The organism is Pseudoalteromonas sp. 2CM39R (assembly GCF_023161845.1).
On sequence record NZ_JALNTM010000014.1, the window covers coordinates 1 to 57,671 of the forward strand.

Sequence of the window (57,671 nt, forward strand, 5' to 3'; positions counted from 1 at the left end):
GATTTGAACCCTAGAGGGGCTATAAACCCCTGCCGGTTTTCAAGACCGGTGCATTCGACCACTCTGCCATCTCTCCGCACGGCCTGAATAATAGGGAAACCCTTGGACTTTGGGAAGCTTTTTTTTCATTTTTTTGTTCAAGTGATTAAAAAACAACTAATTTGTTTAAACATAAAGCAATGAGAGCAAATCCTAACCGGCAAATGAACTTTTATTTAAATTTAGTTGTCTATTGATCTACAAAGGTTTGCCCAAACATATAAGAGTTGGTAATCTAATTTTAGTTAAATTACAGGAACTACTTAGTTTCACTTACAGGAGCTCTACAATGGCGTTTAATCAATCGTACAATACTGCAAAGCCGGTAATGTCGACCATTGAAACAAACAAAGTGCTTAAAAACACTTATTTCTTACTTGCAATGACACTTGCATTTAGTGCAGTCACTGCCGGTATTTCAATGGCACTGCAATTACCTTACTTTATGGGACTTGTATTCACACTAGTTTCATTTGGTCTACTTTTTGTTGTTAATAAAAAAGCAGATACAGCATCTGGTGTATTTTGGGTGTTTGCGTTTACAGGATTAATGGGAGCCGGCTTAGGCCCTCTGCTAAATCATTACGCACAATTACCTAATGGCCCTATGCTAATTATGCAAGCGCTAGGTTCTACGGCGTTAATCTTCTTTGGTTTATCTGCTTATGCACTTAACACTAAAAAAGACTTCTCATTCATGGGTGGCTTTTTAACTGTAGGCTTAATTGTGGTTATCGTGGCAATTATTGTAAATATTTTCTTAGGTAGCTCGCTAATGTTTATGGTTCTAAACGCAGCAGTTGTATTAATCATGTCTGGCCTGATTTTGTTCGATACGAGCAGAATCATTAACGGCGGCGAAACAAATTATATCCGTGCAACTGTATCTTTATACCTTAGCGTATATAACCTATTTACTTCATTACTTGCCTTACTTGGCGCAAATAATGACTAATTAAATAGTTCTGTTAAAATAGCCCCTTTATTGGGGCTTTTTTATTGGAATAGTTTTGGCACGCTTTGTACTTTCTTTACATACTCCACCATCAGATCACGATACCACTCAACGTATTGTTAAGTTTGCTCATGCCTGCCTAGCGCAGGGACATAGCGTTGATGCGTTATTTTTATACCAAGATGCTATTTATCATGCTTCAACTCATTTTGAGTTAGCCTCAGATGAGTTAAGTACTCCCTCGCTTTGGCAGCAACTGGCTGAAAAAAATATAAATCTAATGTTATGCGTTACTGCGGCTGAAAAGCGAGGCTTAGATATAAAAAATACCGGCGCATTTGCTGTTGCAGGCTTAGCTGAATTTGCCATGCTGGCCAGTGAAGCAGATAAATGGATACAATTTAAATGATTAATGTACTCGTAATTAGTCAGTCAAGCCCATTTGATGATATGCATATCCGCGATGCACTTGATATGACCCTTATTTTTGCTGCCGTAGATCAAAATATTAGCTGGTTGTTTAGCGGCCCAGCTGTGTTAGCGCTTAAAAAAAACCAAAAGCCAAATAGTTTAGGTATCAAAGATTTTTTTAAAAACATTAAAATGTTGGAAATCTATGATGTTGAAAATATTTACGTTTGTGAAAAGTCACTGATTGATTATGGTTTAAGTAAAAGTGAACTACTCATTGAGGCAAACATAGTAAACTTTAATGCCCAAAAACAGTTAATTCACAATCAGCAGCATGTGGTGACCCTATGAGTACTTTACATATTTTTTCAAAACCACTGAATTACTACAGTACCCACAGCTTAGACAATCTAATTATGCTCACAGACAGTGTTTTACTCGTGGGTGACGCTTGCTTTGCAAAAGGGCAATATAGACAATTTGCTGACTCACTTTATATTTTAAAAGATGATGCAGAAGCTCGAGATATATCATTAAATATGAACGACAAAGCAATTAGCTATGATGAGTTCGTTACCCTCAGTTTAACTGCAAAACAATCAATTACTTGGTGAACCATGTTGGAATTTAATAATCAAACAATAGACACTGATAAACAAGGTTATTTGCTAGATCATACTGTTTGGTCAAAAGAGTTAGCCAATGTTATTGCAGAGCAAGAAAACATCACATTAACTGAGCAGCATTGGGAAGTTGTTAACTTTGTGCGAGAGTTTTATCTTGAATATAACACCAGTCCAGCCATTAGAATGTTAGTCAAAGCCATGGCTAAAGCACTCGGTGAGGATAAAGGGAACAGCATGTACTTATACAAACTTTTTCCTAAAGGACCAGCCAAACAAGCAACTAAAATTGCGGGTTTACCTAAACCTGCACGGTGTATTTAATGAAGCATAAAACTGAACATTCGCCCTCCTCAAAGGGTAAGCGCAATACAGGCCGTACTTACTCTCGAAGTAGTATCAATAAAAGGACAGTAAAAAGGCCAATAAAGCCGGCAATAGCGCAGAGCGATAAAAAAGTCATTTTATTTAATAAACCTTATGATGTCCTTTGCCAGTTCACTGACGATCAAAATAGGCAAACATTGGCTGATTTTATTCCTATAAAAGATGTTTACGCAGCAGGTCGTTTAGACAGGGACAGCGAAGGGTTGTTGTTATTAACAAACTGCGGCAAGTTACAAAATACGCTCACAGCGCCTGGTAAAAAAACCAACAAAACCTATTGGGTTCAGGTTGAAGGGACCCCAACACAAGCATCTATCGATGCTTTAAATAAAGGTGTCGAACTAAAAGATGGAATCACCTTGCCCGCTGAAGTAACTTTAATGGATGAACCAGCGCTTTGGCCAAGAACTCCTCCTGTGCGAGAGCGTAAATCAATACCTACATCATGGCTAAGTATTACAATTAACGAAGGCAGAAACCGTCAAGTTAGACGCATGACAGCTCATGTTGGCCACCCTACTTTGCGTTTAATTCGCTACAGTATCGGTAAATACACGCTAGAGGGAATAAATAGCGGTCAATTCAAAGATATTGATAATTAACCATCAAGTTGCGTTAATCATCTAATTATCTGTAGCTAAAGCAATACAATTTCTTCCTTGTTTTTTCGCGTAATAAAGTGCGTTATCTGCTTGTTTAAAAAATTGTGCATGATCGCTATCGTGTTCATGCTCTATGGTGTTTATTCCCATACTGACAGACAATAGTCCTGTAAAGCTGTCTTTGTGGGGAATGGCCATTTTTTCAATCGATTTTTGTATTTGTTCGGCAATAAATAATGCTCCTTGCTTACCTGTTTGAGGTAACAGCACGACAAACTCTTCGCCTCCGAATCGCGCAACAAAATCTTCTGGCCTGCAGACGGTTTCAGCTAATTTTTGCGCAACTTGAAATAAACATTTATCTCCTTCGAGATGACCATACCGGTCGTTATACTTTTTAAAATTATCGATATCAATAATGATCATCGAAAGCTCACGATGCTCGTTCGATAACTTGTTAAATTCAGACGTTAGTTTTTCATCAAAGCGCCGCCTGTTGGCTATTTTAGTGAGTGAGTCTAAAAACGCCATATCACTGAGTATTTCTTGAGTTTTTAAACGCTCAGTAGCATCGTTGAATATAGCAATAAATTCTCCTTCAACACTGATACCAGAAACTTGCATCACAATCTCACTGCCATCTTTACAAGAAATTCTGTAATCATTAGCTGGAATATCATCATTATTTTGATTGGCTTGCTCAAGTGACTCCTGCCATAACGTTTGTGCAAATGTTCTGTAATCTTTTTCAGGGTAGGCTAATTTCCACCACACATTAAGATTAGGTACGTCTTGTAACGTGTAACCAAATACATCAATAAAACGTTGGTTCACTTTTAAAATATCACCAGTTACCATACAAACATCACATACCGGTAAGGGCAGAATCGTGAATAATCGCGCATAGTGACTTAGCTCATGCTTGCGCATGGGATGTTGGGTAGTGCTTATAACATTATAGTCTTGTTCTTTGTTTTCACGTTCAAGCGATATATTCATAGAAGCGACAAAATGCCACTCTACCCACCATTTCTCTAACTGGCTTAAAATTGCCTTTTGTGATGATTTTAAAGAGCCTAAAGAGGATTCTATAAGCCTAAACAGCTCAACAATCGGATTAGGTTCTTGATAAAGATAGGGAGCTGGCACAGTTATAATGTCATAAAATAACTTATAAGCTGATTCTTTGAATTGCTGTAGTGAATAATCGTCTTCAAAAGTAAGATTTGACACCGTTTTTTCGGACGCATCCAGCACAAACGACTTAACCAAATGTGATTGCGAGGCGTAATTCATATATTCATTCCATTGATTATATTTTAGGTTATTTAAGTATTTACGTGTTTAGATACTAATTAAGATATGGTAGGTAATCTCAAATGTAAAGTTTTGTTAATGAAGAATAGCGCTACGTAATTAAATACGACAAAAGCAACTTACAAAGTATGAAGCCATCAATATAATTCATCCCTTTTCATTAGCCTAAAAATGAGTAAATTACACACCAAACTACGCCTTACTAACCATTGGATGGAAAAAGTTACAACAAAATCTATTCAATCCCCCATCCTCTCTTTAAGCACCAACAAAATACATGCTATAATCGCGGCCTTTCCAAGTTAACAGTAATCTGTATAAGCGAAATTATTCATGAGCGAAAATAGTCACATTAAAGTCATCGTTGGTATGTCCGGCGGTGTTGATTCTTCTGTATCTGCATATTTATTAAAACAGCAAGGCTACCAAGTAGAAGGCTTGTTTATGAAGAACTGGGAAGAAGATGACAATGATGAATATTGCGCTGCTGCTGAAGATTTAAAAGATGCACAAGCTGTATGTGACAAGTTAGGCATTGAACTTCATACCGTTAATTTTGCTGCTGAATACTGGGATAATGTATTTGAATACTTTTTAGCAGAATACAAAGCGGGTCGTACACCCAACCCAGATATAATGTGTAATAAAGAAATAAAATTTAAAGCGTTTTTAGAGTTTGCTGCGCAAGCACTTGGTGCTGATTTTATTGCAACTGGTCACTATGTGCGCCGAGAGCTACGCGATGACAAATACGTAATGTGCCGAGGCCTAGACGATAACAAAGATCAAAGCTACTTTTTGTATACACTAAGCCATGAGCATATTGCGCAAACACTATTTCCTGTCGGAGATATTGCCAAACCAGAAGTACGCCGCATTGCTGAAGAACAGGATTTAATTACCCATGATAAAAAAGACAGCACCGGCATTTGTTTCATTGGCGAGCGTAAATTCAAAGATTTTCTGCAAAAGTTTTTGCCTGCACAACCTGGAGTAATTGAAGACACCGATGGTAACAATGTAGGTGAGCATGAAGGCTTGATGTATCACACCCTTGGCCAGCGTAAAGGTTTATTAATTGGTGGCATGAAAGAAGGCTCGGGCGAACCATGGTACGTGGTAGATAAAGATATAGAACGAAATGTTCTTGTTGTTGGTCAAGGTAAAGATCACCCTCGCTTGTACAGTAACGGCCTTAATGCAAACCAATTACACTGGGTAGATCGTGTTGGCCCGCAAGGTACAACTCGCTGCACCGTTAAAACTCGCTACCGTCAAGAAGACTTAAGCTGTACATTACTCGTTGGAGAAGATGGTATGGCACGCGTATTGTTTGATGAGCCGCAAAAAGCCGTTACCCCAGGACAATCCGCCGTATTTTACGCTGATGAAGTCTGTTTAGGCGGTGGTATTATTGATTCGGTGATTAAGTAATGAATCAACATCAAGTCATGGCACTTGCTGCCATGTGCCAAGTAGCAAAACAAGTACAAAAGGTTGCTCAATACGGTCGTTGTGATGAACATGACTTATCAACGTTGTTATCAAGTATTGTGCAAACCTCACCCGCCTCTCCTGAGGATGTATACCAAGGCACACAAAATTTGCGTGATGGCTATAAAACATTAATGGCACAACTGAGTGCCGGTGCTCAAAAAGATGTTGAAATAGTTAAATACGTGGGTGGCTTAATGCAGTTAGAGCGAGCCCTTAGTGCCAATAGTAAGAGCCTCAATGAATTAGGTAAACGTATTGATGATATTCATCGTCGTTTAGATCATTTTGCTATTACCGATGACAGTGTTGTTGCCGGTTTAGCAGATATATACTCGTCGGTGCTAAGCCCCCTTGGGCACCGAATCCAGGTTTATGGTAAACCCGAGTTATTAAAACAGCAGCTCACTCAAAACAAAATCCGTGCGTTACTTTTAGCCGGCATTCGTAGTGCAGTATTATGGCGTCAAATGGGCGGCAAACGTCGTCATTTCTTTTTTGCAAAAAGAAAAATTCTCGCCATTGCTAAAACAAAAATTTAATTATCGTTCAAACTAAAATTTAGGAGTTATTATGGAGCTTTCAGCGTTAACGGCTATCTCTCCGGTTGATGGTCGCTACGGCAGCAAAACCACTGAACTACGCAGTATTTTTAGCGAATTTGGATTAATCAAATACCGCGTAACCGTTGAAGTGCGTTGGTTGCAAGCGTTAGCTGCAGCAAGCGATATAAAAGAAGTCCCAGCTTTAAGCGAGCAAGCAAACGGACTATTAAATGCTATCGTCGATAACTTCTGTGAAGCCGATGCACAGCGTGTTAAAGACATTGAACGCACCACTAACCATGATGTAAAAGCCGTAGAGTACCTACTAAAAGAAAAAGTAGCTGATAACGCTGAATTACATGCCATTAATGAATTTATTCACTTTGCATGTACATCTGAAGATATTAATAATCTATCTCACGGTTTAATGTTAAGTGAAGCACGTAACAATGTTATTTTACCTTATTGCGATGAGCTATTAAGCGCAATTAAAGAAAAAGCTGTTGAATACAGAGCCATTCCAATGATGACTCGTACGCATGGGCAACCTGCAACCCCATCAACTATGGGTAAAGAGTTTGCAAACGTATACATGCGTTTAAAGCGTCAACGTGATCAAATTGCCCAAGTAGAAATGCTAGGCAAAGTAAATGGTGCTGTAGGTAACTACAATGCTCACCTAAGTGCTTACCCTGATTACGACTGGCATACTCACGCAGATAAATTTGTAGCTAGCCTAGGTTTAACACTTAACCCGTTTACCACACAAATTGAACCGCATGACTACATTGCAGAACTATTTGATGCTATTGCGCGTTTTAATACTATATTGCTCGATTTTGACCGCGATATGTGGGGATACATTGCGCTTAATCACTTCAAGCAAAAAACCATTGCTGGTGAAATTGGCTCATCAACTATGCCACATAAAGTAAACCCTATTGATTTTGAAAACTCAGAAGGTAACTTAGGTTTAGCTAATGCCATATTAGGTCACTTAGCGCAAAAGCTGCCTGTTTCTCGTTGGCAACGTGATTTAACTGACTCAACCGTATTACGTAATTTAGGTGTAGGTATGGGTTATGCTGTTATTGCATACCAATCTACACTTAAAGGTGTAAGCAAGCTAGAAGTTAACGAACAACGTTTAGCCGATGAGCTTGACCAAAACTGGGAGCTACTAGCAGAGCCAATCCAAACAGTAATGCGTAAATACGGCATTGAAAAGCCATATGAAAAGCTAAAAGATTTAACGCGTGGTAAACGTGTAAATCAAGAAATTATGGCTGATTTCATTGATGGTTTAGATTTACCAGACGCTGCAAAAGCAGAAATGAAAAAGCTAACCCCAGCCAACTACATTGGTCGCGCTGTTGAGTTTATTGATGATTTAGTTTAATTACTCAAATCTACTAATAAAAAGCGAAAGGTACCTGCCTTTCGCTTTTTTCATTTAGGTCTTAACGTTATAGGCATTCTATGTATCAATTAAAAATAAATGAATTATCTGAGCAAGCGTTTTTAAATCAATATTGGCAAAAAAAGCCACTGTTAATCAAAGGAGGTTTTAGTGACTTTAAAGACCCTCTTGATGCCAATGAACTGGCAGGCCTCGCCATGGAAGACAGCATAGAGTCGCGTATTATAACCAACCATAACCAGCAATGGCAGTCTCATCAAGGGCCGTTTGAAGATTTTGAAATACTCACCGATGAGCACGCTACTTTATTAGTGCAAGCAGTCGATCATTGGCACCCAGAAGCCGCACAATTGCTTGAGCCATTTCGTTTTATTCCTAACTGGCGTATAGATGATTTAATGATCAGCTACTCAACCCCTGGCGGTGGTGTTGGACCGCACTTGGATCAATATGATGTATTTATTATTCAAGGAGAAGGCAAACGCCATTGGCGAGTAGGCTTACCTGATGCCTCATTAAAGCAATTTGCTCAAAATAAAAGCTTGCTACAAGTTGAAGCTTTCACTGCAGTGATTGATTGCGTTTTAGAGCCAGGTGACATTTTGTACATACCACCAGGTTGTCCGCATGAAGGCTATGCCATTGAAAATGCTTTAAACTACTCGGTCGGATTTAGAGCACCTAATCAACAAGATTTACTGTCTAGCTTTGCAGATCATATTATTGACACAGAAAGCGGTCAAAAACGTTACACTGATCATACCCTCGCGCTACGTGATTCAAAAGGTGAGCTTACGCAAAGCGAAGTTGATAAAGTAAAAACGTTAATGCAAGCTTTAATAGAAAACGACAGCTTATTTAAAAATTGGTTGGGAAACACATTAAGTCAACCTAAGCATGATATGGATTTAGCGCCTGAAGAAAACCCGTTTAGTACAGCTGAAATTATGCAACAACTTGACAGTGATATGACATTTGAGCGTCTTGGTGGCACGCGTGCAATTTACCAATGCATAGGTGATGAGCTGCTTTTAAGTGTTAATGGCGAAAACTACCCTTTACCGCTATCTGATTTAGAGGCCGTAAAACAGCTAACTGATTTTATTGAATTTGATAGCAGCTTGCTGAACTCAACCACACCTAGCCTAGATTTTATCGAAACCTTTACTACACTGGTTAATGAGGGTATTTGGTTTAGCTAGGAGGAGGTTATGGTTTATACTGTTGACAAAGTTGATTGGCAAAGTGAAAAAGATCAACTTCAACAAATAAGAGAGCGTGTTTTTGTTTACGAATTACATATTCCAAAGAATATTGAATTTGATAGCTTAGATGCGCTCGCTCAACATATTCTGGTTACCGATAATATGCACTCACCTGTTGCCACAGGTCGATTATGTAATGATGGTTTAATAGGAAGAATTGCCGTACTACCCCAGCACCGCAATCGCAACGTTTATAAATCTCTACTTAATTTCATTGTAAAGCTTGCCGCAGAGCAAGGTATTGAGGCTGTCAGTATTAACTGTATTTTAAATGAAGTAGAACGATTCAAAAATAACGGCTTTACTGTGCAAGGGCACGTTTTTATGGAGGCTGGCATTCCAAGACAGAGAATGGAATGCCCCATCACATGCTTTGAAACACGGCCATTTACTTTAGTGCATTAACCAAAAAACGAGCCATTTGGCTCGTTTTTTACTTTATTCTTGTCGGTAATCTTTGAAGAACCGCTGCATTTTCATCATCGCACTGCTTAAATCATCTTTATTAGGTAAAAACACCAATCTAAAATGATCGGGATCTGGCCAGTTAAAAGCGCGCCCATGTACTAATAATATTTTTTCTGCCTTTAACAAGTCAAACATCATTTGTTCATCATTTTTAATATTAAACAATTTTGTATCAACTTTGGGAAATGCATACAGCGCCCCTTTTGGCTTTTTACAGCTTATCCCCTCAATTGCATTTAATCCACGCCAAGCAATATCTCGTTGCTCATATAAGCGACCTCCGGGGTCAATTAAACTGTCAATGGATTGTACCCCACCCAATGCTTGCTGAATGGCATATTGAGCAGGGACGTTTGCGCATAAACGCATTGAGGCAAGAATATCGAGGCCTTTAATTAAATCTGTCATTAAGGCAGTGCGCCCGCTTAGCACCATCCAACCCATTCTAAGACCAGCGGCGCGATATGTTTTAGCTAAACCGTTAAACGTAATAATGGGAATATCGTCGCACAATGCACCAATAGAAGTATGGGTAACGCCGTCGTACAGAATTTTCTCGTATATTTCGTCACTTAACAGTAAAAGCTTGTGCTCTCGGGCAATGTTGATCAACTCTTGAAGCAAGGCATCACTGTACACTGCCCCTGTTGGATTATTAGGGTTTATTAACACCAATGCTTTAGTTTTCGAGGTGATTTTGCTTTTAATATCATCAATATCAGGAAACCAATCTTGCTCTTCATCACATAAATAGTGAACAGGGTTACCGCCTGCTAGCTTTACCGACGCAGTCCAAAGCGGATAATCGGGTGCAGGAATTAATACTTCATCGTCATTATTTAACAACGCTTGAGTAACCATTTGAATAAGTTCACTCACACCGTTGCCAATGTAAATATTATCAACGTCTAAGTTGTGTAAACCTCGCTGTTGGTAATGCTGATAAATAGCAACACGCGCAGAGTAAAGCCCTTTAGAATCACAATAGCCTTGAGCAGAATATAAATTACGAATAATGTCGCGGTGCATATCTTCTGGCATATCAAAACCAAACGCCGCGGGGTTACCAATATTAAGCTTAAGTACTTTTTGGCCCTCATCTTCCATTTTTTTAGCTTGTACTAAAACGGGGCCGCGGATGTCATAACAGACGCCGTCTAATTTATGACTCTTTTTTATTTCTGACATTGTTACCTCTAAAGAGCAAGTTAGCCTTAAGACTAACTCAGTAAAGCCGTGAATTACTAGGGGAAATTAAGCGCTTAAAACTGAAAAAAATTCACGTTAACACTTTATTCTGTTCTTCATTAAACGGGTTTATCGCTGAGCGTGCCACTCATTTAATTTTGCTTGCGAGCCAGTAACTTGCGCCATTAAATTATTTGCTGCATCAACAGCCTGCTCGTCATTCCCATTATTTAAATTATATTCAATTAAACGTGCTACCTCGGCTAAACTTGCCGCTCCAAATTGAGCCGCATTTGATTTAAGGCTATGAGAATGGCGAATTGCAGCCTCTTTATCTTGGCCAAGCGCTGCAATAGTTTCGTTCCCTAAGCGCTCAAATTCCGCACAACAAAATTCCAGCGTATCTGGAAATTGTTCACCTAATAGCGATTCCATACTTTCTAAAGCGGATTCGTCGATACTGATTTCTGTCATATTGATGCCCTATAATGCGTTCCTGCAATTTATATTTCATCTCTTACTCTATATCTAAGCACAAAAAAAACCAACTTTATTAATGCAAAAATGTATAATTAAGTTAAATGTATTAATCGAATGGTTAGCTTATGGCACGTGCCCTTTGTGAACGCTGTAATTTCTCGCCAAGCACCTGTATTTGCAATGCAATCACTTGTGTTGATAATCAAACTCAGGTTGTTGTGTTACAACATCCCAGTGAAGCAAAAATTAGTAAAAATACGGCACAGTTATTGGCATTAAGTTTAACGCGATGCAAAATAATTATAGGCGAAAATAATCAAGATTTTGCTTGCTTGCAAAAGCTGCCGCTCAGCTCGACGGTGTTACTCTATCCAAACGAGGACGCAATTGAGTTAGATGTAGCTAATGACAATGAAAACGTGCGACCCATTACACATTTAATAGTGCTCGATGGTACATGGAATAAAGCCTTTAAAATTTTGCAATTAACCCCACTATTACAAAAGTTTAAAACAGTAAGCTTTCGCCAAATTCCCACGAACCGTTATACTATTCGTAAAGCCCCAAGAGCAGATAGCTTGTCAACGCTAGAGGCCGTAGCGCATAGTTTATCGCTTATTGAAGCACTCAATCCGGCGCCGTTGTATGATTTATTAGATGAATTAATTACCAAACAAACCCAACATATGCCCACTCACGTAAAAGCACGTTACCTGTAATTAAAAATGAAATAACCAATGCGTAATATCCCTTCTCGATTAAAGCGTGGATTTTCACGCCAAGGCCCTGACTATCGTTTTAACGACCAAGTTGATTTTAGCGATATTAGAACGACTTTTGGTTTTCGTTCGATGGTAGTTGGTAAATGGGTGACTAAAGAAGAGCGATTTATTAGTGCCAATCTAATTTATGATGCGCTGGCTGGTTTAGCGCAAATTTTACATTTACCGCCAACAGCAATTGGCCTTCGCGGTAAGCTTAACTTTGCCTTTGGTCATGGCGGACAAAAAGGCGTGCAAGCACACTATAATGCTTACGATCAAACTCTCGCACTGGCAAAAAACGCAGGCGGCGGTGCTTTAGCCCATGAGTGGTTTCATGCATTTGATCATCATATTAGTGAACATTTATTTAAATCAAAAACCCGCTTTGGTTTCGCCTCTAAGTTATGGTTATCAAACTCTCCCGATTTGAGCCATCCACTTAATGATGCACTTAATCAATTTTATAAGCAGGTATTTTTAGAACAAAACGGTGAAGATGCGAATGAATTTGTACAACGCTGTATCGCATTTGATAAAAAGCACAAGCAGCAATACATGAGTATGCCAGAGGAGCTTGCAGCTCGTTGTTTTGAAGCATGTATAAACCAGCATCAAACAATCAAAAACAGTTTCTTAGTCGGCGGGTTAAGTAATAATAGTTTAATTTACCCTGAGTTAAAGCACACATTACACGCCAATGAAGCACTTAACCATTATTTTCAACTATTAGGTTATGTGCTTCATCAACGAGAAAAATAATCTATTCCTCAGATTGGTTATTTATCGTCACTAATACGGCTTGCTACCGCGCTATTCTGATCTTTATATTTGGCATCAATGCGGGTGTTATAAGGGTTTTCACATGGACCGGTGAGCGTTTCAAAGCTCATTGCACCAATCTTCATCATGGGTCTAAGTGCAAGTGGTAGTTTACCCGAGTTATAAAACTCTAAAACAATATTACCACTCCAACCAGGGTCGATTCTGTGTGCGGTTACATGCACCATTAAACCTAAACGTGCCAGCGACGAACGCCCATCTAACCAGCCAACGATGTCTGCAGGCAGGGTTACTTTTTCATACGTTATTGCTAATGCAAGCTCGCCGGGGTGTAAAAAGAATGCTTCGCCTTCATCTAGTACAATTTCGTCGCTCATAATTGATTCTAAGGCTTTATTAAGCTGATCTTTTGGACCACTTAAGTCAACAAAAGCGGCATTATGGGCATGAAAAGTTCTAAACTTATTACCCAAACGAAGATCCGCAGTCACCCCAGAAATCATTTCACTGGTCGGGGCGGGCTCAATAACAATGCGCCCGTCGTTTAAATATTCTTTTATATGTGTATCTGAAAGTCTCATTTTTAATCTTCCGTAATCACAACTTCAATCGCGTTGTGATGTTGTTGATAATAAAGCGTACTGGCGATGAGCCGTGCGGCTGCACTGTAAGTTTCACTTATAGCTGCATTTGCATCATTGGCAATCAATTTACCTTGTTCAGAGGATTCTCTGATATTAATCGCAAGCGGAATATGTGAAAGCACAGGAACACCATGCTTCAAGGCTAACTTTTGTGCGCCATCTTTACCGAATACATGATTAGCTTCACCGCAATGCCTGCAAATGTAATGGCTCATATTTTCAATTAAACCAAGCACTGGCACGTCTACTTTATTAAACATAGCAATGCCTTTTTGCGCATCTGCCAACGCTAAGTCTTGTGGCGTTGTAACAATTACAGTGCCACTGGCAGGTACTTTTTGGCTCATGGTTAATTGAATATCGCCAGTGCCTGGAGGCATATCGACGATTAAGTAATCAAGCTCACCCCAATCGGTTTCATTTAATAGCTGACTAAGCGCGCCTGAGGCCATAGGACCGCGCCATACAGTTGCATCGTCGCTAGGCACTAAAAAGCCTATAGATTGCGCTTTAATACCGCTGGCATCAAATGGTTGTAATTGTTTGTTGTCTTTAGTGACAGGCTCACTGCCTACCAAACCTAACAACATAGGAATAGACGGACCATAAATGTCGGCATCTAAAATGCCTACTTTAGCGCCTTCGTTTTTAAGCGAACCGGCAAGATTTACAGCCGTAGTAGATTTGCCTACCCCGCCTTTGCCTGAGGCCACTAAAATAATGTGCTTTATGGCTTTAAATTTCGCAGGCTCTTTAAGTGCCACAACCGCACTTACATTTACCTCGATTTTAAGTCGCTCAGTTAAAAATTTAGCAACATGCGGCATTTCAGATTGCGCGGCAAAAGGAAGAGTGAGTTTAACAATAATTGATTTATCGGTGTTTTGAGTAATATCAGCAATAAAATCTTGCTCAATACCCACAGCAAAAGCGGCACTGCGATAGGCCGCTAAAGCAGAAATAATCGGTTGTTTTTGCACCGATTTAGCAGAGAATAGTTTCGACAGTCCAAACATAGCAATAAAATAGCGTTTCTTTGATGAAAAGTGCCACGGAATTATGTAACATTCAGGGCATTAACACCAGTCAATTAGTAAATATCAATAAGCAGTGTACTCTGTTACTACCGCGCTTATCGATAATGTAATAATTTTCATCTGTTCCTAGCTAGGAACGCTTAATTTGGAATGATTATGGCACAGCGAAAGATCCTGATTACTAGCGCATTACCTTATGCCAATGGCCCTACCCATTTGGGGCATTTATTAGAGTATATTCAAACTGATATTTGGTCGCGTTTTCAAAAACTACAAGGCCACGAAGCATACTACGTGTGCGCCGATGATGCTCATGGCACACCTATTATGCTTAATGCGCAAAAGCAAGGGATCACGCCAGAGGAAATGGTTAAAAACGTTAGCATAGAACGCCAACGCGATTTTGCTGATTTTAATATCAAATTTGATAATTACCACAGCACTCACAGCCAAGAAAATAAAGAATTTAGTGAGCTTATTTATAACCGCCTTAACGATGCCGGTCATATTAAAAAGCACACTATTTCTCAGTTATTCGATCCAGAAAAAGGTATTTTTCTGCCAGACCGCTTTGTTACTGGCACCTGCCCTACCTGTAAATCAGAAGATCAAAACGGTGATAGCTGTGATGCCTGTGGCGCAACTTATAGCCCAACAGAGCTAATCAACCCACGCTCTGTCATGTCGGGTGCTGAGCCTATTTTAAAAGATTCTGAGCATTACTTTTTTGACTTACCAGCCTTTGAAGGCATGCTTAAAGAATGGCTACACTCAGGCACAATCCAGCAAGAAATGGCGAACAAGCTAGATGAGTGGTTTGCCGATGGTCTTCAGCAATGGGACATTAGCCGTGATGCACCTTATTTTGGTTTTGAAATTCCAAACGCACCAGGTAAATATTTTTACGTATGGCTAGATGCGCCTATTGGTTATATGGCGAGCTTTAAAAACTTATGTGACAAACAAGGCATCGACTTTGATGCGTTTTGGCAAGAAGGGTCTGACGCTGAGCTTTATCATTTTATTGGTAAAGACATCATCTATTTCCACAGCCTTTTTTGGCCTGCGATGTTAGAAGGCGCTCAATTTAGAAAGCCTACTAACGTATTTGCCCATGGATTTGTTACTGTTAATGGCGCGAAAATGTCTAAATCAAAAGGCACGTTTATTAAAGCGCGTACTTATTTAGATAACCTAGATCCTGAATTTTTACGTTATTACTACGCAGCTAAACTTAATAGTGGTATTACTGATTTAGACTTAAACCTAGAAGATTTTGCACAGCGTGTAAATTCAGACTTAGTGGGTAAAGTAGTCAATATTGCGAGCCGTTGTGCTGGCTTTATTACTAAAAAGTTTGACGGTAAGTTAAGCGACACGATTATGGAACCACAGCTACTTGCTGAATTTCAAAATGCCTCAGCCACTATTACTGAACATTACGAAAATCGTGAATACAGCCGCGCAATCCGTGAAATTATGGCGCTTGCTGATAAAGCAAATCAATTTATTGATAATGCTGCGCCTTGGGTGCTTATTAAAGACGAGTCTAAGCAAGAAGAAGCGCATCAGGTATGTTCGTTAGGACTTAACCTATTTCGCGTGCTGATCACTTACTTAAAGCCTGTACTGCCTGGTATGGCGACAAATGTTGAAGCCTTTTTAAATGATGAGCTTACATGGCAAGGTGTGCAAACTGCACTAATAAGCCACCCTATCAATAAATTTAAGCCGTTAATGCAACGTGTTGAAATGGACAAAGTGAATAAAATGGTTGAAGAATCAAAAGAAAGCTTAATCGCTGAAAAAGACAAAATCGATCCTAATAGCCCACTGGCAAAAGAGCCTATCGCAGCTGAGATTGAATTTGATGACTTTGCAAAAGTAGATTTACGCGTTGCTAAAATTGCTAAAGCAGAGCACGTAGAAGGTGCTGACAAACTGCTTAAGTTAACTCTTGATTTAGGCGGCGAAACACGCCAAGTATTTGCAGGCATTAAATCAGCTTACGCACCAGAAGACATCGAAGGAAAGCTAACTGTGATGGTTGCTAACCTTAAACCACGTAAAATGCGCTTTGGAATGTCTGAAGGTATGGTACTTGCTGCAGGCCCGGGCGGTAAAGAAATATACATTCTTAACCCAGACGATGGTTCAGAACCTGGTATGCGAGTAATGTAAACTCTGCGCTAGTTTAAAAAAGCCGCTAAATATTTAGCGGCTTTTTTATTGTTGACGTTATTTAGCTAAGGCGACTACTTTTGCCAAATGAATCACTAAGCATTGGGAGCTAATATAGATAAACCAATTTATATAGCGCACCTGAGGATAAAAACCTTGCCCTTGGTTACCATAAATCCAAAAAGCACCAATAATGGCATCGGCCAATGCAGCTAGTAAAAGCCCTAAGCTCACCCACATTATTGGTTTGGGCGCATGAAACCCACCATAAGCAATAACCAACATAAGGCCCATAAGCGCCACGGCAGTTACCACCACACTATAAACGCCGGTCATAGCTAAAATAGGTATACCAGCGCCATCAAGATACATAGAAGCGAGTGACGTAGCACTTATCACCAGTACAACAACCATAAAAAGTATGCTTTTTAATTGCGATATAGCTTGCTGCCTTTTATAGGCCAACACACAGGCTAAAAATAAAAGGCTGTAGCCAGGTGCAAAAAATAAAATTGAATCAATTAAGTAGTCATGCTTTATTAACGTTGCATAGCGATGATAGTGCTGGGATAGGTTAAAGTTAATCACATCCCCTACTGTGCACAGCATTAAAGCTGCGCTACATAGAACCGCTATAAAGCGTAACTGCTTATCTTTAAACTGATGAAATACCCAAGCAGAAATTGCCACACTATTAAACATCAGCAAACACAGCGAGCTCACTGTTAAGAACAATAAAATTTCTTTATTGTTAGGTGTAAAAAGTCCTATGAACATCACAACCAAAGCGCATAGCCAAGCAATAAAAGAAATAACTTGATGAGGGTGTTTTATAGTTATGTAATTGATTGCACTATCCAAGTTTGAAATTCATAAATTTAATTTAGCAAATTATTATCGCTTAGGGTTTATTTTTTTATGCCCCGTTTGCATTTCTTTTTGTGTTTTTAGCCGACATTGTGCCAACTGCTCAAGTCGAATAGCTTTAATTGCCGCCAAGGGGTCATCAGCACTAAGTCCACCAGCATCATAGGTGTTTTGTTGATTTATTACTTTATTATCATCTTGTTTAGTATACATATTATTCTCACTTGGGACCGTTTATCGATTTTAGCCACGGTACATCGAATAAAAAAGTGCTGAAACACTGTACGATTTAGTTGAAAAATACCTGACACTCTATATATTAGTAGTTACTAATATTAAAGGGCCTATTATGCGCATTATTTTACTTTTTTCCAGTTTATTTATTTCATCCGCTGCTTTTGCTAACAATGTTGACGATGCGCGCAAAACTATTAAGGCATTTTCAACTGATTTAAAACAGATACTGGTTAGCACCATGCAACAAAATGGACCTATAGCAGCGATTAGTGTATGTAATACAGCCGCACCCGCTATCACTTCACAACACAGCAATAGTGCATGGCAAATTAGCCGCAGTGCGTTAAAAACACGTAACCCAGATAATCAACCCGATGAATGGTTAAGAAATGTTTTATTAAACTTTGAACAACGTAAGCTCAATGGCGAGCCTATAGCAAAAATAGAACACCAAACACAAAGGTCAGATGGCTGGTATTTTATAAAAGCGATCCCCACTCAAAAGGCGTGTTTAGCATGTCATGGCAGTCACATTGCACCTGAAGTTGCTAAAAAAATAGCCGCTTTGTACCCTAGCGATCAAGCAACAAATTTCAAACAGGGTGATATTCGTGGTGCCTTTATCGTTAAAAAGCCGATTAAAAAGCACCAACAGTAATTACGTCATTGAGCATTCGCTGCGTTTCGTTTTCTGTGGGCAACATATAAAGTATACGGCAACATTACGAGCTGATTTAATATGATAGCTAATATCAGCGCAAACAATAATGCACTGGTGGTTAAAGGGATCCCTAACTTAAAGTTATCAAGTGTATTTTGTAATCTTTCGAAACGATCAGGGGAGAATATATACAGCAATTTTTGCACTAAATTACCTTGCTCAAATAGCTTCATACCTTGATTTAAGTCTGCGAATAGCATCAAGGTTTGCTGTTTTTGTTCTGCATCGGCTCTGACACTCGGTTCCGTGTTTTCTAAATGACGGTTTATCATTGCTTGTGTGCTAGAAAATTTATATTGCTTTGCTGTATCTGCATAGCCATCAACTTGCCACTTGGTCGCATGATACAAGCCCGCTAAATGTTGTTGGTAATGATCACTTAGCTGCGGTAGTTGCAATGCAATAATAAAAGCGCAAGCAAATATTAATTTATCGAACATGTTAACGATCATCATAATCCTTTGTGCTGCTCTAATTTAAACAGATAGATGGTGTTACTATGCTATACCATTTACTTAGCTAAGTGACTTACTTTTTATGTAGATAAATTTTATCGAGAAAAAGGTAAACAGTCTTTCAGACTCGTAAAAAATAATCCTTAACGTGATAAATGTTAGTATAAGTATGATTTAAATAGCAAAGCGCTAAGTTTTTATTGATCACCTGAATGTTTACCTGTTGCTAAAATAGCAACATTTCTGTAGATAAAACCCCGTGAATAGCTGAAATACTTACTAGAACGAGCATAAAGTATTAATACCTAATTCTAAATGCCCTCTTTAATACTAGTGATTTTTACACTATATTAAAAGATAATTAAGCGTCTGTTAATATTGAGAAAGAGTTTGTGGAAGCGAATAAAAATAATACCACTGTTGAAGAGAAAGCAACTGAAGATCAAAAAAAGTTTTTCCTCGATTTACTTCCAGGGAAATTAATTGATATACAATTTAACAACCCTATTCAGGTTCGCTTTAAACTCACTTTAATCGGCTACGACACCGGTAAATATTTAATATTAAAATACCCTGCTCAAGCAGGTAAAAACGACTACAGCGATATTTTAGTTGAAGGTAATGGCGCCATTGTTCGTTATATCATCGAAGATGAGCGCGGTGAATGTGTGGCTTTTTCTACCAGTATATTAGCGATTTCATTTCGCCCTGAACGGTTAATTTATCTAGCGTACCCTAAAAAAATCGAAAGCCGTCAATTACGTGAAACTAGCAGGCTACCGACTCATATTCCAGCTAAAATAAGTTTACACAAAGGTGATATAGACGCCGATAGTAAGAGCTTATTGCATGGGTTAATCATTGATATTTCACCTAGTGGCTGCCGTTTTGCGATACATGTAAGCTCTGGATTTGTAGCGCTAAAAAAACGCCAAGTATTTGTGCATATTTTGTCACCGATAGACAATAAGTCTGTCATAGTCACGTCCTATATCAGAAATAATCAAATGAAGGGGAATCGCCTTAGTGTTGGTATCGAGTTCGATGCATCAGAGCAAACTAAGCTAAATGAGCTACTCGAAGCGTATTCAATTGATATAGACTAGAAAAATCACAAACGAATTAAGGCTAACACCTTATGGTTAGCCTTGCTAACAGCAGTTCTATTACTCTAACGGTTTTAAAAATCTCTCTGTTCTAGGTAAATAATAGTTATCGTAATCAAGCGATACAATCACACGCTCGGCTTTACCTAGTAATTCATCACGTGGGATAAGCCCTATTACTCTAGAATCTGCACTATTATCACGGTTATCACCCATGGCTAAATAGTAGTGTTCAGGAATTGTTATTTCATCAAAGCTCGATAAACGTGATGGTGTATTACTAACGCGGATTGAATGCTTATAACCATTTAAGTTTTCTATTTTATCTGAAGCAGTCGTATTACTTTGCAAATGTGTGTAATTAAGCTTTTCGCCGTTGATTATGAGTTCATTATTTTCAAGTACAATAGTATCTCCAGGTACACCTATTACTCGCTTGATCAAGCGGTTATCCGCTACTTTCGAGTCAAATACAATAATATCGCCAGTTTGTGGGTCCCCCATTCTCAACAGGGATACATGCGTAAATGGTATACGTAAATCATACGCCATTTTATCGGTAAGGATTCGATCGCCTTCTTCAATAGTCGGTTTCATTGAACCTGTTGGTACTTCATACCAATCGGCGACGGCACTTCTAAACACACTCATTAAAATAATGAATACAATTAAAGAACGATTATTTTTCCAAAATTTATAAAGTCGCTTCATGTTTTGTCTCTGCTATGGGTTAAGTATTTATTTGACTGTATAAACGCAGAGCCGTTCAAAAGAGTGTGTAACAAAACATGTTTAATGATAGAGACATGTATAAAACATGTCTCTAAAGATGGTTTACTGCTGATTTAACTTGTCTTTCGCTTCTTGTACTTTTGCAAAATCAAGGCCTAATTCATCAGTGGCTTCTTTAATCAAATGCGGTTGAGTCATCACCACAGCCATTAGTTGCTGAAGCTTTTCAGGTGGTATACCCAGCTCTTGCACTAATGCCATGGCCATCATTGGGTTTTGGGTAAATGCTTCAAACAACGCAGCTACTTTTTCATCACTAACGTTGTGCTCTTTTAATATTGCAATAATTGGATTCATTATTTGCCTTAATATTTTATAGTGTTCACTAAATTATATGGGCGCACAGCCTAATTAACAATATTAATCCCGCTGTGCTTGCTTATATCATTCAACCAGTAGCACAACTTTACCGGAATTCTCGTTGCGCTCTAAAATATCATGAGCCTCACTGGCTTGCTTCCATGACATGGTTTTATAAATATTAAAGTCATAGTTCTGATTGGCAATATCATCGTAAAAACGCGAGACAAAGGCATCTCTCAGAGCTCGTTTAAACTCAATACTGCGATTACGTAGTGTTGATGCATGAAACGAAATCCGCTTTTGTAATAAACGTGCAAAGTCTACTTCTGCAAAGCGCCCGTCTAAAAATGCCAGCATAATAATCTGACAATCCATTGCGGCCACCATGGCATTTTTATTTAAATAGCTACCAGAAACAGGGTCAACAATTGCGTTTGCAGTGAGCTTATGTGATTTCATATACTCAACAAAATCAGTGGTTTTATAATTAATTACGTGGTCAGCACCCAACCTTTTAGCATGTTCACACTTTTCATCCGAACCCGCGGTAATCACTACTTGTGCACCAGCACTTTTTGCCATCTGAATAGCCGCACCACCAACACCACTGGCACCGGCATGAATAAGCGCCGTTTGCCCTGATTGTAACTTGCCTAATTCAAATAGCGCACCAAAGGCTGTTAAATACACTTCGCTTATAGCAGCACCTTGCGCCATAGAGATATGATCAGGCAATATCATTAACTGCTGCGCATCTACTGCGACGTATTCACTGTAAGCGCCACCAGCACATAAAGTAAAAATACGCTTACCGAGCCATTTAGGGTCTACCTCACTGCCAAGCTCACACACGGTGCCTGCACACTCAAGTCCTAAAATAGGGCTATCTCCTTCAGGAGCAGGATACTTACCTTGACGCTGCATACAATCAGCGCGGTTAACCCCAATCGCTGCCACTTTTACTAGCACTTCATTGTTATTAACCTTTGGTTTATCGGTTTTCGAAAACGCTAACTGCTGCTCATGATGTGAAATGTACTGCATAAGTCTCCTTGTATTGGGTTTATTTGATTTTTCGCCACACTTCGGCTTCAACTAGCTGGCCATTTTCTGTAAGAGAATGATGCCACAAATTCCCTTCAACTTTATAATCAAAAGCCATGGTTTTACCCATCAATGATGCAATATTGCCATACTCAAAGGTTTCAATAAATTGCCCATCGGTTAACTGGTACTGGCCACCACCAGCATAACTAAATTGGCCATTTTTTTCTGTGATATAGCTAAAGTGTGTTGCTGTTACTAATTTGATTGAAGTTATCTCTGGGGCTTTAGCGCTAACAAACCCATCTTCTACCGCGTATTTTCCTTGAACAAACTCCCACGTACCTAATAGGGGATTGGCAAATACAGAGTATGGCAATAAAAGTAAGCAAGCGAATATAGTAAATTTCATCATAATCCTTATCGTGTTAACTGTGCCTGAAGAAACCAATTCAGCGTTAATTTACTGACATAGTATTAAAACGCCAACTTTGCTTATAAGGGTAAACATCCGGAAGCTGGCCTTGCTCAATTCCTTGCTGGATCATTTGCCAGTACTTTGCCGTAAATAAATCACTATGGTAATGATTAAAGTGGTTAAACGCACTATTACTGGCACTAAAAAACACTTTAAATTGACTGGGAAATATATCATTTTGGTCAATATCAAAATAGCTGTGTGAGCTTAATTCTTCTAACGCGTTTTGTGTATTTGGCACGTCTCTAAAATTGCAATCGGTGAGAGGGCAAATTTCATCATAATCATAAAATACTATTCGCCCCCAGCGTGTGACGCCGAAGTTTTTCATCAGCATGTCACCAGCAAAAATATTGGCGCTGGCAAGCTCTTTTATCGCTTTACCATAATCAAGCATCACTTGCTGAAGTGATTTACTATTGCATTGATTGATATACAGGTTGAGCGGTGTCATTTTTCGCTCAACGTAAACATGCTTTAGTATTAAGGCTTTGCCGGAAATGACTAAGCTATCGCCAATGTGTTTTTTCATTTGTTTTAGCAGTTCATCACTAAAACGGCTTAAGTCAAATGCAAGGTATCTAAACTCATGAGTATCAACTAATCGCCCTACTCTGTCGGCTTGTTTTACAAAGTTATATTTATCTTTTACTTGTTGTTTAGTTGCTGTTTTTGGAGCACTAAACTTATCTTTTATCACCTTGTAAACATAATTTAGGCCATCAATAGTAAAAACTAGCATCACCATACCCGGAGTCCCTGGCGCTAGATGATACGTGAATTCTTCGGGACTACTTTTAGTCGTATCTACTTTATAACGATAAAACTCGGTTTTTGCATGTTTAATAAAACCAATCGCATTAAATAATTCAAACCGTTGTTTGTGAGGCATTAACACACTGAGGTAGTCAACATAACGGGCAGGTTGGTCGGTATCTACCATAAAATAGGTACGTGCGAAGCCAAATAATAAACTAAGTTGATCAGCCCCCATCATTACAGCATCAATTGTAAGTCCTTCGGGGGTATTTAAAATAGCAATTGCAAAGGGCATGTTATCTCCATTTTTGGCAATACATCGCCCTATGACATAACAGGCCTTATTACGATAAAAATGCGAATTAGCGTATTCAATATAACCGTCATTTAAGTTTATTAATTCGTATACTTGTCGACATTGCTGCTGAGCACCTTGCGTTAACGTTGCTTGTAACTTAGTTAAATCACTACTTAAATCTTTAAAGGGGACTCTAAACACTTGCTCATTTAATAAGGCTTTAATTGCCTGATCAAACCCTTCTTTTAAGGAGATACGACTTACAAGTCCTTCATAGGAACGCGGCTGTCCTCGGTATTTTGCTTTTAATACAAATAAGTGAACTGTGCGAATTTTTTTATCATCCCAAATAGCGCCAAAAGTAGAATTAAAAAATGTATGCGCAATGGGTTGGTTTTCATGCTCTTTTACCATCTCACCATAAATATTTTTTGCCCGCTGCCATGTTTGAGGACAATCCAATTCATCATAAGCAATCACTCTAACGGCTTCACTTACTTGCTTTACTAAGCGTTCATACACTTGTAAGCGCTCTCGCATTGCTGCTTGCACCTCATGATACTGGCGTTGTTCAAAGCGACTTTGTGCCCCTAAGGTGATATTTAAAAATTGTGCAAACATAGCCTCAAAGCCTGCAAATATCGCTCGGGCTAACTTAGTGGCGACCACGGATTGTACCGAATTATGTTGAGAGGTTAATGGCGTGCTTGACATGATTTAGGCGCTTCTATTTTTAGCAATTATGCTGATTATTTTTTATTAGAGGTTTACACCTTAGCAAGCACACTTTAATTTAGGTAATTAATACAGCAAATAAATAAAATTGATTATATGAATATAAGAAATGTCGACCTCAATTTACTCGTCTATTTAAATGTATTAATAGATGAAAAAAGCGTATCAAAAGCAGCTAATAAGCTTGCTTTAACTCAACCGGCGATGAGTAATGCGTTAAAACGTTTAAGAGATTTATTTGATGATCCTTTGCTGGTACGAGCTGCGGGCTCTATGACTCCCACAGCCAAAGCACTGTCACTCAAACCTGAAATTGAAGCGCTGCTTAAAATGGCAGAGGAGATCACTCAGCCAAGTGAGCATTTTAACCCAGCAACTGCACAGGTTACATTTCGTATCATGGCAAACGATTATTTAGAATCGACTCTAATTGCCCCCTTTATTTGCGAGCAACTAGCTAAAAACCCGGGCATTGACTTTGATGTGCTCAGTCCCAGTGATGTAAATTTACAAGATATGGAAAAAGGCACTATCGATTTGGCAATAAATCGTTTTAATGGTCTGCCGCGCTCTTTTCATCAAGCGACTGTATGGCGAGATAATTATTGTTGTTTAACCCACCCAAAAAATGATTTTTTAACGCATGCTAACTTAAATCAATACCTACAAAGCGAACATATATGGGTTAACCGCGCAGGCTGGGGGCCAGAGCCCGCAGTGACCAATAAGTCAGGAAAACAAAAATTAGGCTGGGTAGATGAAGCTTTGTGGCAATTAGAACAAACCCGTAAAATACGCGTATTTACTCGCCATTACATGATTGCCAGCTTACTGTGTCAATCTGAGCAACTCATAGCTACGCTACCCCGTCGTCAAGCAAAGCTATTAACCAGTCATACTAATTTAGTGGTTAGCCCAGTACCATTTCAAGTCGTCCCTATAGAAGTAAAAATGATTTGGAGCCCGTTATTACACCACACACCAGCGCATCAATGGCTTAGACGTGAGTTATTAGCGTTCGCAAATACAGTGGTTGATAGGTAATACATTAAAATATTGATTAAATCAATATCAATTATTGAAAACAACAATTTCATTAATATTATACTTAGCGCTACAGTGAAGTTAAGCCAACAAACTAAGAGTAATAATTATGCAAACATCAGCAAGCTTCACACAACAAGACGGGTTATTCATTGATGCAAATTTACATCACTTCATTGAACAACAATTATGCCCAAATACGCCGCTTGAGACGGGTCACGTTTACCAGTCACTTGCCACATTAGTTGATGAATTCGGCTGTAAATGTCGTAAAAATAAACATCAAGAAAACGATACTCTTGACGTAAACACTTTATTAAGTGCCTATCAACGTAAAAGCCACCCTCATTGCCATGTTGATGCACAAACAACCGAAGCTGTATTAGATGAATACTGCTGTCAAGTACCTGCCATTATTGTAGTTGCGTTAATGGACACGCTCAGTGGCACTGTATGTGACGAGCCAAGTGCACATGAGCTTTATCACAGAGCAGCAGAGCTAACAGAGCGTCCATGTGTTCATCGTCAAGCAGCCACTAACGCTTCAGCAGCTTAACAATGCAGTCGTTTAAAAGTGCTCGATAACCTTACTAGCAAATTGTTTGCAGCTTAAGGTTGTCGAGTTATGATTTGAATGAGCCAAATCAAAAGTTACCTGCCCACTGGCAAATGTAGTTTCTAAGGCGTTTTCGATTAAACATGCCGCTTCAACCCATCCCATATACTTAAGCATTAACACTGCACTTAATATGCTACTGCTCGGGTTTGCCTTATCTTGACCTGCTATTCGCTCGAACGTGCCATGTGTCGGCTCAAAAAAAGCCACCTCAGTATTTAAATTGGCGGCAGGCATAATCCCTACCCCCCCAACCTGTGCACTGAGCATATCGGCTAAAAAGTCACCATTTTGATTTGTAGTAGCCACCACATCAAATTGCGCAGGATCCATCAAGCATTGCTGCAACATATTATCGGCAATCACTTCTTTAATAATCAAGGGGGGTAAATTGGTTCGTTGTATTTCAAGCCAACGCCCATTTTCATGTTCTTTGGCATTATATTCTTGTTTTGCAAGCGCAAAGCCCCAGCGTTTAAACGCCCCATCGGTAAATTTAAGAACATTACCTTTGTGCACTAACGTAAGTGACTCTCTCTCATTTTTAAGGGAATAATTAATGGCAAAGCGTATTAATCGCTCTGACCCTTCTTTAGATATATTTTTAATCCCTATACCACACTCTTGAGCGAAACGAAGACGGGTTACGCCCATTTCTTCACACAAAAAATCGAGCACTTTTTCACTTTCAACACTCCCCGCCTGCCATTCAATTCCTGAATATACGTCTTCACTGCTATCGCGCAACACAGTAATATTAGTGGTAAAAGGGTTTTTTAATGGCGTGGGTAAAGCACTAAAGCCTTTTATAGTGCGCATATTAACAAATAAATCCATTTCATGGCGAAGCGCAACATTAAGAGAGCGAAAGCCACCGCCTAAAGGTGTGGTTAGCGGCCCTTTTATAGCAATTTTGCATTCACGTACTGCATTAATGGTTTCTTGAGGGAACCAGTCGCCATCATAAAGCTGGGCCGCTTGTTCACCATTATACACCTGCATCCAATGTATCTTACGTTCCTTGCCATAACAATGTTCTATGGCAGCATCCACTACTTGACGCATTACTGGCATCACATCTAAGCCAACCCCATCACCGTCAATATAGGCAATAATAGGTTGTTCGGGTATATGCCACTGTCCTTGATCATCAATGTGAATATTGTCGCCATTGTCTGGCACCTTAATATGTTGATACTGCATACGTCCTCCTACAAGAGAATATATTTAAGCATGCATAACCCTACTTGTCTTCATAACAAAGCGTATAGCGGTTATTCAACGATAAAATGTAAAATTTAAGGTGCTTTTTTAACGGTTAAAATAACGTCAATCGCATTAAGTAGAACCTCAACTTGTTGTATGTCGAAAGCGTCAGGTGAAGACTTTAAGTTTGTTTCAAAATCAACAGCCTGTTTATACAACGCTTTGCATTCAAACATTCCAGCCGTTCCTTTGATCATATGCACGCTGCGTGCAAAACCCGTTATATCACCCTGCTTAAATTGAGACACTAACGTGTCTTTTTGTTTATTTAACCCTTTAATATATTCCTGCTTGAGTAGTGCAAACTCCTCATCGGGTAGCTTAATGTTCTCGCATATATCAATATCAAGATAACTTGCAATTTTACTACTAAAACAGCTTCTATCTATAGGTTTGGCAATATGATCAGTAAAACCTTGTTTTAAATAGCGATCAATTTCATGCTTCATCGTGTTAGCAGTGAGCGCCACAATGGGTGTTGTTACCCCTGTTGCTTGTATAATCTTAATTGCTTGCTCACCATCCATAATTGGCATTTGAATATCTAATAAAATTAAGTCGAAGCTTTCATCCATCGCTGCTTGCGCTGCATCTCGACCATTTTCAACAGCGACAACGGTTAACCCCATCCGCTCTAAAATTCGCTTAATAAGCTGACGATTTTCTGGATGGTCTTCAGCCACAAGTACTCTACCCACTAAATTTCGCTGACTATTATTTGAAAATAGTTCTTTAGTTTGTGGCTTACGTATATCGTCGAATGTGTTAACCCATTGCGTATGTTCGGTTGTATTTAACTCCATAGTAAAGCAAAACTCACTACCCCTACCTACCACAGAAAATACAGTAATATCGCCATTTAGTTTATTTGCTAAGCTTTTTGATATATTTAAGCCAAGTCCAGTACCACCGTATTTACGAGAAATGGACGAGTCAGCTTGGTGAAAGGGAGTAAACAAGTCTTTTTGCTCACTTTCAGTCATTCCAATGCCCGTGTCTTCAACTTTAATTATTAGTTGCTTTTGATTGCAACTCACCGTCAGCATTATGTAACCCTGGGTAGTAAATTTAAGTGCATTGGTTGCTAAATTTAATAATATTTGCCTAAGTCGAGTTGGATCTGAGACTATCCAATCTGGTAATGGAAATTGATAATCAACTTTGAATTTTAAGCCTTTATCGCGGATTTGCTTTCCTAGTAATGATTCAATTTCAGCAATAGTGGCAAACAAATCCGTTTCAACTAATTCTATCTCTAAACGGTTAGCCTCAATTTTCGACATATCCAAAATATCGTTAATTAGCCCAAGTACATGACGACTGTTTTGCAAAATCACCCTGATCCCATGATTTCTTTCATGAGGCTGTATATCACCTAAAATTATCCCATCAGCATAACCAATAATGGATGTCATTGGGGTGCGGATCTCATGGCTCATGTTAGCTAAAAATCGACTTTTAGCTTCACTTGCATCACGAAGCTCTTCCGCCAATTGTTGTAACTCTTGGGTACGCAGTTCGACCTTGTGTTCCAAATTTTTAGTCAGTTCAACATTCTGATGATGCAAAATACTGAATTTATTTGCGACAGCAAAAGCAAGTAATACTGCATCGAGCGCTGTGCCAATAAGTCCAAGTAAATAGAGATCCATTTTTATTGGCTCAATAAGTCCTAGATTAGTTAAATTGCCAACCATATTAGGAATGGCCATAGCCAAATAGGCGAGAACAAAATAGCGAGCTGGTTTAAAGCCACTGATCCAGCTTCGTATACCAACAACCATACCTAGAGATAAAGTTGCCCCTGTTACTAAAGTGGCCCAAATAAAGCCAAAACCAGGCCAAACCATTGCAAAAGGTGCGCCTGCGGTGGCAACAATGCCTAAGTAGATTGATAATCGAGATAACTTAGGAGACGTGTCTTTTAATTTAAGTAAGCTGTTAAAAAATAAAATATTTGTGATGGGAATTAAAGTAAAACCTAACCAATGAAAATGGGCATTGTAAAAACCAAAAATTTGATCCGGTATATGAAAAAACTGACTCCAAGCCAACACCCAGCATGCTGTGAACATGGCGTAGTACAAATGGGTTTTATCTCTATCACCCAAGTAAATAAGAAAATTGTATAAACCTAACGCAATACCAACCCCAAAGCACAGCAACATAATCATGTTGTCTGAGGTTTTTCTTACAAAAAAATCGTCATAAGATGAAAGCACTAATTTTGGTGGAGTATAAAAATATTCACTTTGAAATTTTGCAATTAATACGTAAGAACGATTTGGCGTCAGCTTAACTTTATTCCCATAGTGAAATGCAAACTCATTTGGGTAACCCCCCCCAGTGACATACTGCTTTATTGGTTCACCAAAATTCGATATATCATAAATCCGGGTTTCGATTTTTGAAAGTAACGTGTTATACGGATAGAGCACCAGTTCATCTAAATCTGTTTTATTTTCAAGTGCTATGACAAACCAAAAACTACCACCAAAAAACGATGTTCTTGATTGTGGTTGTTTATCTTCAAGCCACATTTCTATTTCACTGTGGTTACGGGGAAAAGTACCACTCGTTACCTGAAATACATGACCCTGACCGAGCAAATCAGTATCTTGTTGTTTTAAAGTATAAACAATAGGAGCGAGTGTATCTGCCGGCGCTAAATTGCTAAAGCACAAAAATATACAATATAAAAATAGCTTTAGAACTGCCTTCATTGGCATACTTCGCACCTTAATTTAAAGACTAAAATTAAAACTGATAACTAACATCTAAACCAAAACGCCTGCCTTCACCTTTAAAGTCTTCAAGCATGCCAAGGAAAGAGCTTAAATCAAATTTTAAGTGGCTATATTGCGTACCAAATAGGTTTTTTCCCCAAATAGCAATCGCCCAGTTATCATGTTGATACTGTATGTTTGCGTTAAAAATACTATAGCCATCTTGCATAGCATAAGGGTTTTGATTCTGATCAAAATAATAGTCGGATTGATAATCAACTAATAATTGCGTTGTTAGTGGGTGATTCGCCAACTCAAGCGTGTATTCAATGCCTGCACTGAGGTTCCATTTTGAGGTAAACGGCAAGCGATTATCTGATAATGCGTTACCTAAAGGATCAACATATTCTTCAAACTCTGCATGGGGTATATAACCCATAGCAAACTTAACATTCAAATCACCGGTCAGCCAATACTCAAAATCAGCCTCTAGGCCATATATAGTCGAATCTGCCACATTTTCTAATAATTGAATAGGCGGGCTCTGATCAGATACTGAAGGCTGATTCATAAACACCTGTTGGTCATTATAATCATAATAAAATGCAGCCCAATTAAATCGCATGCCCAACTGTGGCCACCAAGACTTTGAGCCAATTTCATGTGAATTTAATCGTTCTTTTTGATAATCAGCAAGATGTGCTTGTTCAACCGATGATAAAAACCCACCGTTATAGCCTCCGCTTTTTGCGCCATTAGCAAATCGATAATAAGCATAGGTTGCATCATCCAGCTTAACGTTCACAGCCAACTGACCAGAAATGCCATTATCTGATTGCTCTCCCTGAACACGATAAAATGGCACCTTAACTCCGGTTAAATCGTTAGGGTCTAAAATAATATTAAGCTGGGATGTTGAGTCGTAATCTAAAGACTCATAAGAATAACGAAGCCCAGCGGTAATTAGCCAATCTTGGTTTAATTGATAGTCAAGTTGGGTAAACGCTGCAATGCTCTTTGTTTTTATCCTATTATCATAGAAAAAAGTAGCGGTTAAATCTGTCTCTAAAATGCCTCGATAATCTCGCAAAATATCATTTACATTGTCTTGAATAATAGACTCATCAGCATAATAAATTCCCGTCGTAAGAAAATGCTCTGCGAGCTGAGATTGCAACCGAAACTCTTGCGTTACTAAATCAGTATTTAAACCTAAATTGCCTTCACATAACCGTGCTGGAGAGCCATCACAGTTAAAGGCATGATCACGCTTTAACTTGTTATAGCTAGTTAGTGAAATAAGCTCATTGTGTGTATCCAATTGCCAATTAACATGGGCACTAACCCCCTTACCATCGGTTTTATGTGGCGAATGATTATTAACGCTTACTGTATAAAAATCATCACTGCCATCATTAAATCCAAAGTTATCAAAACAGTTGGTTGAACCTGCTTGTGCTGGCGAGCATCGCTCTCCTGTTAATGGGTTTGCAATAACCCCAATACTGCCAACAGGCTGAACTATGCCATCCCAATCGGAAATATGCCCTTTTATCAAAAACTGCACAGTGTCAAAGTCAGCTAAAAAAGATACTCGACCATTTGTTTGCCGCATGCCCGCTGTTGGTGAATCAGCAAAAATATTGTTTGTAGAATAATCATAATTTTGATGGTTTAGCGCAACACGAACGGCTGTGTTTTCTCCAATAGCTGAATTAAACATAGCATCAACACTGGTTGCATTATTATTAGCAACACCTGTACTTAAATAACCACTTTGTTCAAACTCAGGGCGTTTAGAGCGGATTAAAATAGCCCCACCAGTGGAATTACGACCAAATAAAGTTCCTTGAGGGCCGCGCAAAATGTCAATCTGCTCAATATCAAACAAGTTAACAATTTGGTTACTGGCAGAGCCCACTGCTATTTCATCAACATACATAGCCACCGGCGATGTATTAGCTGTATTGTAATCAACTAATCCAACACCACGAATATTAACCGCTGGCGGTGTACCTTCCGCCGCGTTTTGGCTAATTTTTAAATTAGGGGCAAATACAGATAACTCTGTTGAGTCTTTAACCTGTTGCGCTTTGAGATCATCCCCTGTTACTGTGCTAACAGAAATGCCGACTTCTTCAATTTTTTGCGCTCTTTTTTGCGCATAAACCTCAATGATTTCCATATTAGGCTGATCATCACTTTTACCCTCTACAACAACTTTCGCCTGCAGTGGTAGTAAAAAACCTGGTAAGCATACCAACCATATATTTTTATTCAGAAGCTTGCCTTTATTTTTCATTTCAAGTGACCTTTGCGCTAAATAAATGTAAACAACATGTTTAACTATATACTAATCAACCGATTAAAGCTGTGCTGGAAGAGTATTTTAATTTTTGATAACTGCAAATGCATTTTCGCCACTGATGTGTTGTGGGTAACCCACCATTGCTCTGGCTGTTTGCATACCCGCCATAACAGCCGCTTCAACACAACCGGCATTAACACCCGTTTTAATCCAGTCACCGGTAATAAAAAGGTTTGTAAATTTTGTTTCATCTGTCGCCAGTCGATACTTACTTGAACCAGCAACTGACAAAACATAACGCTCACTTGGGTCAACGTTTACTCGCCAGTATTGAGCATTTAATCTTTCATCCCCGGATGACGATATTTCATATAATACAGACCAATCAAACTCATTATTTTGATATGCAAGCGGCCATAAGGACTGCATGTTTTTTTTTAGTATTGCTTCTAAGTTTACTTTTACTTGCGATTTAACCTGTAGAGGAAATTGATGTTCACTTTTTGGTGGATAGTGCTCACAAGGGAAAACACTGCAAAAATAAGCAATGTTTTTAGGAGGACAATCAGTAGGCCATTGCTCTTTGTCGACTAAATTCATCATTGCCGCCCACGTATCAAATGGTTCGCTAAAGCCACTTAGAATTGGGCCTTCTTTACTCTTTGGAATATATTGCCAGCCTAATTGCTCGTCTGTTTTATTAAGCCATAGTTGGGCAGCTTGGGTTGCCACCGTTTTGACTTGCTTTGCTTGTGCTGCAAACCTAGTATCCCACGCTAATAATGAAGGGCATACGTGCTCAAGTGACGCCACAGATACACCCAGCACAATTCTGTCAAAATCTTCTTTGTAGTTTAATTTTTTTATTGGCAGTGGCTGCCCAAAATGGTTTTCGTATTGAGACGGCCAGTCTGACCAAAAAGATTCTAAATTAATATCATGCTTCTTTAATAGTGCGGCTTGTTCACTATTAATTTGCGCATAAAGTGGTTCACTTGGCCAACAAGGTAGTTTTTTAACATTAACCAGTGGTTGATACTCTGCGTCTGCGAGCAAAGAAACTTGTTGCTGAAGCTCAATGCTCTCGACAAAACTCTCTCCTTGCTCACTTAGGCTGGGAGTCAGGTTTTGCAATTGATGAAAATACTCAAACTTAACCCCTCTTTTTTTTAGTAATTCGTACAAGGGAGCAAAGATGACATCGCCCATCCCCGCTTGCATTTTCCACATGACCCCTCCGCGGTAACACAGCGCGATGCGTAACATAGCCAGTGATGCGACACCAGCCTCAACATTGGGCTTACTTAGGTCACCCTCAGGGTATGCAAACACCAAATCATAAAACCCTCGTATGGGCGCCGAATTAGCACTGTATTGCTCGTTTGCCCCACTTCTTATAAGCCATTGCCTAAAATCAAATTTATTTATAACATCAAACCCATCTCGATATACTTTGTCTTTTACCAAACCAACTAGCATTGCAATAGCAAGGTCTGCGCAAATATATAATCGTCTAAGCTGCGCATTATTGTCTAACAACTCAATCATTTCGCTATTAAGCCAGCGCTTTAGTTTTCTAACTATATACCAAATAACAAGGCCATCTTTTTTCTCATGTACTTGGGGGTTTAATGTATTGTCGGCGTGTGCAAACTTATTTAACGTATTAATTAGTAAGCTTGGAGTAGAAGCAACTTCACTCGAATATTGTTTTATATCATCAGCAAATTGTTGCCAAGCATCTTCGGTATCATCAACCAAATCTGTTATTTGTTGGTGCAAATGCCGTAATAAAGATTGATCTCGTGATTTTTTTGTACTTAGTTGTATATTTTTGTTGGCTTTTTTTGCTGCTGACTGTAAATCAAATATCCACTTTTTTAGCCAAGCTAGGGTCATTTTAATAAAATCCCATGGCGTTATATCTAAACTTCCATCAGCAGGATTCCCTGCAAGTAATGGGAAATCAATTGGCCATGTTTGCCATTGGTCATCAATATATTCTTCTAAGGCTATAAAGCTATGCGGTTTTAATGCTTGCTGCCATGTAGATAAAGGTGAATCGGCTGGCCGTTGTAATTTAGTGTAAACCGTTTCTATTGTTTTAAAGCTATTTACATAAGCACCAAACCAAACATGTAAGCCATGCTCTTCAATACGCTGCCCGCTAGCCGCATTTCGACCACTTGCTCCTTTACCACCCAAACGCCAGCCTTGTTGGTATACTGTGATAGTTCGATGCTGTTGCCAGTCAGGTTGCTCAGTTAAATACAGTGCAGCAGTCATAGCCGATACACCGCCACCAATTATCACGATTTTTTCTTGGTTCATGGTAAATCCTTCTAAGCAATTTAAATTTTAGTTGCGGCTAACTGGTCGAAATCCATTTGCACATAAAAAGGTAAGTGCAGCGCTTGACTACCTAACTTTAGACCAAACATATCGGCAAGTGGGAAACTGTCTAATTTATTGAGGTGTAAAGTAAACTCTGGCTTTAAAAATTTAAAATGGTGTATTTTTTTAATCTCAGAGGGTGAGTGCATTACGCTTTGGTATACCGCTGAATCACCGCTGCCATCAGGAAATTGTTTTAACAATATTTGATCCATTTGTGGATTAACAAAGCCACTCAATAGCTGCTTTAATAATGAAAAATCAATACCTAAATGTTTGCGAGAAAACAAATTTGCTACTTGCTCGCCAAAGTCATCAATAATAGATAAGAAATCGCTATCTTGGTGTTTAGAGTTCATAGTAATTGAAAATAACTCATGCATTTGTAGCTTAGATTCAGGAGAAAAATATTCGAAGCACTCTAAAGATATTGAAAAATTCGATAGCTCAGATACACAGCTGGGCATGGTGTAGTCACACAAATACTTATTATAGCCCCATGTTTCGCGACCATTAATAAGTGCATAAATGTTGTTAACGCAGATAAACGCTGGATACCAATATAAATAGGTTATATCTTCATCCTCAACCTCAACCTTAGCGACAGGCAACCAAATGATAATATCTGTTTCTTGCATCCAACCATGCTGATCAAATGGCGAGGTCATCGAGGCTATTTTTTCAATATCTGTAAATGTAATAAGTGCAAACTCGCCAAGTATTTTAAAATAAATATTACCCTCCTCCCCTATGTTTAACGTTGAATCAATATACTTTTGTGCTTTATTAGATTCTATTTCAGCAAAAAACCCATACATATTTGCATTGTGCATACGACAAGGCGGCTTTGCTATTGGATTAGATAAAAAATGTTGATATGGCGCAGGTAGTGAGCTCATTTGACCCCCTCAGTTAAAAACTGAGTATAGTCAGATATATCCGGGTCTGTTGATCTTTACGAATTAATATTTATGGCTATATGTGAATTTCACTCAATTCAAAGTATTTTAATAAATTGCTTGCAAAGAAAAATATTGTGTCGTAATATTGCTACTTGGCTATAAAAAGCCCTAGCGGTTAACCTCTTTACCCTGATCCAGTAAGCCCCGTAAAACGTATATTCAAAAGCTAAGTTATTGTACGGCGAGAACCCCTATTAATACCTTGATGATTTATTTTAATATCATCGTAAAAGTGTCATAAAGATCGTCAACACTGTAATGAAGCTAAACACAATTAGATTATTTATCATCTGTAATGTGCTTTAAGAAAAAGCCCAGAATAAATAACAAAAATAAAGTGAGTTTTATTATGTCATACAAATATAACGGATCTATGATCCAAATAGCACATCCAGTGCAATCAATCTCGGTTAACAAACATCGTGTAATCTTCAGCGATACACAAGGTTTGAAAAATGCATTGTTTCAAAAAGCAAGTGATGCACGTCAATTTGTAAAATGGCTGAAAGCCAGTTAATTATTATTTATAAGTGTTTAACTTATAAATAAATTAAAATGCCAGCTTTATGCTGGCATTTTACTTTTTGGTGTATTACTGACTACACTTAAATCCATGTTTATTTATTTGTTGTAGTGAAAATGCGGTTTTCGTGGATAATACTGTTCGTCTGTGTATTTTTAAGCACAAAGTGTGATGCCAGAACAATAAAATGGATAACGCATGACTTTGCGCCCTATTATATTTTGAGCGGTCCGGATAAATCTCAGGGCCGTGATGAAAGTATTATTTCGCTATTAGAGCAACAACTTCCGCATATTAACTTTGAACGTATCATTATTCCCTCTGGTAAAGTTATTGAGGAACTCGCTAACCTGCAATCAAATGCATGCGCATTATCACTTTATAAAAACAAATATCGAGAAGAACGTGTTTATTTCACGCATCAAAGCTCTACAGCTGGTCTTTCTCCATCTATTGCCATGCATCAAAAGCTGAGCATTTCGCTAGGTATTGAAAGCAGTAAATCAGTGTCGTTAACTAATTTATTAGTAAATAAAAAGCTCACCTTGGGTGTATCGATGAATCGCTCATACGGCAGTGAAATTGATAAGGTAATTAATACCACACCTAATACAAATATTGTCATTAGACCTACTCGCGATACCCTCAGTACATTAACCTATATGCTTAACTTAGAGCGAATTGATATTTTATTAGGCTACCCCAGTGAGCATTATTATTTAGCAAAAACGATGGGGTTTAGTGACAATTTAACGCAGCGCATGCTGACTGAGGCACCAAAAATTAGTTACGGTTACATTGGCTGTACTAAAAACGAGCAAGGCGCAGAAGATATTGCCACACTCAATCAGCAACTCAAACTAATTAAGCAAACTGAAGACTATAAACAAGTATTAACTCGGTGGTTACCAAGTCACTTAAAATCAAAATTAGAAGCGCATTTACAATAAAAAAGCTAAGCGTGATAACGCTTAGCTTTAACTATAAAACGGTATTATTGACGAATACCTTCAATAAATAAACCAATATCAACGTGTGTTGACGCTGGGCCTAAATCGTAATCAATACCGTAATCGGCTAGTTTTAAGCTGGTTTCACCTTCAAAACCAACACGGTAACCACCCCATGGATCTTTACCTTCACCAATCTTATCAATTTCAAAACTAATTGTTTTAGTAATACCATGAAGGGTAAACTCACCGGTTACTGTGGCTTCTTCACCGTCTTGATCAAACTTAATTGCTGTACTTTTAAAGCTAGCCTGTGGGTATTTGCTTACATTTAAAAAGTCACCACCGCGTAAGTGTTTATCTCGTTCAGCATGGTTTGAATCTAGGCTTGTTGTGTCGATATTTACACTAATTTGAGATGCGTTTGGATTTTTAGCGTCGTAGTTAAACTGCCCATCAAAGGTGTTAAAACGCCCGTGCAACCAGCTGTAACCTAAATGTTTAATTTTAAAATTAACAAAGGCATGTGCTCCTTTGGTATCAATAACATAGTCTGCAGCACTAGCATGGGTAGCTGTCATAAACATCGCTGCTGATAACGCTGAAGTTAATAGTAACTTTTTCATTTTAAGCTTCCTTTTGTAATTTGATCATTCTAATTAATGTTTTATCTTTATCTATAAAGTGGTGTTTTAACGCACCTAAAATATGCAGCACCACAAACCCGATCAATAAGCATGCGCTGTAATAATGGATCTGCCCTGCTATATCTGCCTGAGAATCAAAGGTAAAGTCGATGGCTTTAACATAAAACAAGCCAAACACTTCGATTGGTCGCCCATCAGCAGTAGAAATTAAATACCCAGACACCATAATAATCACTAAAAACAGATACATTAAAATGTGTGCGGTTTGGGCCAGCTGATTTAATTGAGTGTTGGTCCCAATAGGGCTAGGTTTTACATTAAATCGACGCCATAACAGTCTAAAAACAAATACAGCCGCTAAACTCAGCCCTATGCTTTTATGCAAATCTAATGAGCCTTTATACCAGCTATCATAGTAAGTTAGCTCAACCATGTATAAGCCTAAACCAAACAAACCAAAGACAGTCAACGCCATTAACCAGTGTAAAAATATAGCCATCAGGCCATAACCGGTTTTTGAGTTTTTAAACATTGCTTATCGCCAATCTCTAATCTAGTAATAACACTACGATATAATGGATGAGTGGCGATTAAAATAGCATATGCAAACACTTATCGTGCGTATACGCACAGTAAAGTCTATTAATTTAGTATAATTGCAAAAAACTTTATGGGAGGTTAACTTTCGGCAGGCTCATTAAGAGATACATATATTTGGCTATCAGACTCAACTTGTAAGCAAGCAATTAAACCCTCTTTTATCAGTTCTAACATGGCGATAAAACTAACAACAACTCCACTGCGGCCCTCTTCAAAGGTAAACAGTTGGGTAAACGCAACGGGTGCTTTTGCTTGGGATAGTGTGTGTAAAATTAAACTCATACGTTCACGAGTTGACAGGGTTTCTGCACTAATTAAATGATGCTCAAATGTTTTAGCACGCGCCATTACGTCACTTAGCGCTAACAATAGATCTTTGATTGCCAGTTCTGGTAAGGGTTGGTTTTTTTCTTCTAACTCTGGGAAAGTTGCATTGGCGATAAATATATCGCGACCAACGCGGGGCAAAGAATCGATATTTTCGGCCGCTTTTTTAAATTGTTCGTACTCTTGTAGACGTTTTATAAGTTCGGCGCGTGGATCTTCCTCTTCTTCTAATTCCTCATGCACTGGCAGTAATAGCCGCGACTTAATCTGCGCCAGCAATGCTGCCATTACGAGATATTCGCCGGCGAGTTCTAACTGAAACTCACTCATCATTTCTACATATTTTACATACTGCTCAGTAATGCTAAATATAGATAATTCGAGAACATCTAACTTGTGCTTTTTAATTAAATAAAGCAACAGATCTAACGGGCCTTCAAAGGTTTCTAAAATAACTTCAAGCGCATCAGGCGGAATATATAAATCTTCAGGCTTTTCAACAACGGCTTTCCCATGCAAAAATGCCAGTGGCAGCTTTTGTTGCACTGGCATATCTGTAGGTATTAACGAAACCGTGTCAGGCTGTTTCATTGCTATTCAAATGGAGCCGTATCGCCGCAGCCTACACGTAAAATTTGAATATCGTCCTCTGATAAATCAATTACCGTGGTTGCTTGCTCTGTGAGGTATCCGCCATGAATAATTAAATCGACATGCTTATCTAGACGCTCCAAAATGTCATCGGGGTCCGCTTGCGTGTATTCATCACCCGGTAAAATAAGTGAGCATGACATTAATGGCTCACCCAATTCCGCAAGTAACGCACAAGCAATTGGGTGTTCAATAACACGAATGCCTATGGTTTTTTTCTTATCGTTTAATAAGCGTTTAGGTACTTCTTTTGTGCCTTTAAAAATAAACGTATAAGGCCCTGGGGTATTATTTTTGATCAGCCTAAACATTTGGTTATCTACGCGAGCATAAGTAGAAAGCTCAGATAAATCGCGGCACACTAAAGTAAAATTATGGTGTTTTTCAATACCACGAATACGCTCTATGCGCTCTTTTGCTTGTTTGTTACCTAAATTACAGCCAATCGCATATCCCGAATCTGTTGGGTACACAACTACGCCGCCCTGTTTAATAATATCAACAGCTTGAGAAATTAGTCTAGGCTGTGGGTTATCCGGATGTATATGAAATAATTGACTCATAATGCAACTCCTTCGTGCTTTTCCCATGTTTGCCAAACCCCTTGGCAATCTTTAGGTAAGTATAAATTTTTTCCAAGTTCTAAATAACTAGTCGGAAAATGAAAATCAGAGCCTTGAGAGCAAAGCAGGTCGTATTCTTGACTCAACAAGCCTAAAAACTGACGCTCACTCGGGGCCTGTTGCGGTTGGGCAACTTCCATTGCATCACCGCCCACTGATTTAAACTCTACGAGTAGTTTACGCAACCACTTATTCGACATTTTGTAGCTACTTGGGTGCGCCAAAACAGCCACCCCACCGGCGGAATGAATCGCTGAAATTGCCGTTTGCATATCACACCAGTTACTCGGTACGTAACCAGTTTTTCCTCGCCCTAAGTACTTTTTAAATACCCCAGGAAAGTTTTTAGCCACACCTCGCTCAATTAAAGCTCTGGCAAAGTGAGCGCGAGTAATTTGCGCATTTTCAGCCAGATCGCGGGCTTGTTGATAAATACCCTCAAAGCCATTTTTTGTTAATCTATGGCCTATTTCAATTGCACGGGTTTCGCGCTTTTGCTGTTGCTCGCTAAGTAATGTATGCAAAGTGCGATCATTGGTATCAATGTTAAGCCCAACAATATGTATTTCAAAACTCTCCCATTTGGTTGATATTTCAACCCCATTAATCAGTTTAAGCGGCAAGTTTTCACGTTTGATAAAAGCCTGCGCAGGCTCAATTGCGGCCACAGTATCGTGATCGGTAATGGCAAATACATCAATTTTTTTATCGACTGCTCGCGCTAATAGTTCCTCAACCGTTAAGTGTCCGTCTGAGTGTGTTGTATGGCTATGTAAGTCGTATTTTATCAAATGAAAACTACTTTAATTAATGGTTTAATGGTGTTTCACACAGTATAACAAGTTTTTTAACGAAATTGTTTTAAATAAACACTTGACACAAAAGCAGTTGATACGTTTTACTGTAGCCACTTTTAGACATTAAAGAATAAGTAACAATGAAAAATACAATTCAAAACATCATCTGGTGGTGGCACTCTTAAAACAAAGGGTGATGAATTGTCGTGTCTAAACAAAAAATTCTAACCCGCTACCATGCGGGTTTTTTTATCACTAAATTTTGCAATACAAGATTAACAGGAATTAAAAACATGAATAACGTAAACACTCTTACACATCATTGGTGGTGGCGCCTGGCATAGCGGGACGGTAATGGTCTATCTATAATTTAGACATCGTTATTCAAACCCCGCACTGCTTAGCATTGCGGGGTTTTATTTTTTTAGGGGATGAGGTTTGATTTTTAGTCATATAACAACAACACCAGGTGAAGTGACCAGCATAACGCAAGTAAGAGACTACATAAGTAGCCCACTTGCCTTGTATGCGGCACTTGATAAACCTAACTCACTATTGCTTGAATCTGCAGAGATAGATTCAAAAGATAGCGTAAAAAGCTTAATACTGGTTGATTGTGCATTACGTATTGTTTGCCAAGGCAACCAAGTGAGCATCAGTGCACAATCAAACAACGGCCAACAACTACTTAACTATTTGCAAGCTAATGTACAAAACTGCGCTTCACAGTTAACCGATACCACACTCACACTTGAGTATCACCCAGCCGATGACACCATTGACCAAGCTAGCAAACTGATTGCAGATAACGCTTTTAGTGCACTACGCACTTGTTTAAATAGTATTAAAAGCACCACTGACAATCCGTTCTCAGTGTTTTTAGGCGGCGTATTTGCCTACGACATGGTGGCTAACTTTGAACAACTAACCGATGTGCCTGACGGTGAAAACACCTGCCCAGACTACGTATTTTATTTAGCAGAAACACTGGTTGTTATTGATCATCAAAAACAAACAACCGAGTTAATTGGCAATGTGTTTAATGGCCCAGATGTTCACGCAAACTGTTTTGAAGTGGGCAAACAATTAGAACGCCTAAATACATTGTGCGACCACGCCGCAGATTTTAGTGCCCCAAGCCAAACAGGTGACTGCCCTGTAAATGTTGATATTAGTGATGAGCAATATTGCCAACAAGTGATTAAACTTAAGCAACACATAGTTGATGGCGATATTTTTCAAGTGGTGCCCTCTCGTACTTTCTCATTGCCGTGCCCTGACTCATTACATGCTTATAGCCAGCTTAAAAAGCAAAACCCAAGCCCGTACATGTTTTACATGCGTGATGAAGGTTTCTCATTATTTGGCGCATCCCCTGAGTCTGCGCTTAAGTATGAGGTTAAGTCTCAACAAGTTGAGGTTTATCCGATTGCAGGTACTCGTCCACGGGGTAAGTTTGCAAATGGACAAATTAATCCCGATTTGGATAGCCGTATTGAACTTGAGCTCAGAAACGATCAAAAAGAACGTGCCGAGCACTTAATGCTGGTTGATTTAGCACGTAACGACGTTGCACGCATTAGCGTGCCTGGTACCCGCCATGCCAAAGAGCTATTAAAAGTAGACCGTTATTCACAAGTAATGCATTTAGTATCACGCGTAGTTGGAAAATTAAAACCCGAATTAGATGCTCTGCATGCTTATCAAGCCTGTATGAATATGGGTACCTTAGTGGGTGCCCCCAAAGTGCGTGCGGCAGAATTAGTGCGCAAAACTGAAGGCAAACGTCGCGGTAGCTATGGTGGCGCGGTTGGTTATTTAACTGGTGACGGTGCCATGGACAGCTGTATTGTTATTCGTGCCGCCTTTGTTAAAAATAATATTGCTTATGTGCAAGCCGGTGCTGGGGTTGTATTTGATTCAGATCCAATGTCAGAGGCAAACGAAACGCGCGCTAAAGCCCAAGCGGTGATCACCGCAATTAAATCGACATATAAGGCAGTATAAAATGAGTGAAGCACACCCTATTAAAATTTACTTTTTAGATAACTTTGACTCATTTAGCTACAACCTTGTTGATGAGCTAACAATGCTTGGTGCTGAGTTAGTAGTTTACCGAAACAACATTAGCGCAGAGATCATATTCGAAAAAATGCAGGCAGAGCGTGGACAAGTACTGCTGGTATTATCGCCAGGCCCTGGTGCGCCTAGCGATGCAGGCTGCCTTATGGAGTTAATTAACCTGTGTAAGGGCCAATTTCCAATGCTAGGTATTTGTTTAGGCCAACAAGCGCTAACACAAAGCTATGGCGGAGTAATCGGTCACGCTGGTGAAACCGTACATGGTAAGTCATCAATTATAAATTTAAATGATCACCCTGTATTTTACGGTATGGGTAGCACTATGCCAGTGGCACGTTATCACTCTTTAATGGCAACAAAAGTACCTGATAACTTAGCCGTTATTGCCAAATACCAAGATATACCAATGGCTATTTATCATCATCAAGACAATGCACTGGGTTATCAATTCCACCCAGAGTCAATTTTAACGCCCAATGGCGCAATGCTACTGCAGCAAAGCGTTGCTTATTTAACACGTGCCAAATAAAAGGAACATTATGACTAATCAATTACACAGCCCGCTTAATGTTCAACACGCCATTGAGCACATTATCACAAAGCAGTCACTTAGTTACGTGCAAGCAAAATCGCTATTTGATCAAATTATGCAAGGCAATATGAGCGACATTGAACTCTCTGCGTTACTTATTGGTCTTAAAATGAAAGGTGAAGTAAGCGATGAGATTGCCGGTGCTGCCGCTTCAATGCGTGAAAATGCAGTTGCATTTACCACTAATAAAACGCAACTTGCTGATAGTTGCGGTACCGGTGGCGATGGTTCAAACACTATAAATATTAGTACCACCGCCGCGATTGTGGCGGCCGCGGCAGGTATTAATATGGTAAAACATGGCAATCGAAGCGTGTCGAGTAATTCTGGGTCTGCTGACTTGCTCAAAGCACTGGGGATCAATATCGATATGACCCCAGAGGTCGCTGCTCGTTGTTTAGAGAGCACAAATTTTACCTTTTTATTTGCACCGCACTATCACAGTGGGGTGCGCCATGCGATGAACGTGCGTACCAGTTTAAAAACCCGAACCATTTTTAATATTCTTGGGCCACTGGCTAATCCAGCAGCTCCTGAGGTGCAATTACTCGGCGTGTACGATGAGTCTTTATGTCTGCCAATGGCACAAACGCTTAATACTCTAGGCACTAAACGCGCTATGATAGTGCACGGCTCTGGTACTGACGAAATTGCCTTACATGGTCCAACACAGGTTGTAGAGCTTAATAATGGTAAAATTACTCAGTACACACTCAGTCCAAGTGATTTTGACCTTGCAAACTATTCACTTGAACAATTAGCCGGTGAAGGCCCACAATACAATGCAAACGCCAGCCTTGCTATTTTACAAGGTAAAGGCACTGAGGCACACAACGCCGCAATTGTTGTTAATGTGGCCGCATTGCTGTACTTAACCGGCCAAGCAGAGTCGTTAAAACAAGGTGCACAAATAACACACTCTTTATTACGTTCAGGCAAGGCCATGGACACATTAAATGCAATTATTGAGGTAAGTCATGGCTAATGTATTAGACAAAATTATTGCTGATAAAAAAATAGAACTAATCGAGCGTAAGGCTGCACGCCCACTAGATAGCTTTATACATCAAGCCAAACCGACTGAGCGTAGTTTTTACAAAGCACTGGCAGCATCTGGTACGCAGTTTATTTTAGAATGCAAAAAAGCGTCGCCCTCTAAGGGGTTGATTCGTCAGCCATTTGATTTAACAGAAATCACTCAAGCGTATAAGCAGTATGCCACTTGTATGAGTGTGTTAACTGATGAAAAGTACTTTCAAGGCAGCTTTGATTACCTTGAATTTGTACGTAGCCAAGTTGAACAGCCGCTTATTTGTAAAGACTTTTTTATTGATGAGTACCAAGTTTATATGGCACGTATTTATGGCGGCGACGCTATTTTACTTATGCTATCTGTGCTTGACGATCAGCAATACAAAACACTGCATGCAGTGGCCGACTCATTAAATATGTCAGTATTAACTGAAGTAAGTAACGAAGAAGAAGTTCACCGTGCGCTGGTACTAAATGCACAAATAATTGGGATTAATAATCGAGATTTGCGTGATTTAAGCACCGACTTAGCCACCACAGAACGACTACGTAAACTTATTCCTGAAAATAAAGTGGTTATTTCTGAGTCAGGTATTTACACCCATCAAGATGTAAAACGCTTAGCCCCTTTATGTAATGGCTTTTTAATTGGCAGCTCATTAATGGCTGAAGCTGATCTAATACAAGCATGTCGTCGCGTTATATTAGGCGAGAACAAAGTGTGCGGCTTAACCCGCAATCAAGATGCTATTGCAGCCTATAGCAATGGCGCAGTGTATGGCGGGTTGATTTTTTACCCTAAATCCCCCCGCTTTGTTGATTTAGATTGTGCTAAAGAAATCAGTCAAAGTGCGCCTTTAAAATTTGTTGGCGTATTTGTTAATGCTGCGATACCTGATGTGGCTGAACACGCTAAACAACTTAAATTATCAGCCGTTCAATTACATGGCCAAGAAGATGAACAATACATTGCGTCATTACGTAGTGAATTACCACGTAATTGCCAAATTTGGAAAGCACAGGCAATAAAAAATGTTTTACCACAACCCGTAGCAGGCGCAGATCGCCATTTATACGATACCCACAGTGATTCACACGCGGGTGGCACAGGTAAAACATTTGATTGGTTGGTACTGCGTGATGCCACGACCCCCTTTATGCTTGCTGGCGGCTTAAACCCAGACAATATTAGCGATGCCCTCTATCACGGAGCTTTAGGACTTGATTTAAATTCAGGTGTAGAACAGTCTCCTGGTAAAAAGTGCGTAAAAAAATTAAATCATGCTTTTTCAAGCATCAGAAACTATTGAGGTTAAAATGCAAAATCCAGCTTATTTTGGCGAGTTTGGCGGAATGTTTGTCCCCGAGTTACTCGTACCTGCGCTAAAGCAGTTAGAAAGCGAATTTAACAAAGCGCAAAAAGATCCTGATTTTCAAGCTGAATTTACACAGCTTTTAAACGAGTATGCAGGTCGCCCTACGCCACTTACGTTAACTCGCAACTTAGTTAAAAACCCTAAAGTTAAGCTTTACTTAAAGCGTGAAGATTTACTTCACGGCGGTGCACACAAAACTAATCAGGTGTTGGGTCAAGCATTACTGACTAAACGCATGGGTAAAAAAGAAGTTATAGCAGAGACCGGTGCTGGCCAACACGGTGTAGCCACCGCACTTGCGTGTGCATTACTTGGCTTAAAATGTCGTATTTACATGGGTGCAAAAGACGTTGAACGCCAACAGCCGAATGTATTCAGAATGAAACTTATGGGCGCTGAAGTTATTCCGGTTACAGCAGGTTCGGGCACATTAAAAGATGCAGTTAACGAAGCTCTGCGTGATTGGTCAGCAAACTATCAAGAGGCACATTACTTACTGGGTACGGCTGCGGGCCCTCATCCTTTTCCAACAATTGTACGTGAGTATCAAAAAATTATTGGCGAGGAAGCTAAACAGCAAATTCTTAAAGCGGAAGGTCGACTACCAGATGCGGTTTTAGCTTGTGTAGGTGGTGGCTCCAATGCCATTGGTATGTTTACTGATTTTATTGACGAGCCGGGTGTTAAATTAATTGGTGTAGAACCAGCAGGTAAAGGCCTTGATACCCACGAGCACGGCGCAACAATCTGCAAAGGCACTAAAGGTATTTTACACGGCACTTATACCTACATTATGCAAAATGACGATGGCCAAATTGAAGAGTCTTACTCTGTATCGGCGGGATTAGATTACCCTGCTGTAGGGCCACAACATGCATTTTTACACGAGACTGGTCGAGCTCAATATGTAGGCATTAGCGATACCGAAGCTCTTGATGCGTTTCAAGCACTGGCAAAACACGAAGGTATTATTCCGGCACTAGAATCAAGTCATGCCATTGCATATGCACTTAAATATGCGGAAGAGTTGCAAGAAGAAAGCATTTTAGTGGTTAATTTAAGTGGCCGTGGCGATAAAGATTTAGCCCACGTACACAAGGTATTATCAGAGGAAGGTCAATTATGAGCCAAGTAAAAACTGACCGTTACGGACAAATGTTTGCAGCACTAAAAGAGCAAAACCAAGGCGCATTTGTACCATTTGTTACTATTGGCGATCCGGGTAAAGCGCAAAGCATCGAAATTATTAAAAGCCTAATTGATGGCGGCGCAGATGGACTAGAGCTAGGTATTCCGTTTTCAGACCCGATTGCCGACGGCCCTGTTATTCAAAAGGCCAATATTCGTGCTTTAGATGAGCACATTAATACACAAGATTGTTTTGATATTATTAAAGAAATACGCCAGTACAATGCCGACATCCCTATTGGTTTATTATTGTATTCAAACTTAATCTTTAAACGTGGCTTAGAAAAGTTTTACACTGATGCAAAAGCAGTAGGCGTTGACTCTATTTTAGTGGCTGATGTGCCATTACACGAGTCTAAAATGTTTAGAAAAGCCGCCATGGCAAACGGTATTGATCCAATATTTATCGCTACGCCGAACGCCAGTGACGATACGTTGCGTGAGTGCGCATCGTACGGTCGCGGTTACACTTACTTACTGTCTCGTGCAGGGGTAACAGGCACCGATACTAAAGCACAAATGCCTGCAACACACGTGGTTTCGCGCTTACAAGAGTACCACAGTGCGCCTGCGTTATTAGGCTTTGGTATTTCAACACCTGATGATGTAAAAGCCGCGCTTAAAGCCGGTGCTGCGGGTGCTATTTCAGGTTCTGCAGTAGTAAAAATCATTGAAGCAAACCTAAATGATTTAAATGCAATGACCACACAATTAAAAACATTTGTAAGTGAGATGAAAGCCGCAACAGCGCTTTAATCAACGGCGTTTTTAATCACTAAAAAAGGGCATGTAACATGCCCTTTTTTATTTAAACTGCAAACTTAATGCGCTTGATGCTTACCCTCAAGAATCTCTTCTATAAACTTAGCATTAAACGCGTCTAAATCTGCAGGACTGCGACTAGTCACTAAGCCTTGATCAACACACACCTCTTGGTCGACCCAGTTAGCACCGGCATTAATTAAATCACTTTTAATACTCGGATATGAGGTGACCTTTTTGTCTCTGAGCTTGTTAATCTCTGCGAGTAACCACGGCGCATGGCAAATAGCGGCAACAGGTTTGTTTCTCTTTGCTCCAAAAAAACCATCTACAAATGCCTTAGCATCCGAGTCTTGGCGTAAGCTATCAGGATTAAACAAGCCACCAGGCAGTAAAAGCGCATCGTAATCACCGGCATTTGCATTGGCTGCTAATTTATCAACAGCAACTTTTTCACCCCACTTGTCTTCATCCCATGCGGTGATCTGCCCTTCTTTAATAGAAACAACATCAATATCGGCGCCCGCCTCAAGTAATGCAGCCTGTGGCGAGAGTAACTCGCTTTGCTCAAATCCATCGGTGGCTAAAATGGCAATTTTTTTACCTTTTAAACGATTACTGTTATGTAAGTTACTCATTAAATACTCCTTATTTCATTCAATACATAACCGTATTTGCATATCACATACCAAACATAACACGCTGAATATAATAAGATTTTATAAAAGGTAATAAACAAGTAATGTAAATTATTTACAATGATTGCAGATACTACAGGCAAAGGTAATAATGCAAAGAGCCTGTAAGCTACGTAGTAGCTTTTGGGGGAAAAGCGAACTTACAGGCACTAAAGTTATACATTAAAGGCGCTCTTTTAACGCTTTTGCTGGTTTAAATACGGCTTTATTAGCCCCTTGTATTTCAATCGCTGCACCAGTTTGTGGATTACGACCAGTACGCGCTGGGTAGTAACTAAGTGCAAAAGTACCAAAGCCTGAAATTTGTACCTGATCGCCTTCAGACAGCGACTTTGTAATCACTTTTTGTAAGCTGGTTAACGCAGCTTGTGCGTCTTTTTTTGTTAATTCACTCGCATCCGCAATAGCTGCAACCAATTCTGCTTTATTCATTTTTTGCTCCTAAATACACGCCTAGGCTTAAACCTATTAACGTGGCAATACAATGATGTAAAAATAAAAGCAGGCAGGCTAAGGGTTGCAAGGGGGTAAGTCAACCTTAACCGGAAGCCAAGTGCCTTAGTAAGACTCATTGGGTTTAAATATAATCAGCTTGACTGTTTTATAGTCATAAAGATGACTTAATCGTTTGCTAAGGTGAAATAAAAATCACCGTGAGCAAACGTGAACGCTAATCAATACCGCTGGTTTGAATTTACCTTTATCTTTATCATTCTGCCTTTAATTGGCTTTAATATTCGCCAATATTTATCTAACTGGCTTATTCCAGCACTGATCATCCTCATGAGTGTGTGCTGTATGTTGTTATTAAACGACAGCCACTTTAAACGTTTTAGATTAACTAGCTTGGGGCAGTTTTCTGCTGTGAAGCGCCGCATGTTTAGTTTTTTCTTTATTGGCGCATTATTTTCGGGGGTATTTTACAACTTACTTTACCAAGGACACTGGTTTACTTTACCTCGTGAAAATCTCACCGACTGGCTAATGCTATTAATGCTCTACCCTTTATTGTCGGTGATCCCACAAGAATTAATATTTAGAACCTACTTTTTTCATCGTTATAAGCGCATTATGCCCAGTAAATGGCTACGCATTATTATAAGTGCGAGTGTATTTGCACTGGCACATATTGTTTACGCTAATTGGGTTGCAGTAAGTTTAGCATTTATAGGCGGATTACTATTTGCATATACCTACGCACAAAGCCGCTCAACCTTTGCCTGTGTTCTTGAGCACAGCTTATGGGGCATATGGATGTTTACCCTAGGGATGGGTGACTATTTAGACTCTGGTGCACTGAATTAACAAGCAGCAATAAAAAAGCCGCGACAGGCGCGGCTTATTTAGATTTAGTTTAAATTAAAAACCAAAAATACTGATATCAAAAAACTTCGTTGCAACGGTATTTACAAAAATGATTAATAATATCGCTGGAATAAAGGTTTGCAGTGAAAAGTTAACGTACTTTTCCATAAAGCTATTAGCATAATTAGGAGAGCCTTGTCTTAGCTCTTCGCTTAAGCGAACTTTTTTCCATTTATACATTACAAACAAACACACCATTAAACCATTTAAAGGCAATATTGTGTCGTAAAATACGTCATAAACAACATCAAAAAAGCTCTTATTACCACTACCGTAGCTAGTAAAAGTAGTTAGGCTGTCAATCATACCAAACGACATAATACACAAAATAGTTAATATACCGGTTGATAAAGTGAGTATGCCCAGCGCTTTTTTACGGCTAATGCCTTTACGATCGCTTAGTGTTGCTGTTGGTACTTCAACAATAGATACCAGTGATGTGATAGCAGCAAAAAATACCAATAAGAAGAAAATAAATGCCACGGCTGATGCGCCAAAATAGCCAATATCATTTTGTAACGCTAATAAAATTTTTGGAAGGTAGACAAAAATCATTGAAACTGACGAGTCAGATAACTTAGCCGGATCGGTATTTGGGTCAAAGCTAAAAATAGCCGGTAACACCATTAAGCCTGCTACAAACGCAACCAGTGAGTCGGTAATAGCGACCATTTTAGCACTGCCTACAATGTCATCTTTTTTCGAGATATAAGATGCATAGGTAATTAAAATACCCATACCTAACGACAATGAGAAAAACGCTTGGCTCAATGCGCCATTCAGCACGCTGGCATTCATTTTACTAAAATCAGGAATAATGTAGTACTTAACACCGGCCATGGCGTTATCAAGAGTGAGTACGTAACCCACCAATATAATAAGCATGACAAATAAAGCTGGCATTAAAAATTTAGCTGCTTTTTCTATGCCGTCTTTTACGCCACCGACCAAAATTATGTTAACAATAACTACTACCAGCGCCATATAACCAAACACGGTATAGCTATTTATAAACTCACCAAAGTGTCCAGGGTTTGCCAGCATATCTAAATTACCCAGCGCGGTTTGGCTCAAGTAACCAAAAATCCACACCGTGATCACCATATAAAAAACAGCAATCATAAATGGCGTCAATACCGCTAAAAAGCCAGCAAATTTCCATTTTTTGTCGTTATTAGCTAATTTTTTGTATGCACCAAGCGGGTCTTTTTGTGCATGACGACCCATGGCCATTTCAGCCATCATTACGGGTAAACAAATGAATGCGACAAACAAAGCATAGACGAGCAAAAATGCACCACCGCCATTCTTAGTCGCAGAAACTGGAAAGCCTACTAAGTTACCAATACCCACAGCAGATCCTGCCGCTGCCAATATAAATCCTAAGCGGGAGCTAAAGTGCTCTCTATTTTCACTCATGTAATAACCTTGTTATTATTTATCTTATCCAAGGGACTCTACCAGTGTTACGCAACGCTTTTCAAGCAATTACCGTGTAAAAAAACATTCTTGCTGTAAACATCGCCATAAACACTTTTAATTCACCATTTATCAACGCTATGCTAGTATGCAGTTAATTAAATTTAACAAGTTTTGAGAGTATTTATATGTTGTATATGATTTATTCAACAGACGTCCAAAATAGTTTAGAGCACCGTAAAGCGGCTCGCCCAGCTCATTTAGCACGCTTACAAACGCTAGAAGACGAAGGCAGACTATTAACCGCAGGTCCACTTCCAGCTATTGATAGTGACGAACCTCAAGATGCAGGCTTTACGGGTTCTTTAGTGATTGCTCAATTTAATTCTTTAGAAGACGCCAGAGAATGGGCGGCAGATGATCCTTATGTTGCCGGTGGCGTATATGAAAACTCTATTGTTAAACCATTTAAAAAAGTGTTCCCTGCTTAATTAAACTGTGACCACCCTGTTTAACTGCAACCAACAATTCAGGGTTTGTTCACTCATTTTTAATTAAACTTTGCTTAATAAAAACTTAAATACACAGCAAGGTATTAAAGTTTTAGTGGCTTAGTTTTTAAGCTAGGCAGGTCTGTTCTAGGAGTCCCGTAATGCGTGTATTATTAATACTCAATTTAATCGCGGTAGTGTGTTTGGCTAATTTTGCCCATGCAAACAATACCAAAAGCAAAACCGATAAAGTTGAGGTAAGTAAAAAAAAAGCAGTAATACTTGCAAAACAAACTACAGACGGTACAACGTTAAAGATCTCTGAAGAAACACTTTTTTTTACTGTACGAATTTTAAAAGCTGACGGCCACGTCGTCGATTTGAAAATAAACAAGAAAACTGGCGAAGTGAAAAAGGATTAACCAATGCGAATTTTAGTAATAGAAGATGATTTACATTTGGCAGACAATCTGCGCAATGCATTAGAAAAAGAGCGTTACAGTGTTGATTTATGTCACGACGGTGAAGCTGGCCTTTTTCACATCACTGAATACCCTTTAGATATGGCTGTAGTTGATTTAGGCCTACCTAAAATAGACGGTATTGAACTAATAAACAAAGCACGCGCCCAAGGGGTGACTATTCCTATTTTGATTTTAACCGCGCGCGATCGCTGGCAAGACAAAGTAGAAGGCTTAGATGCCGGTGCTGACGACTACCTAACTAAACCATTTCATGTTGAAGAACTGATTGCTCGTTGTAATGCGCTTATTCGTCGTAGTGCAGGTAAAGCAAATCCAGAAATGACAGCCGGCCCTATTAAAATTCATACGCGTTCACAACAAGTATGGGTAAACGACAAAGAACTGAGCTTAACTGCGTATGAGTACAAAGTACTCGAATACTTAATGGTTAACCCACAAAAAGTAATTTCAAAGTCTGAGCTTACAGAGCATATTTACGACCAAGACTTTGACCTTGATTCGAACGTCATTGAAGTGTTTGTACTACGTTTACGTAAAAAACTCGACCCAGATGGCGTGCTTAACCCAGTAGAAACACTGCGTGGGCGTGGTTACAGGCTTAAAAGCCAGTGGTAGGACCACAAGTTTCGTTAAAAATAAGGCAAGGATTTATCCTTGTCTTTGTTTTGTTAGTCGCCCTACCCATTTTGTTTTACTCCATAGGTAAAGCGTATTATGAGTCACTTGTTGATGCCACCGAAAAAAACCTCGAAGCACACCTGTATTCACTTATTTCCGAAGTTGATTTTACCGAGCGTGGCATTATTATGCCCAGCTCTATATTAACCCCCGAACTCAACAATTTAAACTCAGACACCTACGCCATGATATACCGTGACGACGTGCCTATTTGGCATTCTGAGTCGGCGGTTAACGTTAACTTTGTTCCCCAATATATAGAGCCCAAAGCAGGCGCTGCCGACTTTAGACGTGTGCTGTATAACAACACTGCTTATTGGCAATTAAGTTTAACGGTAATACTTAATAATATTGACCAATCAGAGCAAGCACGCTTTATTTTATTAAAACGTAACGATGCCCTACTGCGCTTAATGGATGGCTTTAAACAGACCCTAGTTGATTGGATGTTTATAATGGGAATTGCCATTGCAGGGTTAATGGCCATTGGTTTTATTTGGAGTGCAAGGCCACTGCAGCGTTTAGATAAAGAAATAAAAGCAATTGAATCAGGCGATATTCAAGAAATTAAAGGCTTATACCCCGTTGAACTGCAAACGATTAAAGCCGACCTAAATTTACTGTTAGAGTCGCAGCAACGTCAAAAAGAACGATACCGCGCCTCTCTTAGCGATTTAGCCCATGCACTTAAAACGCCGTTAGCTGTTTTAAAATCAAGCCCACTCGCTAACGATGCAGATGCACAAGAACAGCTCGACAGAATTAATGTGATGATCGAGCACCAATTAAAACGTGCCGCCACGGGGGCTTCCGATACATGGAAAAAACAAACCCCCATCAAGCCGGTTATCGATTCTATCTTAAGCGCAATGAATAAAGTATACCGCGATAAAGACATTATATTTAATTGCCAAGTGAGCGATAAAGATTACTTTTTAGGTGATAAAACCGATTTAATGGAGTTATTAGGCAACTTAATAGATAATGCCTGTAAAGCCTGTCGCTCCCAAGTCAGTATTAATGTTTCACAAGCTAAAACGCTCAGTATAAGCATTTGTGATGACGGCCCAGGCATTAAGCCAGATAAGCGCGAATCGTTATTACAACGCGGTACGCGCCTAGATACCTACGAAAGCGGCCACGGTGTTGGTATGGCTATTGTATCTGACTTGGTTAAGTCGTATCACGGGCTGTTAACTATATCTCAGTCGCAACGTTTAGGCGGTGCAAAATTTATTCTCGAGTTTAATTACCATGAAAAAAAGTAACTACATCTTTTGTTTTAGCTTAAGCCTTTTATTTTTATGGGCGCAGCAAAGTATGGCTGCAGCGCAAGAGTGTACATTGCAAAACAATGCCCTACCCGAGCAAATTAAAGATTACACACAATGTTTAGACGCCAAATTAAATAAAGTGCAACAGCAACAAGACAGCTGGATCCAAAAGCGTACCTTTGAACTGGCCGAATTAGAAAGTGAAACTGGTAACACCTACATTTTATCATTGTTTAAGCAAAGCCTTAACGCCAAAGACAAGTACATTCAAAAAAGTTGCCAGTGGCGTTACATGTTAAAACAGCCTAATTCACCAGAAGCTGTAGTAACTTATAAAGAGTGTGAAATAGCAATGATAGAGCAATTCATTCAGCAGCTTAAAATGGGGCTTTAACCAGCTCCTAATTAAACATTATGTGTTGAAGCTTGCTAATTTAGTGGTTAGTGTTTTGGAAGTGCAGCCTTAAAGGCTGCATTTTTGTATTTATATAGTTTGCAGTGTGACTACTGTGACCATACCGCAAATTCATTTCCATTTGGGTCGCTAAAGTGAAATCGTCTACCACCTGGAAATGAAAATGTAGGCTTAATTATTTTGCCTCCAGCTTGCTCAATTTTATTTTGAGTCGCTTCAAGGTCATTACTGTATAACACAATTAACGGGCTTCCGTTTTTAGTAGTAACAACCAAGTCAGATTTAAAGAAACCACCATCAACCCCTTGTGCGGCAAAGCTACAGTATTCTGGGCCATAATCTACAAATGACCAGCCAAAGACTTCACTAAAAAAGGTCTTAGTAGCTGCAATATTTTGTGCAGGAATTTCAATATAGTTAATTTTATTATTTTGAGTCATTTTAGTTTTTTGCCCTTATTCTTGTTTATATTATTTGCGATTTGAACTGGTAATAAATAAAGATAGCAGCAATGCTCAATAATCATAAGCAAACATCAGGTATTTGAAATAAGCGATACATAAACACTGTTGGTTGTCATTGTTAAACAGCTTATTATCTGGATTTTTATATATCTAAGTTGATTTGCTCTGTAGTTAATATACGACTTTTTAAGCGATCTCGAATTTGTTGATTAAAACATTTTGACAAAACCACGCAAAAACCACAAACTACCTACCAGTAGATTGACTTAGCTAAAGTGATTTTAAAATGCATAAACCTGTGGTTATTATTGGTGGTGGCTTAGCGGGCTTATATGCTGCTTACAACCTTAAAAAACGTGATATTCCGTTTTTATTATTAGAGGCCAAAACCAGTTTGGGCGGCAGGATTACGTCTCATTATTTACCGACTAGTAACACCATTAGCCACGATTTAGGCCCTACCTGGATATTTCCGCACCAGCCTAATATTCAAAAGTTAGTTGCTGTTTTAAACATCCCAGTGTTTGAGCAATACACCCAAGGCGATGTGCTGTATCAAGCATCACAAACCGCTCCTGCACAGCAAATTGCAGGGGCTGGCGAAATGCAGTTATTTAGAATACAAAACGGTATGGACGAGCTTATCAATGCGCTTTATCAGCAGCTTGAGCCAAAAACCGTTAAATTAGAGCACGCTGTTAGCGAAGTAAAAAAGCTCTCCGATGGCTGGCATATAAGCGCTAATTATCAAGGGAGTAGGCAGCACTATACTTGCGATCAGTTACTGTTGGCATTACCGCCTAGAATGATCAGTCAACATTTAACCCCGCATTTATGGGCCGATAATGTTTTAACACAGCGTTTAGCGTCGGTGCCTACATGGATGGCTGGCCAAGCAAAGTTTATTGCCACTTTTGAGCACGCTTTTTGGCGAGATAAAAATTTATCGGGACAATGTTTTAGCCGAGTAGGCCCATTGGTAGAAGTTCATGATGCGTCAGCAAGTGAGCATTCTCACTCTGCTTTGTTCGGCTTTATTGGCGTGCCTTACTTGCAGCGCAGTAAAGTAACCAGAGAACAATTAACTCAGGCTTGCCTTGAACAGCTCAGCTATTTTTACGGTGAACAAGCCTATACAGCGAAAAGCTGTATTATAAAGGATTGGGCTGAGGATGAATTTATTGCCAACAAAGATGACCAAATAGGTGTGTCGCAGCACCCAGAATTCAATTTTTCAGGGCTTAGCGAGCAGCTTAAACAGTTACAAGTGCATTTTGTGGGGAGTGAGTTTGCACAACAAGAAGCTGGCTATTTAGAGGGGGCTATAAACGCTGTAGATAACGCCTTAGTTAATTTAATGGATACTTAGCTTTTTAAAAGGCGTGCTATGTAGGCACGCCTTTGTAAGGTATTAGTCTTCTGATTTGATAACGGTTTCTTCACCTGTGCCAAGCATAGTGGCTAACCAACGCCCTTCGTCACTAGCTTCTAGCGCTATTTTTACAATCATGGTTAACGGCACTGATAGCAGCATACCCACAGAGCCTAATAACCAGCCCCAAAATATTAATGATAAGAACACCACTAATGTAGAAAGCCCGAGGCCTTTGCCCATATATTTTGGCTCTACAATATTACCCATAACGGTATTAATAGTTAAATAACCCGCGCCGACGAGCCCTGCCACTAATGGGCCTTGCGTAATAAGCGCTAATAAAAGTGCGGGCACAGCCGCAATGATTGAACCAATGTTAGGAATGTAATTAAGCATAAATGCCAATACGCCCCATAGTACAAAATAATCAACGTCTAATATCCACAGGTAAAAACCAGCAATTACACCGGTGGCTAAACTCACTAAGGTTTTAATGGCTAAATAAGAGTTAATAGAGTCTAAAAAGCGGTCAATTTGCTTAATTTTGCTGTCGGGATCATCCAGTGCTAAATGAATTTTTTTGCCAAGTATCGGCCCTTCAAACAGCATAAAAACAACCGTTAAAATAATTAAAAACATATTGGCCATTACGCTACCTAAACCCGTTAGCATATTGGTGGCAACATCAACCATTTTGCCAGGGTCAAACATAGACAAAATTTGTTCTTTATTAATTAAGATATTGTATTGCGAGGCCACATCAACCAACCATACAAATTCTTCTTTTAATTGTGCTTTATATTCAGGTAACTGTTTTGAAAAATCGTTAACCGACTGCCCTACTAAACCGCCTAAGCTAACCCCTAAGCCCATAATAATAAGCACCACAAGCACTACCGCTATGCCTTTTGGAATACGGTAACGAGCAAAAAAGTTAATAAGTGGGCTACAAATTATGGCTATAAATGCTGCCAAAATAAACGGAATAACAATAGCGCTAGCGGCTTTAATACCCGCTAGCACAATGACCAAAGCGGCAAAAATTATTAAGCTTTTATTTACCCCAGTTAAACTTGCCAATACTCTTATCCTATTACTGTTATTTGGCTTTAGTGTAAGGCAAAAGCTAATAGAATGAAATGTTTA

At 39.3% G+C, this 57,671-nt stretch carries 61 protein-coding genes; 33 read left to right on the forward strand and 28 right to left on the reverse strand.

From position 1 onward, the window contains the following. Positions 1-328: 328 nt before the first annotated feature. The 6 genes from MTF66_RS26020 to MTF66_RS26045 are packed head-to-tail and all read left to right on the forward strand — an operon-like array spanning position 329 to position 3,017. On the forward strand, positions 329-994 hold the full coding sequence (locus MTF66_RS26020) for a Bax inhibitor-1/YccA family protein (protein ID WP_138623713.1): 666 nt from the start codon (positions 329-331) through the stop codon (positions 992-994). Positions 995-1,049: 55 nt separating this feature from the next. Further along, positions 1,050-1,403: a sulfurtransferase complex subunit TusD gene (gene tusD / locus MTF66_RS26025; RefSeq protein WP_054201015.1), complete on the forward strand. Its 354-nt coding sequence runs from the start codon at positions 1,050-1,052 to the stop codon at positions 1,401-1,403. Further along, the gene (gene tusC / locus MTF66_RS26030; RefSeq protein ID WP_024603060.1) at positions 1,400-1,756 is read left to right on the forward strand and encodes a sulfurtransferase complex subunit TusC; all 357 of its coding nucleotides are present in this window, start codon (positions 1,400-1,402) and stop codon (positions 1,754-1,756) included. Before tusD ends, tusC begins: the two co-directional genes overlap by 4 nt. Further along, positions 1,753-2,019: a DsrH/TusB family sulfur metabolism protein gene (locus tag MTF66_RS26035; RefSeq protein WP_010390171.1), complete on the forward strand. Its 267-nt coding sequence runs from the start codon at positions 1,753-1,755 to the stop codon at positions 2,017-2,019. Before tusC ends, MTF66_RS26035 begins: the two co-directional genes overlap by 4 nt. Before the next feature lie 3 nt (positions 2,020-2,022). Continuing rightward, positions 2,023-2,352, forward strand: a complete 330-nt coding sequence (locus tag MTF66_RS26040) for a TusE/DsrC/DsvC family sulfur relay protein (RefSeq protein WP_010390172.1) — start codon at positions 2,023-2,025, stop codon at positions 2,350-2,352. Beyond that, positions 2,352-3,017: a pseudouridine synthase gene (locus MTF66_RS26045; protein WP_248529047.1), complete on the forward strand. Its 666-nt coding sequence runs from the start codon at positions 2,352-2,354 to the stop codon at positions 3,015-3,017. The genes MTF66_RS26040 and MTF66_RS26045 overlap by 1 nt, the downstream gene beginning before the upstream one ends. A gap of 21 nt (positions 3,018-3,038) precedes the next feature. Here MTF66_RS26045 and MTF66_RS26050 read toward each other — a convergent pair whose 3' ends face one another. Continuing rightward, a complete protein-coding gene (locus MTF66_RS26050; RefSeq protein ID WP_138623715.1) occupies positions 3,039-4,313 on the reverse strand; it encodes a diguanylate cyclase in 1,275 nt (424 codons plus the stop codon). A gap of 354 nt (positions 4,314-4,667) precedes the next feature. On the opposite strand from MTF66_RS26050, the gene mnmA reads away from it, so the two are divergent. From mnmA to MTF66_RS26075, 5 genes are all read left to right on the forward strand, one after another. After that, positions 4,668-5,768, forward strand: coding sequence for a tRNA 2-thiouridine(34) synthase MnmA (mnmA, locus tag MTF66_RS26055; protein ID WP_010390175.1), 1,101 nt, complete (start codon positions 4,668-4,670; stop codon positions 5,766-5,768). Beyond that, on the forward strand, positions 5,768-6,370 hold the full coding sequence (gene hflD, locus MTF66_RS26060) for a high frequency lysogenization protein HflD (protein WP_055012553.1): 603 nt from the start codon (positions 5,768-5,770) through the stop codon (positions 6,368-6,370). The genes mnmA and hflD overlap by 1 nt, the downstream gene beginning before the upstream one ends. A 31-nt stretch (positions 6,371-6,401) precedes the next feature. Then, positions 6,402-7,772 carry an adenylosuccinate lyase gene (gene purB, locus MTF66_RS26065; RefSeq protein WP_138623717.1) on the forward strand — a complete coding sequence of 457 codons (1,371 nt, stop codon included), beginning with the start codon at positions 6,402-6,404 and terminating at the stop codon, positions 7,770-7,772. A gap of 80 nt (positions 7,773-7,852) precedes the next feature. Beyond that, positions 7,853-8,995 (forward strand): cupin domain-containing protein, encoded by a 1,143-nt coding sequence (locus MTF66_RS26070; protein ID WP_138623719.1) that lies wholly within the window; start codon positions 7,853-7,855, stop codon positions 8,993-8,995. Between the two features lie 9 nt (positions 8,996-9,004). Then, positions 9,005-9,463 (forward strand): GNAT family N-acetyltransferase, encoded by a 459-nt coding sequence (locus MTF66_RS26075; RefSeq protein WP_010390180.1) that lies wholly within the window; start codon positions 9,005-9,007, stop codon positions 9,461-9,463. Positions 9,464-9,496: 33 nt separating this feature from the next. Here MTF66_RS26075 and MTF66_RS26080 read toward each other — a convergent pair whose 3' ends face one another. Further along, a complete protein-coding gene (locus MTF66_RS26080; protein WP_055012556.1) occupies positions 9,497-10,714 on the reverse strand; it encodes a pyridoxal phosphate-dependent aminotransferase in 1,218 nt (405 codons plus the stop codon). A 129-nt stretch (positions 10,715-10,843) separates the two neighbouring features. Next, on the reverse strand, positions 10,844-11,188 hold the full coding sequence (locus tag MTF66_RS26085; protein ID WP_010390183.1) for an Hpt domain-containing protein: 345 nt from the start codon (positions 11,186-11,188) through the stop codon (positions 10,844-10,846). A 131-nt stretch (positions 11,189-11,319) separates the two neighbouring features. On the opposite strand from MTF66_RS26085, the gene MTF66_RS26090 reads away from it, so the two are divergent. Together MTF66_RS26090 and MTF66_RS26095 are read left to right on the forward strand one after the other, a co-directional pair. Continuing rightward, entirely contained in the window at positions 11,320-11,913 is a 594-nt protein-coding gene (locus MTF66_RS26090; RefSeq protein ID WP_138623721.1) for a tRNA-uridine aminocarboxypropyltransferase, read from the forward strand. An 18-nt stretch (positions 11,914-11,931) separates the two neighbouring features. After that, positions 11,932-12,717: a CLCA_X family protein gene (locus tag MTF66_RS26095; RefSeq protein ID WP_248529049.1), complete on the forward strand. Its 786-nt coding sequence runs from the start codon at positions 11,932-11,934 to the stop codon at positions 12,715-12,717. 17 nt (positions 12,718-12,734) lie between these two features. Here the strand turns inward: MTF66_RS26095 and dcd are convergent, their stop codons facing one another. Both dcd and apbC read right to left on the reverse strand, forming a co-directional pair. Further along, positions 12,735-13,319 (reverse strand): dCTP deaminase, encoded by a 585-nt coding sequence (dcd, locus tag MTF66_RS26100; protein WP_054201024.1) that lies wholly within the window; start codon positions 13,317-13,319, stop codon positions 12,735-12,737. Positions 13,320-13,321: 2 nt separating this feature from the next. Then, positions 13,322-14,398 (reverse strand): iron-sulfur cluster carrier protein ApbC, encoded by a 1,077-nt coding sequence (gene apbC / locus MTF66_RS26105; protein WP_138623725.1) that lies wholly within the window; start codon positions 14,396-14,398, stop codon positions 13,322-13,324. A 177-nt stretch (positions 14,399-14,575) separates the two neighbouring features. Here apbC and metG point away from each other — a divergent pair, with 177 nt between their 5' ends. After that, positions 14,576-16,600: a methionine--tRNA ligase gene (metG, locus tag MTF66_RS26110; protein WP_041708923.1), complete on the forward strand. Its 2,025-nt coding sequence runs from the start codon at positions 14,576-14,578 to the stop codon at positions 16,598-16,600. 57 nt (positions 16,601-16,657) lie between these two features. Here metG and MTF66_RS26115 read toward each other — a convergent pair whose 3' ends face one another. Both MTF66_RS26115 and MTF66_RS26120 read right to left on the reverse strand, forming a co-directional pair. Next, positions 16,658-17,335: a hypothetical protein gene (locus tag MTF66_RS26115; protein ID WP_248529051.1), complete on the reverse strand. Its 678-nt coding sequence runs from the start codon at positions 17,333-17,335 to the stop codon at positions 16,658-16,660. 159 nt (positions 17,336-17,494) lie between these two features. Next, positions 17,495-17,680, reverse strand: a complete 186-nt coding sequence (locus tag MTF66_RS26120) for a hypothetical protein (RefSeq protein WP_055012563.1) — start codon at positions 17,678-17,680, stop codon at positions 17,495-17,497. Between the two features lie 136 nt (positions 17,681-17,816). Here MTF66_RS26120 and MTF66_RS26125 point away from each other — a divergent pair, with 136 nt between their 5' ends. Continuing rightward, positions 17,817-18,362, forward strand: coding sequence for a DUF3365 domain-containing protein (locus MTF66_RS26125; protein WP_138622365.1), 546 nt, complete (start codon positions 17,817-17,819; stop codon positions 18,360-18,362). A 5-nt stretch (positions 18,363-18,367) separates the two neighbouring features. Here MTF66_RS26125 and MTF66_RS26130 read toward each other — a convergent pair whose 3' ends face one another. After that, entirely contained in the window at positions 18,368-18,877 is a 510-nt protein-coding gene (locus MTF66_RS26130) for a DUF2937 family protein (RefSeq protein ID WP_010390194.1), read from the reverse strand. 395 nt (positions 18,878-19,272) lie between these two features. Here MTF66_RS26130 and MTF66_RS26135 point away from each other — a divergent pair, with 395 nt between their 5' ends. Then, positions 19,273-19,986 (forward strand): flagellar brake protein, encoded by a 714-nt coding sequence (locus MTF66_RS26135; RefSeq protein WP_010390195.1) that lies wholly within the window; start codon positions 19,273-19,275, stop codon positions 19,984-19,986. A 60-nt stretch (positions 19,987-20,046) separates the two neighbouring features. Here MTF66_RS26135 and lepB read toward each other — a convergent pair whose 3' ends face one another. The 5 genes from lepB to aceK all read right to left on the reverse strand — a co-directional run bounded on the left by lepB (position 20,047) and on the right by aceK (position 24,374). Next, complete coding sequence (gene lepB, locus MTF66_RS26140) at positions 20,047-20,697, reverse strand: signal peptidase I (RefSeq protein ID WP_138622367.1); 651 nt, start codon at positions 20,695-20,697, stop codon at positions 20,047-20,049. Positions 20,698-20,820: 123 nt separating this feature from the next. After that, complete coding sequence (locus tag MTF66_RS26145; RefSeq protein WP_008113615.1) at positions 20,821-21,075, reverse strand: DUF2999 family protein; 255 nt, start codon at positions 21,073-21,075, stop codon at positions 20,821-20,823. Between the two features lie 87 nt (positions 21,076-21,162). Further along, positions 21,163-22,125 carry a zinc-binding dehydrogenase gene (locus MTF66_RS26150; protein ID WP_248529053.1) on the reverse strand — a complete coding sequence of 321 codons (963 nt, stop codon included), beginning with the start codon at positions 22,123-22,125 and terminating at the stop codon, positions 21,163-21,165. Positions 22,126-22,144: 19 nt separating this feature from the next. Then, positions 22,145-22,537 carry a hypothetical protein gene (locus MTF66_RS26155; protein WP_171043263.1) on the reverse strand — a complete coding sequence of 131 codons (393 nt, stop codon included), beginning with the start codon at positions 22,535-22,537 and terminating at the stop codon, positions 22,145-22,147. 46 nt (positions 22,538-22,583) lie between these two features. Continuing rightward, positions 22,584-24,374, reverse strand: coding sequence for a bifunctional isocitrate dehydrogenase kinase/phosphatase (gene aceK, locus MTF66_RS26160; RefSeq protein WP_248529055.1), 1,791 nt, complete (start codon positions 24,372-24,374; stop codon positions 22,584-22,586). 117 nt (positions 24,375-24,491) lie between these two features. Between aceK and MTF66_RS26165 the strand changes: the two genes are divergently transcribed. Both MTF66_RS26165 and MTF66_RS26170 read left to right on the forward strand, forming a co-directional pair. Further along, positions 24,492-25,439 carry a LysR family transcriptional regulator gene (locus MTF66_RS26165; RefSeq protein ID WP_248529057.1) on the forward strand — a complete coding sequence of 316 codons (948 nt, stop codon included), beginning with the start codon at positions 24,492-24,494 and terminating at the stop codon, positions 25,437-25,439. 109 nt (positions 25,440-25,548) lie between these two features. After that, positions 25,549-25,995: a hypothetical protein gene (locus MTF66_RS26170; protein WP_055012570.1), complete on the forward strand. Its 447-nt coding sequence runs from the start codon at positions 25,549-25,551 to the stop codon at positions 25,993-25,995. Positions 25,996-26,007: 12 nt separating this feature from the next. Here MTF66_RS26170 and icd read toward each other — a convergent pair whose 3' ends face one another. The 5 genes from icd to MTF66_RS26195 form a co-directional block, all read right to left on the reverse strand. After that, on the reverse strand, positions 26,008-27,258 hold the full coding sequence (gene icd / locus MTF66_RS26175; RefSeq protein WP_248529060.1) for an NADP-dependent isocitrate dehydrogenase: 1,251 nt from the start codon (positions 27,256-27,258) through the stop codon (positions 26,008-26,010). Between the two features lie 95 nt (positions 27,259-27,353). Then, positions 27,354-30,050: a 7TM diverse intracellular signaling domain-containing protein gene (locus MTF66_RS26180; RefSeq protein ID WP_248529062.1), complete on the reverse strand. Its 2,697-nt coding sequence runs from the start codon at positions 30,048-30,050 to the stop codon at positions 27,354-27,356. Between the two features lie 28 nt (positions 30,051-30,078). Further along, a complete protein-coding gene (locus tag MTF66_RS26185) occupies positions 30,079-32,349 on the reverse strand; it encodes a TonB-dependent receptor (RefSeq protein WP_248529064.1) in 2,271 nt (756 codons plus the stop codon). Positions 32,350-32,436: 87 nt separating this feature from the next. Continuing rightward, a complete protein-coding gene (locus MTF66_RS26190; protein ID WP_248529066.1) occupies positions 32,437-34,686 on the reverse strand; it encodes an NAD(P)-binding protein in 2,250 nt (749 codons plus the stop codon). Between the two features lie 20 nt (positions 34,687-34,706). Beyond that, positions 34,707-35,648: an acetoacetate decarboxylase family protein gene (locus MTF66_RS26195; protein ID WP_248529068.1), complete on the reverse strand. Its 942-nt coding sequence runs from the start codon at positions 35,646-35,648 to the stop codon at positions 34,707-34,709. Between the two features lie 412 nt (positions 35,649-36,060). Here MTF66_RS26195 and MTF66_RS26200 point away from each other — a divergent pair, with 412 nt between their 5' ends. Then, positions 36,061-36,228, forward strand: a complete 168-nt coding sequence (locus MTF66_RS26200) for a hypothetical protein (protein WP_007375427.1) — start codon at positions 36,061-36,063, stop codon at positions 36,226-36,228. A 122-nt stretch (positions 36,229-36,350) separates the two neighbouring features. Further along, positions 36,351-37,184: a transporter substrate-binding domain-containing protein gene (locus MTF66_RS26205; protein ID WP_248529070.1), complete on the forward strand. Its 834-nt coding sequence runs from the start codon at positions 36,351-36,353 to the stop codon at positions 37,182-37,184. Positions 37,185-37,228: 44 nt separating this feature from the next. Here the strand turns inward: MTF66_RS26205 and MTF66_RS26210 are convergent, their stop codons facing one another. The 5 genes from MTF66_RS26210 to MTF66_RS26230 all read right to left on the reverse strand — a co-directional run bounded on the left by MTF66_RS26210 (position 37,229) and on the right by MTF66_RS26230 (position 40,823). Continuing rightward, positions 37,229-37,810: a YceI family protein gene (locus MTF66_RS26210; RefSeq protein WP_138605989.1), complete on the reverse strand. Its 582-nt coding sequence runs from the start codon at positions 37,808-37,810 to the stop codon at positions 37,229-37,231. 1 nt (position 37,811) lies between these two features. Beyond that, positions 37,812-38,363: a cytochrome b gene (locus MTF66_RS26215; RefSeq protein ID WP_010390221.1), complete on the reverse strand. Its 552-nt coding sequence runs from the start codon at positions 38,361-38,363 to the stop codon at positions 37,812-37,814. 146 nt (positions 38,364-38,509) lie between these two features. Further along, positions 38,510-39,349 carry a ScpA family protein gene (locus tag MTF66_RS26220; protein ID WP_138605988.1) on the reverse strand — a complete coding sequence of 280 codons (840 nt, stop codon included), beginning with the start codon at positions 39,347-39,349 and terminating at the stop codon, positions 38,510-38,512. 2 nt (positions 39,350-39,351) lie between these two features. Continuing rightward, on the reverse strand, positions 39,352-39,972 hold the full coding sequence (locus MTF66_RS26225) for an L-threonylcarbamoyladenylate synthase (protein ID WP_008113642.1): 621 nt from the start codon (positions 39,970-39,972) through the stop codon (positions 39,352-39,354). Beyond that, a complete protein-coding gene (locus MTF66_RS26230; RefSeq protein WP_248529072.1) occupies positions 39,969-40,823 on the reverse strand; it encodes a PHP domain-containing protein in 855 nt (284 codons plus the stop codon). Before MTF66_RS26230 ends, MTF66_RS26225 begins: the two co-directional genes overlap by 4 nt. 444 nt (positions 40,824-41,267) lie before the next feature. Here MTF66_RS26230 and MTF66_RS26235 point away from each other — a divergent pair, with 444 nt between their 5' ends. From MTF66_RS26235 to trpA, 6 genes are read left to right on the forward strand one after another with little or no spacing between them, the layout of a single operon-like run. Further along, the gene (locus MTF66_RS26235) at positions 41,268-42,836 is read left to right on the forward strand and encodes an anthranilate synthase component 1 (RefSeq protein WP_248529075.1); all 1,569 of its coding nucleotides are present in this window, start codon (positions 41,268-41,270) and stop codon (positions 42,834-42,836) included. Between the two features lies 1 nt (position 42,837). Then, the gene (locus MTF66_RS26240; protein ID WP_138605984.1) at positions 42,838-43,440 is read left to right on the forward strand and encodes an aminodeoxychorismate/anthranilate synthase component II; all 603 of its coding nucleotides are present in this window, start codon (positions 42,838-42,840) and stop codon (positions 43,438-43,440) included. A 10-nt stretch (positions 43,441-43,450) separates the two neighbouring features. Then, entirely contained in the window at positions 43,451-44,488 is a 1,038-nt protein-coding gene (gene trpD, locus MTF66_RS26245) for an anthranilate phosphoribosyltransferase (RefSeq protein WP_138569737.1), read from the forward strand. Beyond that, positions 44,481-45,845 carry a bifunctional indole-3-glycerol-phosphate synthase TrpC/phosphoribosylanthranilate isomerase TrpF gene (trpCF, locus tag MTF66_RS26250; RefSeq protein WP_248529077.1) on the forward strand — a complete coding sequence of 455 codons (1,365 nt, stop codon included), beginning with the start codon at positions 44,481-44,483 and terminating at the stop codon, positions 45,843-45,845. The genes trpD and trpCF overlap by 8 nt, the downstream gene beginning before the upstream one ends. 7 nt (positions 45,846-45,852) lie before the next feature. Continuing rightward, positions 45,853-47,037, forward strand: coding sequence for a tryptophan synthase subunit beta (gene trpB / locus MTF66_RS26255; protein WP_138569739.1), 1,185 nt, complete (start codon positions 45,853-45,855; stop codon positions 47,035-47,037). Further along, positions 47,034-47,855 carry a tryptophan synthase subunit alpha gene (gene trpA / locus MTF66_RS26260; protein WP_198523266.1) on the forward strand — a complete coding sequence of 274 codons (822 nt, stop codon included), beginning with the start codon at positions 47,034-47,036 and terminating at the stop codon, positions 47,853-47,855. The genes trpB and trpA overlap by 4 nt, the downstream gene beginning before the upstream one ends. A 65-nt stretch (positions 47,856-47,920) precedes the next feature. On the opposite strand, the gene MTF66_RS26265 is transcribed toward trpA, so the two are convergent. Both MTF66_RS26265 and MTF66_RS26270 read right to left on the reverse strand, forming a co-directional pair. Further along, positions 47,921-48,499 (reverse strand): type 1 glutamine amidotransferase domain-containing protein, encoded by a 579-nt coding sequence (locus tag MTF66_RS26265; RefSeq protein WP_109874551.1) that lies wholly within the window; start codon positions 48,497-48,499, stop codon positions 47,921-47,923. A 222-nt stretch (positions 48,500-48,721) separates the two neighbouring features. Further along, positions 48,722-48,991, reverse strand: a complete 270-nt coding sequence (locus tag MTF66_RS26270) for an HU family DNA-binding protein (RefSeq protein ID WP_010390237.1) — start codon at positions 48,989-48,991, stop codon at positions 48,722-48,724. Positions 48,992-49,222: 231 nt separating this feature from the next. Between MTF66_RS26270 and MTF66_RS26275 the strand changes: the two genes are divergently transcribed. Then, complete coding sequence (locus tag MTF66_RS26275) at positions 49,223-49,864, forward strand: CPBP family intramembrane glutamic endopeptidase (RefSeq protein WP_138605975.1); 642 nt, start codon at positions 49,223-49,225, stop codon at positions 49,862-49,864. Between the two features lie 54 nt (positions 49,865-49,918). Here MTF66_RS26275 and MTF66_RS26280 read toward each other — a convergent pair whose 3' ends face one another. Next, the gene (locus tag MTF66_RS26280; protein ID WP_248529079.1) at positions 49,919-51,343 is read right to left on the reverse strand and encodes a sodium-dependent transporter; all 1,425 of its coding nucleotides are present in this window, start codon (positions 51,341-51,343) and stop codon (positions 49,919-49,921) included. A 188-nt stretch (positions 51,344-51,531) separates the two neighbouring features. Between MTF66_RS26280 and MTF66_RS26285 the strand changes: the two genes are divergently transcribed. The 5 genes from MTF66_RS26285 (at position 51,532) to MTF66_RS26305 (ending at position 54,665) form a co-directional block, all read left to right on the forward strand. Beyond that, a complete protein-coding gene (locus tag MTF66_RS26285) occupies positions 51,532-51,834 on the forward strand; it encodes a YciI family protein (protein WP_248529081.1) in 303 nt (100 codons plus the stop codon). 161 nt (positions 51,835-51,995) lie between these two features. After that, the gene (locus MTF66_RS26290; protein ID WP_010390245.1) at positions 51,996-52,256 is read left to right on the forward strand and encodes a PepSY domain-containing protein; all 261 of its coding nucleotides are present in this window, start codon (positions 51,996-51,998) and stop codon (positions 52,254-52,256) included. Positions 52,257-52,259: 3 nt separating this feature from the next. Next, positions 52,260-52,934 carry a response regulator transcription factor gene (locus MTF66_RS26295; protein ID WP_010390247.1) on the forward strand — a complete coding sequence of 225 codons (675 nt, stop codon included), beginning with the start codon at positions 52,260-52,262 and terminating at the stop codon, positions 52,932-52,934. Then, the gene (locus MTF66_RS26300; RefSeq protein WP_248529083.1) at positions 52,928-54,265 is read left to right on the forward strand and encodes an ATP-binding protein; all 1,338 of its coding nucleotides are present in this window, start codon (positions 52,928-52,930) and stop codon (positions 54,263-54,265) included. Before MTF66_RS26295 ends, MTF66_RS26300 begins: the two co-directional genes overlap by 7 nt. 52 nt (positions 54,266-54,317) lie before the next feature. Then, the gene (locus MTF66_RS26305; protein WP_248529085.1) at positions 54,318-54,665 is read left to right on the forward strand and encodes a hypothetical protein; all 348 of its coding nucleotides are present in this window, start codon (positions 54,318-54,320) and stop codon (positions 54,663-54,665) included. 110 nt (positions 54,666-54,775) lie between these two features. Here MTF66_RS26305 and MTF66_RS26310 read toward each other — a convergent pair whose 3' ends face one another. Continuing rightward, the gene (locus MTF66_RS26310) at positions 54,776-55,126 is read right to left on the reverse strand and encodes a VOC family protein (protein ID WP_248529086.1); all 351 of its coding nucleotides are present in this window, start codon (positions 55,124-55,126) and stop codon (positions 54,776-54,778) included. Between the two features lie 310 nt (positions 55,127-55,436). On the opposite strand from MTF66_RS26310, the gene MTF66_RS26315 reads away from it, so the two are divergent. Further along, the gene (locus tag MTF66_RS26315) at positions 55,437-56,519 is read left to right on the forward strand and encodes an FAD-dependent oxidoreductase (protein ID WP_248529089.1); all 1,083 of its coding nucleotides are present in this window, start codon (positions 55,437-55,439) and stop codon (positions 56,517-56,519) included. Positions 56,520-56,561: 42 nt separating this feature from the next. Here MTF66_RS26315 and MTF66_RS26320 read toward each other — a convergent pair whose 3' ends face one another. Continuing rightward, entirely contained in the window at positions 56,562-57,605 is a 1,044-nt protein-coding gene (locus MTF66_RS26320) for an AI-2E family transporter (RefSeq protein ID WP_010390257.1), read from the reverse strand. Positions 57,606-57,671: the final 66 nt, after the last annotated feature.

Bases quoted from the DNA above. Each gene is read 5' to 3' on its own strand.
- MTF66_RS26020 (WP_138623713.1), top strand. From the start codon at position 329: ATGGCGTTTAATCAATCGTACAATACTGCAAAGCCGGTAATGTCGACC.
- tusC (WP_024603060.1), top strand. From the start codon at position 1,400: ATGATTAATGTACTCGTAATTAGTCAGTCAAGCCCATTTGATGATATG.
- MTF66_RS26035 (WP_010390171.1), top strand. From the start codon at position 1,753: ATGAGTACTTTACATATTTTTTCAAAACCACTGAATTACTACAGTACC.
- MTF66_RS26040 (WP_010390172.1), top strand. From the start codon at position 2,023: ATGTTGGAATTTAATAATCAAACAATAGACACTGATAAACAAGGTTAT.
- MTF66_RS26045 (WP_248529047.1), top strand. From the start codon at position 2,352: ATGAAGCATAAAACTGAACATTCGCCCTCCTCAAAGGGTAAGCGCAAT.
- MTF66_RS26050 (WP_138623715.1), bottom strand. From the start codon at position 4,313: ATGAATTACGCCTCGCAATCACATTTGGTTAAGTCGTTTGTGCTGGAT.
- mnmA (WP_010390175.1), top strand. From the start codon at position 4,668: ATGAGCGAAAATAGTCACATTAAAGTCATCGTTGGTATGTCCGGCGGT.
- hflD (WP_055012553.1), top strand. From the start codon at position 5,768: ATGAATCAACATCAAGTCATGGCACTTGCTGCCATGTGCCAAGTAGCA.
- purB (WP_138623717.1), top strand. From the start codon at position 6,402: ATGGAGCTTTCAGCGTTAACGGCTATCTCTCCGGTTGATGGTCGCTAC.
- MTF66_RS26070 (WP_138623719.1), top strand. From the start codon at position 7,853: ATGTATCAATTAAAAATAAATGAATTATCTGAGCAAGCGTTTTTAAAT.
- MTF66_RS26075 (WP_010390180.1), top strand. From the start codon at position 9,005: ATGGTTTATACTGTTGACAAAGTTGATTGGCAAAGTGAAAAAGATCAA.
- MTF66_RS26080 (WP_055012556.1), bottom strand. From the start codon at position 10,714: ATGTCAGAAATAAAAAAGAGTCATAAATTAGACGGCGTCTGTTATGAC.
- MTF66_RS26085 (WP_010390183.1), bottom strand. From the start codon at position 11,188: ATGACAGAAATCAGTATCGACGAATCCGCTTTAGAAAGTATGGAATCG.
- MTF66_RS26090 (WP_138623721.1), top strand. From the start codon at position 11,320: ATGGCACGTGCCCTTTGTGAACGCTGTAATTTCTCGCCAAGCACCTGT.
- MTF66_RS26095 (WP_248529049.1), top strand. From the start codon at position 11,932: ATGCGTAATATCCCTTCTCGATTAAAGCGTGGATTTTCACGCCAAGGC.
- dcd (WP_054201024.1), bottom strand. From the start codon at position 13,319: ATGAGACTTTCAGATACACATATAAAAGAATATTTAAACGACGGGCGC.
- apbC (WP_138623725.1), bottom strand. From the start codon at position 14,398: ATGTTTGGACTGTCGAAACTATTCTCTGCTAAATCGGTGCAAAAACAA.
- metG (WP_041708923.1), top strand. From the start codon at position 14,576: ATGGCACAGCGAAAGATCCTGATTACTAGCGCATTACCTTATGCCAAT.
- MTF66_RS26120 (WP_055012563.1), bottom strand. From the start codon at position 17,680: ATGTATACTAAACAAGATGATAATAAAGTAATAAATCAACAAAACACC.
- MTF66_RS26125 (WP_138622365.1), top strand. From the start codon at position 17,817: ATGCGCATTATTTTACTTTTTTCCAGTTTATTTATTTCATCCGCTGCT.
- MTF66_RS26130 (WP_010390194.1), bottom strand. From the start codon at position 18,877: ATGATCGTTAACATGTTCGATAAATTAATATTTGCTTGCGCTTTTATT.
- lepB (WP_138622367.1), bottom strand. From the start codon at position 20,697: ATGAAGCGACTTTATAAATTTTGGAAAAATAATCGTTCTTTAATTGTA.
- MTF66_RS26145 (WP_008113615.1), bottom strand. From the start codon at position 21,075: ATGAATCCAATTATTGCAATATTAAAAGAGCACAACGTTAGTGATGAA.
- MTF66_RS26150 (WP_248529053.1), bottom strand. From the start codon at position 22,125: ATGCAGTACATTTCACATCATGAGCAGCAGTTAGCGTTTTCGAAAACC.
- MTF66_RS26155 (WP_171043263.1), bottom strand. From the start codon at position 22,537: ATGAAATTTACTATATTCGCTTGCTTACTTTTATTGCCATACTCTGTA.
- aceK (WP_248529055.1), bottom strand. From the start codon at position 24,374: ATGTCAAGCACGCCATTAACCTCTCAACATAATTCGGTACAATCCGTG.
- MTF66_RS26165 (WP_248529057.1), top strand. From the start codon at position 24,492: ATGAATATAAGAAATGTCGACCTCAATTTACTCGTCTATTTAAATGTA.
- MTF66_RS26170 (WP_055012570.1), top strand. From the start codon at position 25,549: ATGCAAACATCAGCAAGCTTCACACAACAAGACGGGTTATTCATTGAT.
- icd (WP_248529060.1), bottom strand. From the start codon at position 27,258: ATGCAGTATCAACATATTAAGGTGCCAGACAATGGCGACAATATTCAC.
- MTF66_RS26180 (WP_248529062.1), bottom strand. From the start codon at position 30,050: ATGCCAATGAAGGCAGTTCTAAAGCTATTTTTATATTGTATATTTTTG.
- MTF66_RS26185 (WP_248529064.1), bottom strand. From the start codon at position 32,349: ATGAAAAATAAAGGCAAGCTTCTGAATAAAAATATATGGTTGGTATGC.
- MTF66_RS26190 (WP_248529066.1), bottom strand. From the start codon at position 34,686: ATGAACCAAGAAAAAATCGTGATAATTGGTGGCGGTGTATCGGCTATG.
- MTF66_RS26195 (WP_248529068.1), bottom strand. From the start codon at position 35,648: ATGAGCTCACTACCTGCGCCATATCAACATTTTTTATCTAATCCAATA.
- MTF66_RS26200 (WP_007375427.1), top strand. From the start codon at position 36,061: ATGTCATACAAATATAACGGATCTATGATCCAAATAGCACATCCAGTG.
- MTF66_RS26205 (WP_248529070.1), top strand. From the start codon at position 36,351: ATGCGGTTTTCGTGGATAATACTGTTCGTCTGTGTATTTTTAAGCACA.
- MTF66_RS26210 (WP_138605989.1), bottom strand. From the start codon at position 37,810: ATGAAAAAGTTACTATTAACTTCAGCGTTATCAGCAGCGATGTTTATG.
- MTF66_RS26215 (WP_010390221.1), bottom strand. From the start codon at position 38,363: ATGTTTAAAAACTCAAAAACCGGTTATGGCCTGATGGCTATATTTTTA.
- MTF66_RS26220 (WP_138605988.1), bottom strand. From the start codon at position 39,349: ATGAAACAGCCTGACACGGTTTCGTTAATACCTACAGATATGCCAGTG.
- MTF66_RS26225 (WP_008113642.1), bottom strand. From the start codon at position 39,972: ATGAGTCAATTATTTCATATACATCCGGATAACCCACAGCCTAGACTA.
- MTF66_RS26240 (WP_138605984.1), top strand. From the start codon at position 42,838: ATGAGTGAAGCACACCCTATTAAAATTTACTTTTTAGATAACTTTGAC.
- trpD (WP_138569737.1), top strand. From the start codon at position 43,451: ATGACTAATCAATTACACAGCCCGCTTAATGTTCAACACGCCATTGAG.
- trpCF (WP_248529077.1), top strand. From the start codon at position 44,481: ATGGCTAATGTATTAGACAAAATTATTGCTGATAAAAAAATAGAACTA.
- trpB (WP_138569739.1), top strand. From the start codon at position 45,853: ATGCAAAATCCAGCTTATTTTGGCGAGTTTGGCGGAATGTTTGTCCCC.
- trpA (WP_198523266.1), top strand. From the start codon at position 47,034: ATGAGCCAAGTAAAAACTGACCGTTACGGACAAATGTTTGCAGCACTA.
- MTF66_RS26265 (WP_109874551.1), bottom strand. From the start codon at position 48,499: ATGAGTAACTTACATAACAGTAATCGTTTAAAAGGTAAAAAAATTGCC.
- MTF66_RS26270 (WP_010390237.1), bottom strand. From the start codon at position 48,991: ATGAATAAAGCAGAATTGGTTGCAGCTATTGCGGATGCGAGTGAATTA.
- MTF66_RS26280 (WP_248529079.1), bottom strand. From the start codon at position 51,343: ATGAGTGAAAATAGAGAGCACTTTAGCTCCCGCTTAGGATTTATATTG.
- MTF66_RS26285 (WP_248529081.1), top strand. From the start codon at position 51,532: ATGTTGTATATGATTTATTCAACAGACGTCCAAAATAGTTTAGAGCAC.
- MTF66_RS26290 (WP_010390245.1), top strand. From the start codon at position 51,996: ATGCGTGTATTATTAATACTCAATTTAATCGCGGTAGTGTGTTTGGCT.
- MTF66_RS26295 (WP_010390247.1), top strand. From the start codon at position 52,260: ATGCGAATTTTAGTAATAGAAGATGATTTACATTTGGCAGACAATCTG.
- MTF66_RS26305 (WP_248529085.1), top strand. From the start codon at position 54,318: ATGGCTGCAGCGCAAGAGTGTACATTGCAAAACAATGCCCTACCCGAG.
- MTF66_RS26310 (WP_248529086.1), bottom strand. From the start codon at position 55,126: ATGACTCAAAATAATAAAATTAACTATATTGAAATTCCTGCACAAAAT.
- MTF66_RS26315 (WP_248529089.1), top strand. From the start codon at position 55,437: ATGCATAAACCTGTGGTTATTATTGGTGGTGGCTTAGCGGGCTTATAT.